At 59.8% G+C, this 57,671-nt stretch carries 46 protein-coding genes, 1 pseudogene and 1 riboswitch; of the genes and pseudogenes, 17 read left to right on the top strand and 30 right to left on the bottom strand.

Translation table 11 applies throughout. The annotated features are described in order from the left end of the window. Window positions 1–554 precede the first annotated feature (554 nt). Window positions 555–4,937, bottom strand: a complete 4,383-nt coding sequence (locus IE127_RS06475) for a DUF4214 domain-containing protein (protein ID WP_189424421.1) — start codon at window positions 4,935–4,937, stop codon at window positions 555–557. A gap of 402 nt (window positions 4,938–5,339) precedes the next feature. On the opposite strand from IE127_RS06475, the gene IE127_RS06470 reads away from it, so the two are divergent. The 9 genes from IE127_RS06470 (at window position 5,340) to IE127_RS06430 (ending at window position 16,132) form a co-directional block, all read left to right on the top strand. After that, window positions 5,340–6,764, top strand: a complete 1,425-nt coding sequence (locus IE127_RS06470; RefSeq protein ID WP_189424419.1) for a tetratricopeptide repeat protein — start codon at window positions 5,340–5,342, stop codon at window positions 6,762–6,764. A gap of 1,023 nt (window positions 6,765–7,787) precedes the next feature. Then, the gene (locus IE127_RS06465; protein WP_189424418.1) at window positions 7,788–8,795 is read left to right on the top strand and encodes a Bug family tripartite tricarboxylate transporter substrate binding protein; all 1,008 of its coding nucleotides are present in this window, start codon (window positions 7,788–7,790) and stop codon (window positions 8,793–8,795) included. Window positions 8,796–8,880: 85 nt separating this feature from the next. After that, a complete protein-coding gene (locus IE127_RS06460; RefSeq protein WP_210310427.1) occupies window positions 8,881–10,407 on the top strand; it encodes a tripartite tricarboxylate transporter permease in 1,527 nt (508 codons plus the stop codon). Window positions 10,408–10,491: 84 nt separating this feature from the next. Beyond that, window positions 10,492–11,022, top strand: a complete 531-nt coding sequence (locus IE127_RS06455; protein ID WP_189424416.1) for a tripartite tricarboxylate transporter TctB family protein — start codon at window positions 10,492–10,494, stop codon at window positions 11,020–11,022. Beyond that, entirely contained in the window at window positions 11,016–11,858 is an 843-nt protein-coding gene (locus IE127_RS06450) for a sugar phosphate isomerase/epimerase family protein (protein ID WP_189424414.1), read from the top strand. Before IE127_RS06455 ends, IE127_RS06450 begins: the two co-directional genes overlap by 7 nt. Then, window positions 11,855–13,306: a mandelate racemase gene (locus IE127_RS06445; protein WP_189424412.1), complete on the top strand. Its 1,452-nt coding sequence runs from the start codon at window positions 11,855–11,857 to the stop codon at window positions 13,304–13,306. The genes IE127_RS06450 and IE127_RS06445 overlap by 4 nt, the downstream gene beginning before the upstream one ends. 27 nt (window positions 13,307–13,333) lie before the next feature. Further along, on the top strand, window positions 13,334–14,362 hold the full coding sequence (locus tag IE127_RS06440; protein ID WP_189424411.1) for an NAD-dependent epimerase/dehydratase family protein: 1,029 nt from the start codon (window positions 13,334–13,336) through the stop codon (window positions 14,360–14,362). Further along, window positions 14,349–15,068 carry a TetR/AcrR family transcriptional regulator gene (locus IE127_RS06435; RefSeq protein ID WP_189424409.1) on the top strand — a complete coding sequence of 240 codons (720 nt, stop codon included), beginning with the start codon at window positions 14,349–14,351 and terminating at the stop codon, window positions 15,066–15,068. The genes IE127_RS06440 and IE127_RS06435 overlap by 14 nt, the downstream gene beginning before the upstream one ends. A 14-nt stretch (window positions 15,069–15,082) precedes the next feature. Then, window positions 15,083–16,132 (top strand): dihydrodipicolinate synthase family protein, encoded by a 1,050-nt coding sequence (locus IE127_RS06430; protein ID WP_189424407.1) that lies wholly within the window; start codon window positions 15,083–15,085, stop codon window positions 16,130–16,132. Between the two features lie 353 nt (window positions 16,133–16,485). On the opposite strand, the gene IE127_RS06425 is transcribed toward IE127_RS06430, so the two are convergent. The 7 genes and pseudogenes from IE127_RS06425 to IE127_RS06395 form a co-directional block, all read right to left on the bottom strand. Beyond that, window positions 16,486–17,151 carry a ferritin-like domain-containing protein gene (locus IE127_RS06425; protein ID WP_189424405.1) on the bottom strand — a complete coding sequence of 222 codons (666 nt, stop codon included), beginning with the start codon at window positions 17,149–17,151 and terminating at the stop codon, window positions 16,486–16,488. Between the two features lie 11 nt (window positions 17,152–17,162). Further along, a complete protein-coding gene (locus IE127_RS06420; protein ID WP_189424403.1) occupies window positions 17,163–17,813 on the bottom strand; it encodes a ferritin-like domain-containing protein in 651 nt (216 codons plus the stop codon). Between the two features lie 702 nt (window positions 17,814–18,515). Further along, window positions 18,516–18,881: pseudogene (locus IE127_RS06415) on the bottom strand (transposase); the annotation flags it as partial. 30 nt (window positions 18,882–18,911) lie between these two features. Further along, the gene (locus IE127_RS06410; RefSeq protein ID WP_189424401.1) at window positions 18,912–20,933 is read right to left on the bottom strand and encodes a CocE/NonD family hydrolase; all 2,022 of its coding nucleotides are present in this window, start codon (window positions 20,931–20,933) and stop codon (window positions 18,912–18,914) included. A gap of 81 nt (window positions 20,934–21,014) precedes the next feature. Continuing rightward, window positions 21,015–22,313, bottom strand: coding sequence for an ATP-grasp domain-containing protein (locus IE127_RS06405; RefSeq protein ID WP_189424399.1), 1,299 nt, complete (start codon window positions 22,311–22,313; stop codon window positions 21,015–21,017). A 76-nt stretch (window positions 22,314–22,389) separates the two neighbouring features. Continuing rightward, the gene (cphA, locus tag IE127_RS06400) at window positions 22,390–25,032 is read right to left on the bottom strand and encodes a cyanophycin synthetase (protein ID WP_189424397.1); all 2,643 of its coding nucleotides are present in this window, start codon (window positions 25,030–25,032) and stop codon (window positions 22,390–22,392) included. Beyond that, window positions 25,019–25,843, bottom strand: coding sequence for a cyanophycinase (locus IE127_RS06395; RefSeq protein WP_210310426.1), 825 nt, complete (start codon window positions 25,841–25,843; stop codon window positions 25,019–25,021). The genes cphA and IE127_RS06395 overlap by 14 nt, the downstream gene beginning before the upstream one ends. A gap of 213 nt (window positions 25,844–26,056) precedes the next feature. Between IE127_RS06395 and IE127_RS06390 the strand changes: the two genes are divergently transcribed. Next, complete coding sequence (locus tag IE127_RS06390) at window positions 26,057–26,983, top strand: isoaspartyl peptidase/L-asparaginase family protein (RefSeq protein WP_189424393.1); 927 nt, start codon at window positions 26,057–26,059, stop codon at window positions 26,981–26,983. A 389-nt stretch (window positions 26,984–27,372) separates the two neighbouring features. Here the strand turns inward: IE127_RS06390 and IE127_RS06385 are convergent, their stop codons facing one another. Then, entirely contained in the window at window positions 27,373–28,449 is a 1,077-nt protein-coding gene (locus tag IE127_RS06385) for an aldo/keto reductase (protein ID WP_189424391.1), read from the bottom strand. A 160-nt stretch (window positions 28,450–28,609) separates the two neighbouring features. On the opposite strand from IE127_RS06385, the gene IE127_RS06380 reads away from it, so the two are divergent. Beyond that, window positions 28,610–29,140: a TetR/AcrR family transcriptional regulator gene (locus tag IE127_RS06380; protein ID WP_210310424.1), complete on the top strand. Its 531-nt coding sequence runs from the start codon at window positions 28,610–28,612 to the stop codon at window positions 29,138–29,140. Window positions 29,141–29,432: 292 nt separating this feature from the next. Here IE127_RS06380 and IE127_RS06375 read toward each other — a convergent pair whose 3' ends face one another. Genes IE127_RS06375 through IE127_RS06365 form a run of 3 tightly spaced genes read right to left on the bottom strand, consistent with a single transcriptional unit; the run spans window position 29,433 to window position 32,047 of the window. Further along, on the bottom strand, window positions 29,433–31,019 hold the full coding sequence (locus IE127_RS06375) for a copper resistance CopC/CopD family protein (protein ID WP_189424386.1): 1,587 nt from the start codon (window positions 31,017–31,019) through the stop codon (window positions 29,433–29,435). 60 nt (window positions 31,020–31,079) lie between these two features. After that, window positions 31,080–31,607, bottom strand: a complete 528-nt coding sequence (locus tag IE127_RS06370) for a YcnI family copper-binding membrane protein (RefSeq protein ID WP_189424384.1) — start codon at window positions 31,605–31,607, stop codon at window positions 31,080–31,082. 56 nt (window positions 31,608–31,663) lie between these two features. Next, complete coding sequence (locus IE127_RS06365; RefSeq protein ID WP_189424382.1) at window positions 31,664–32,047, bottom strand: hypothetical protein; 384 nt, start codon at window positions 32,045–32,047, stop codon at window positions 31,664–31,666. A gap of 163 nt (window positions 32,048–32,210) precedes the next feature. Here IE127_RS06365 and IE127_RS06360 point away from each other — a divergent pair, with 163 nt between their 5' ends. From IE127_RS06360 to IE127_RS06340, 5 genes are all read left to right on the top strand, one after another. After that, on the top strand, window positions 32,211–32,663 hold the full coding sequence (locus IE127_RS06360; protein ID WP_189424380.1) for a DUF6789 family protein: 453 nt from the start codon (window positions 32,211–32,213) through the stop codon (window positions 32,661–32,663). Window positions 32,664–32,741: 78 nt separating this feature from the next. Next, a riboswitch (cobalamin riboswitch) is annotated at window positions 32,742–32,950 on the top strand. 99 nt (window positions 32,951–33,049) lie between these two features. Continuing rightward, complete coding sequence (locus tag IE127_RS06355; RefSeq protein WP_189424378.1) at window positions 33,050–33,802, top strand: (2Fe-2S) ferredoxin domain-containing protein; 753 nt, start codon at window positions 33,050–33,052, stop codon at window positions 33,800–33,802. Next, window positions 33,802–34,743, top strand: a complete 942-nt coding sequence (locus tag IE127_RS06350; RefSeq protein WP_189424376.1) for an ABC transporter substrate-binding protein — start codon at window positions 33,802–33,804, stop codon at window positions 34,741–34,743. The genes IE127_RS06355 and IE127_RS06350 overlap by 1 nt, the downstream gene beginning before the upstream one ends. Further along, window positions 34,740–35,819: a FecCD family ABC transporter permease gene (locus tag IE127_RS06345; RefSeq protein ID WP_210310423.1), complete on the top strand. Its 1,080-nt coding sequence runs from the start codon at window positions 34,740–34,742 to the stop codon at window positions 35,817–35,819. Before IE127_RS06350 ends, IE127_RS06345 begins: the two co-directional genes overlap by 4 nt. Next, a complete protein-coding gene (locus IE127_RS06340) occupies window positions 35,819–36,586 on the top strand; it encodes an ABC transporter ATP-binding protein (protein ID WP_189424374.1) in 768 nt (255 codons plus the stop codon). The genes IE127_RS06345 and IE127_RS06340 overlap by 1 nt, the downstream gene beginning before the upstream one ends. Window positions 36,587–36,729: 143 nt before the next feature. Here IE127_RS06340 and IE127_RS06335 read toward each other — a convergent pair whose 3' ends face one another. Further along, window positions 36,730–37,455 carry an AprI/Inh family metalloprotease inhibitor gene (locus tag IE127_RS06335; RefSeq protein WP_189424373.1) on the bottom strand — a complete coding sequence of 242 codons (726 nt, stop codon included), beginning with the start codon at window positions 37,453–37,455 and terminating at the stop codon, window positions 36,730–36,732. A 178-nt stretch (window positions 37,456–37,633) separates the two neighbouring features. Here IE127_RS06335 and IE127_RS06330 point away from each other — a divergent pair, with 178 nt between their 5' ends. Then, window positions 37,634–38,179 carry a hypothetical protein gene (locus tag IE127_RS06330; RefSeq protein ID WP_189424372.1) on the top strand — a complete coding sequence of 182 codons (546 nt, stop codon included), beginning with the start codon at window positions 37,634–37,636 and terminating at the stop codon, window positions 38,177–38,179. Window positions 38,180–38,185: 6 nt separating this feature from the next. On the opposite strand, the gene IE127_RS06325 is transcribed toward IE127_RS06330, so the two are convergent. The 17 genes from IE127_RS06325 to IE127_RS06245 form a co-directional block, all read right to left on the bottom strand. Beyond that, on the bottom strand, window positions 38,186–39,334 hold the full coding sequence (locus IE127_RS06325) for a CsgG/HfaB family protein (RefSeq protein WP_189424371.1): 1,149 nt from the start codon (window positions 39,332–39,334) through the stop codon (window positions 38,186–38,188). A gap of 35 nt (window positions 39,335–39,369) precedes the next feature. Beyond that, on the bottom strand, window positions 39,370–39,822 hold the full coding sequence (locus IE127_RS06320; RefSeq protein ID WP_189424370.1) for a curli assembly protein CsgF: 453 nt from the start codon (window positions 39,820–39,822) through the stop codon (window positions 39,370–39,372). 396 nt (window positions 39,823–40,218) lie between these two features. Beyond that, window positions 40,219–40,935 carry a hypothetical protein gene (locus tag IE127_RS06315; RefSeq protein WP_189424369.1) on the bottom strand — a complete coding sequence of 239 codons (717 nt, stop codon included), beginning with the start codon at window positions 40,933–40,935 and terminating at the stop codon, window positions 40,219–40,221. A gap of 80 nt (window positions 40,936–41,015) precedes the next feature. Then, on the bottom strand, window positions 41,016–42,041 hold the full coding sequence (locus IE127_RS06310; RefSeq protein ID WP_189424368.1) for a hypothetical protein: 1,026 nt from the start codon (window positions 42,039–42,041) through the stop codon (window positions 41,016–41,018). A 912-nt stretch (window positions 42,042–42,953) separates the two neighbouring features. Beyond that, a complete protein-coding gene (locus IE127_RS06305) occupies window positions 42,954–44,915 on the bottom strand; it encodes a putative bifunctional diguanylate cyclase/phosphodiesterase (RefSeq protein ID WP_189424367.1) in 1,962 nt (653 codons plus the stop codon). A gap of 165 nt (window positions 44,916–45,080) precedes the next feature. Continuing rightward, the gene (locus tag IE127_RS06300; protein ID WP_189424365.1) at window positions 45,081–46,418 is read right to left on the bottom strand and encodes a mechanosensitive ion channel family protein; all 1,338 of its coding nucleotides are present in this window, start codon (window positions 46,416–46,418) and stop codon (window positions 45,081–45,083) included. Window positions 46,419–46,564: 146 nt separating this feature from the next. Beyond that, window positions 46,565–46,759, bottom strand: a complete 195-nt coding sequence (locus IE127_RS06295; RefSeq protein ID WP_189424364.1) for a hypothetical protein — start codon at window positions 46,757–46,759, stop codon at window positions 46,565–46,567. Window positions 46,760–46,847: 88 nt separating this feature from the next. Further along, a complete protein-coding gene (locus tag IE127_RS06290) occupies window positions 46,848–47,453 on the bottom strand; it encodes a TetR/AcrR family transcriptional regulator (RefSeq protein ID WP_189424363.1) in 606 nt (201 codons plus the stop codon). Between the two features lie 57 nt (window positions 47,454–47,510). Beyond that, window positions 47,511–48,284, bottom strand: coding sequence for a metallophosphoesterase family protein (locus IE127_RS06285; RefSeq protein ID WP_189424362.1), 774 nt, complete (start codon window positions 48,282–48,284; stop codon window positions 47,511–47,513). A gap of 163 nt (window positions 48,285–48,447) precedes the next feature. After that, on the bottom strand, window positions 48,448–50,361 hold the full coding sequence (locus IE127_RS06280) for a glycoside hydrolase family 127 protein (protein WP_189424361.1): 1,914 nt from the start codon (window positions 50,359–50,361) through the stop codon (window positions 48,448–48,450). A 32-nt stretch (window positions 50,362–50,393) separates the two neighbouring features. Continuing rightward, window positions 50,394–51,473, bottom strand: a complete 1,080-nt coding sequence (locus tag IE127_RS06275; RefSeq protein ID WP_189424360.1) for an ABC transporter ATP-binding protein — start codon at window positions 51,471–51,473, stop codon at window positions 50,394–50,396. Further along, a complete protein-coding gene (locus IE127_RS06270; protein ID WP_189424359.1) occupies window positions 51,470–52,297 on the bottom strand; it encodes a carbohydrate ABC transporter permease in 828 nt (275 codons plus the stop codon). The genes IE127_RS06275 and IE127_RS06270 overlap by 4 nt, the downstream gene beginning before the upstream one ends. Next, window positions 52,294–53,196 carry a carbohydrate ABC transporter permease gene (locus tag IE127_RS06265; protein WP_189424358.1) on the bottom strand — a complete coding sequence of 301 codons (903 nt, stop codon included), beginning with the start codon at window positions 53,194–53,196 and terminating at the stop codon, window positions 52,294–52,296. The genes IE127_RS06270 and IE127_RS06265 overlap by 4 nt, the downstream gene beginning before the upstream one ends. An 87-nt stretch (window positions 53,197–53,283) precedes the next feature. Next, entirely contained in the window at window positions 53,284–54,516 is a 1,233-nt protein-coding gene (locus tag IE127_RS06260; protein WP_189424357.1) for an ABC transporter substrate-binding protein, read from the bottom strand. 75 nt (window positions 54,517–54,591) lie between these two features. Continuing rightward, on the bottom strand, window positions 54,592–55,602 hold the full coding sequence (locus IE127_RS06255) for a LacI family DNA-binding transcriptional regulator (protein WP_244639956.1): 1,011 nt from the start codon (window positions 55,600–55,602) through the stop codon (window positions 54,592–54,594). Window positions 55,603–55,718: 116 nt separating this feature from the next. Beyond that, window positions 55,719–56,612 carry a sugar phosphate isomerase/epimerase family protein gene (locus IE127_RS06250; protein ID WP_189424354.1) on the bottom strand — a complete coding sequence of 298 codons (894 nt, stop codon included), beginning with the start codon at window positions 56,610–56,612 and terminating at the stop codon, window positions 55,719–55,721. A 14-nt stretch (window positions 56,613–56,626) separates the two neighbouring features. After that, window positions 56,627–57,664 (bottom strand): Gfo/Idh/MocA family protein, encoded by a 1,038-nt coding sequence (locus IE127_RS06245; RefSeq protein WP_189424351.1) that lies wholly within the window; start codon window positions 57,662–57,664, stop codon window positions 56,627–56,629. Between the last annotated feature and the right edge of the window lie 7 nt (window positions 57,665–57,671).

Here is a 57,671-nt window from a genome sequence, read left to right as displayed (position 1 = left end):
GCCGCGTATCGCTTGTCCCAAAATTCGGTCAGATGCTGACGGGCGGAATAAGTCGGTCCATCTCCGGTGGCGTTAAATGAGCCCACGCTAAGAGCTTAGAGCTCCGGCGACCTGAAGTTGCCTCATTCAGGGGGACACAGAGCCTTGGGTACTCTTGATCCCTTCGTGTTAGGCTTGGCGCGAATTTTACCGTGGACTGAACACGAGATGCCATCCATCTTCTCGCTGAAGATCCAAAAGGAGCCATTCGCCGCTGTCCCGGCGTCCGGATAGAGTCGGCGCCGCTAATGGTGTCACCTCTAGCACGACCCGAATGAGATCGCGGACTGGACGCCGCAGTGCACGAGCGTGGAAATCAGCGTTCTTCTTCAACGATATAAGAGTTCGCAGCCTTGTTCTGGCCGGACGCCGATACATCAGAGTTAGCGGTAACGTCAGTTTGGTCCGCACAGTTTCCGCACACATTTGGGTGGTGAGATGGCCCTAATTCACGAAGTGCCGTCTCGGGGCGCGGGGCCCCCAGATCAACACTTTTTGGATTTGGCGCCGTTCGCTCAGGCCACCATCAGCCAGTCATTGCGGTCGAAAAGCTCATCGATCCGTATGCCGACCTCTTCCGCGAACACGAAACTGCCGGCGACGTCTGCGTAGCTCTGACCGTTCTCGATCGCGTCTACCCAATAGGCAAAGCCGTCCGGATCCGGCTCGCGTTCGAGAAAGCCGTGATACAGCCAGTCCACGAACTCCGTTGAGGTGAGGGTTTCGGTTCGTTCTCCGAACTCGGGTGGGGCGATGAAGTGCTGCACCATCGCGTAGGGGTCGAGCCCGCCAGCGCTTTGGCCCATCCAGTAGGCAAAGCCCTCTGGGTCGAACTCGCGACCAAGAAACGCTTCGTAAAAGCCTGCCAAGACGCTCTGACCGGTAGCGAAGAGCGGCACCTGGACATCATTAAATTGCAAGCTTGCAACGTTCGCGACGGTACTGACATCGCCGGTGAGAAGGTTGGTCACCTCCGCGACGCCATTGATGATGCCGACTACATAATCCGAACTCGCACCCGTAAAAACCACGGTGTTGTGGCCAAATCCGCCGTCAATATAGTCACGACCGGCACTCGCGAAAATGAGCGTGTCGCCAACATTGCCATAAACGATATTATCGAGATCGTTGGTCTGGACCAAATAGTCGCCGGTGCCAAACAGCACCACGTTCTCCAGCCCTTCACCAAGGATTACGCTGACGCTGACATGCACCTCGTCCACCGTTCCGGGATTGCCGGAAATCGTCTGGACGTCGGCGTGCTCTCCAGGAATGACGATCGTGACGGCGTTCGGCGTAATAGTGTGCGCTGGCGGGGTGCCACTGCCACCGCCGCCACCGCCGCCACCGCCGCCACCGCCGCCGCCGCCGCCGCCGCCGGAAGACGGTGTAAGGACATCGACAGATTGCGTTGCCGTGGCCGTCCCATCGTCGTCGGTAACGGCGACCATCAACGTGAAATTCGACGCGCTGGCCGGCACCGTCATTGTCAGGTCTGCCGGCGGCGCGTCGTTGAAGGCAAAGGCGGTGCTGTCGGCATTGGGAACCCCGGCTGACAGTGCGGTTCCAGAAGGGAATCCGGATATGACAACCGACTGGATGGACGTGCTCAAGCCCGAAGGCGTGACACCAACTGGCAGCGACGACGCGGTTCCCCGGGTTACCCGAAAACTCTCATCGCTCGCGACGGCGAACAGGTCGTAGACCAGCGTACCACCTGAAAGGCCGCTACCATTGGCAGTGATCTCAATCGGGGCACCGCCCGCGTTGTAGGTCGGTGCATCGCCACCTGGATTGGTCGTAGTGCTATCGGCGCCCACAACCACCCTGTTGCCGCCTTCAGCCTGGCTGCCGGCGGCAGAAGCATTGATCGCGCCGGCGATCGCCTGGGCGGCGTCTGCTGCCGCGTTCGCTTGAGAACTATCCATTGCCGCAGCGAATGCTGCGCTGCTGCCATCCGGCATTGTGCTCGCAGTAGAAATGTCGGCATCGGCGGTTACTGCTGTTGCAATCGACGATGCAAAGCCGGGCATGGTAGCGCCGTCGTCCGCGATTGCATTCGCCGCGTAGTCGGCCGCCTGCGCCTTGGCGATAGTTACCTTTATGGTGACGACATCCGTCAGCGTGCCCGAATAGTCTGCTGCTGTCCCTGGATTTAGGGCGCTTGCCGACGCGATCGACGCGTTTGCAGCACCCGCGTAGCCAGCCGCTTGCATGTCACCAGTGGCGTTGGCGGTGGAGTCCGAGACTGATTGCGCCATGACCACCGAATTGTTCGAAGCGTTGGCATAGGCGTCCGAGATAGCATCGCTCGGGTCGGTTTCACCCGACGCGCGCGACACTGCGACCGAGTTGACGTCAGCATAGGCGGAGGCTTCAGCTCCAAGTTCCGCGAGAGCGGAGGCCGAGCCGTTGTCTCTTGCATCTGCATTTGCCGAACCATCTGCCTTTCCTGCAGCAACGGCATCGGATGCATTCGTGGCCGAGGAAATCGCGTTAAAATCGTGGACCGCTACCGAGACAGCTGCACTTGATTGCACTGCCTCGGCTCTGGCCAACGACCCGTCCACGGACAACGCGGTCGCGTTGGAAGACTGGTCTGCCGACGCCACCGAGGTTGACGACGCATCGAAGGCCATCGCCCGCGAAACCGACTGGTTTTGTGCGGTTGCCATGGCACTCGCATTATTTGAGGCAATGGCAACCGCCACATTGTCAAGGTTGCTCGAAGCACCGATTCCGTCATACAGCAGATCATCGATTTCGCTCACGGTTCCGGCAAGCTCGAGCTCGCCAAAAAGCGCCTCAAGCGACAGCGGGCCGGTGACTGCGACACCGGCCTTGCTCTCGTTGCCGGCGGCATTCGCTTCTGCCACAACCTCCTGGTCAACAACGCTTGGTCCGAGAAGGTCAATCGCTGCGTCATATGTATTGACGCCGCCCACCACTTGATAAGTCAGCACTCCGGTATCGGTGGTGGTTCCATCGCTGACCTCGAACGAAATTGAGACATTTGCAGTTTGACCGCTGGTGAGTGATGCGAAGGCAGCGACCGTCTCATTGTTGATGGTGAAGCTGCCGGCATCACCGGCACCCATTGTGTATGAAAAGCCGATGTCTGCGAGGCTGTAGCTCACGCCATCGACGCTGGCAGTGAGAAAAGTCAGGGATGCGGCTGAGAGGTCGGTGTCCGCGTCGGTCGCAAAGTCGGAAACCACATCCGCGGCATTGGCGGTGACGTCGACACCTTTGCCGATTTGACCAAAATCGACATCAAGCGCCACAGGGCTCGCCGTCGCGTTGCCCGGATCATCATTGGCGATAGTGCCGCTAGCACTTGCTGTGGTGATTGCCGCATTTTGAGGATCCGATAGGGTGACAGTGAAGGTCTCATCCGGCTCGATATCGACGTCGCCGGCGATCTGGATCGTCAGCGTTGCCTCCGTTTGACCATAGGCGAATTCGACGGTTCCTGACGGAAGCGTGCCTTCGGTAAAATCTGAGGCCTCAGCGGCGTTTGTTCCCGAGCCGGTGACTGCGTAGTCGACGGAGGACTGGCCGATAAGCTCGCCACCCCGCGATACAGTGAACGTATAGTTGGTTGTGCCGCTGCCGCCTTCATTGACACTGGTGGCATCGGCTCCAATTGAAATCCGGGCATCGAGCACGCCATCGTGCCCAAGCTGGAAGATATCTTCAGAGGCGTTTGTGTCGTCCGGCACCAGGTTGGACGCAGAGCTGAAATAGGTGAAAAAGGAGCCGTCTTGTGACACAGCCCCGCCCCCTGCGGCCTCACCTTGGGAGATGTTGATCAGTTCACCAGTGCGAAGATTCTTCACGTAGACCTGATTGACGGGGGCCGACTGTGTACTCGGGGAGTCGGGGTAGTTGGATGCTGTCGATCGCAGGACGACGAAGCGATCACCGTTCGCGGTCTCGTTGGATACCGTACCGCTGATTACACCACTGTCAGCTTGATCGCCCCCCTGCGTGTCGGACACACTTTCGATCGTGTCGGTGTCAAAGAAATAGGCGAACGCATCTGTGGTAGAGCCGTTGGTGTCAGCGTCGGCAACGAGATTGGTTGCGGCGCTATAGAATGTGATGACCTTTCCGTCGTCGGAGAGTATCGGGGAATAGCTGCTAGCACTCTGATGGGCGCCGCCGGTGGAGATCAGCGTCAGTCCGGGGTTGTCCCGATCCCATAGGAAGACATCATTATAGATGTCATTGTCGCTCGATAGGTTGGATGCCTGACTGTCGAAAACCACATAGCGCCCATCCCCGGAAATGTGAGGCGATCGGCTCAGACCATTGCCCAATCCCCCATCAGGCGCTTCGCTTATCCGGGTAAATGCCCCTGTATCCTTGTCCCAAAACAGGATCTGATCCTGCCCGTTACTGGTTTCACCTGTCAGATTGCCAGCAAGGCTGAAGAACGTGACATACTGGCCATCGGCAGAGATCGATGCCTGGCCGCTGTCACCGTTGCCGCTCGTCCCATCGTTGAGTTCAGAAACGCGGGTAATTGCGCCGGTCTGGAGGTCCTTGAGAAAGACGTCCCTGGCGCCGCCCGTATCGCCCGCCACCAAATTGGCCGCGGTACTTTCAAAGACCACGTAGCGTCCATCAGCGCTGATCTCGGGGTTGTCGCTGGTTCCCAAACCGTATGCGCCGGTGTCGTCTGAAGAGACCAAATCCACCTCACCAGTCAGCATGTCCTTGCGAAAGATTTGGCTACCGCTGGTTGCGGTGCCGGTCAGGTTGCTTGCCTGGCTCGCGAAAACTACGTATCGGCCATCTGCTGACATCGAGGTTAGGCTGGCGCTATAGCTATTCCCCTCGACGCCGTCTCCGCTGACGGAAACGCGTTCAATTTCATCCGGTGAAATTGGCATGACTTGTCTTCCCTGCTGATGCATTCGCGGCCGCGAGACCTCCTCCAGCTATGCCCAACGAAATTGCCGTATCTGGCTATTCAGCTGAGACTGTCTAAGGAGGGACGCTCGACAGTCGGATTGCCAACAATTTAGGGAAATCAGGAGCTTACGAAAACTTTGCATGTGCGCGCATGTGCGTTCATCTACGCTCATATTTGGCTGATTTACGGCAATAGGTTCCCAAGTCAGTTTTTTCTCAGTCGCTCGACTTCAAATACTGAGGGCTTTGAGCCAAGGAACAAACATCTCCCAACACAACGCCAGCGTCCGCATATACGCCAACGGGGTTATTGCTTACATTTTGAAAAAATGCAGGAGTGAGCGCATGATACTGGCGATTTTGCTCGAGGGATCAGGCGCATGGATGGCAACAAGACTGTGGGCCTCAGCGAGGACCTGCTTTCGGGATGGCAGGCAATCGCCGATCATTTCAAACGCAACCAGAGCACGGTACGACGTTGGGCCGAAACCCGTGCGTTACCGGTGCATCGCGCGGCCGGCAAAAAGGGCGTGTCTGTATACGCTTACGCGCATGAACTCGACGCATGGCTGACGCACGGGCACGGCGCTCAATCCCAACCACTTGAACCAGGTGATGCTCTGAACGCTATCGCGGCAAGCGCTGGCTCGATGGAACGCGATGAGAGCACCGACGCGCAAACACTATCGGGGTTCCCCGGCCGGGTGACCTCTGCACTGTCGCGGGCCGTAGTGGCCCTCATGGCATTGGGCTTGCTGTTCGTAACTACTGTTTATTTTTGGACCGCCTACAGTGACCAAGCCCCAGCGACCGCCCGCACTGCCGAAACGCTGCCTGATGCCGTTTATACTCTTTACAGCGAAGCCGGTTATCTGTGGCCGAAGAGGACCCGCGACAGTTTGCTGGAGGCAGAGAGGCTTTTGCACCAGGTCACTCAGCTCGCCCCACGATTTGCGGATGCCGAAGCAGATCTCGCAACGATCTACAATCTCATGGTCGAGTATCACGTGAAGCCGGCAGAAGAAGGCTATGGCCTGTCGATGGAGGCGGCCAAGCGTGCCATTGAGATCGATCCCCGCCAGGCTTCGGCGCTGACCGTCCTCGGTGACCTGTCCTACTTTTGGCGCAAGAACTATGACGAGGCATTTGAGTACTTCGAAAGGGCTATCGCAGCCGATCCCGACAATGCGCAAGCCAGGCAATGGTATGCCTCAGCCTTGATGACGAGTGGCCGGCTCAACGAAGCGGAAACGCAGATACGCAAGGCTCGTGAGATCTTGCCAGAGTCGCGGTCAATCCTGGTTTCCCAGGCGATGATACAGCTGGGACAGGGAGACGCGCATGGCGCCCGGAACGTTCTTCTTCAGCTGCTGCAGAACGAGACCAACTACCGCAACCCCTACCGGTTCCTATTGTTCTCCGAGCTCGCAGCCCACGATCTGCCAGCTTATCTTGCGACCCTACATGACTGGTTCGACTTGATCGATAGTCGATCCGGCGAGATCCTGGCTGAAGCGGCCGAGGCGGGATGGCGCAGAGGTGGCGAAGCCGCAATGATTGACGCCATGGCCAGCGCCGCCAGACGCCCCGATCTCCGCGACAGTCTCGAACAGTACTTTCGCGCCCATGTGCTTGCCTTGGCCGGCGACTGGCAGGGCGCCGTCGATCAGCTCGAAAACACGCCCACGCGACAAGCCTTCTACTACAGCATTGATCCCGCCTTCGATGTAGCCCGGCGGGATGAGAGTTTCCTCCGTCAAATCGCGGGACTTGGTTTCCCGGTCATCCCGTCGAAGGAACAGTAAGCTTTAATGTTGCCCATGACCTTGGGGACGCAAACGAATGTCCACTTTTCCGGCGTTCTTGAGAGTGGCATGTCCACCACGGGGCGTTTGACGAATCCCTTCTCTGCCCCCCGCAGCAATGTCGAACCGGATGGGCGGGAATTCATAAAGTTCAACCTTCTCGACATTCCGAGGCTCGAGATCGAACTCGGCATGGCGCCGCCCGTCACCGCAATCGTGTCGTCGGAAACTTACGCACCCGCCGCTAACCTGTCGTCACCTGGTTCAACGCCATATCGAAGGGTCCAGCTTTGGTGGATCAGCACTCCATGTATGGCTGCTGAAAGCTGCTCGCGTTTCAACTGGTAAATTGAGGGCTCCCAGTCGGCGGCCCGCTTTGGTGGCTATCGGCTCACAAAGCGGACTGTCCGTTCTAGGCGTTGTGACGGCCAAAGGGGAACGGCAGGTTTCGGAAATCGAAATCCGGTCTCAACGTCGGAAAGGGGGCGCATAGCTGTCGTCCGGGCCTAGGCAGATCAGCGTGTCCCATTCCGCTAGTCAGAAGGGGTTAATCGCCTCTTATGAAGCAGACATCGCCGTAACCTCCGAGATCGACCGCAGCGCGACGTCAGGCGACGCCCTTAGAGAAGCGACGGCGCTCAGACTGTTTCGGTTCCAGAGTGAAGCCCTCTCGCTTGTAAACCGGTCAGCTGGGTTGGATGTCTTGACGCTAAAGCTTCGTCCGCAGACCTCTTTCGGCAGCAAGGCTCGTCTTTGCTCTCAGCACAATTGCGCCAATACCGCGCCCCCTGATGTTCCGGGCCAATGTATAATTTCTCGATGAACAGGTGATCTTGATGCCACGACGCTGCGATGCAGCCGCATGGGTGACAATGATTCTTAGTCGCTCTGAAGCGACGCATTTCGCCTGATGCTAGCACCGGAACTGGGTCGCCCGAGGGCACAAGGATGCCGATACACCTTGACAGTCCGACCGTAACCTTGACTAACTATCCAACTGGTTAGTTAAGGAGGGAATTGTTGATGAAATCCGTATTGGTTCTCGCGCTCTGCGCCACTGCGCTGGCGCCTGCGATGGCACAGGATGCTACTGCTCAGGAGTGGGCGCCGAGCGAACCCGTGACCATTGTCGTTCCGTGGGCCGCCGGCGGCTCCACAGACACCGTCACACGCGTCGTCGCCGAAGAGCTTTCAGAAGCACTGGGCCAGACATTTGTCGTGCTCAACCAGCCCGGAGCTTCAGGGTCCGTCGGCACGCGCTCGGTCTGGGAGGCGCCGCATGATGGGATGATGATTGCCGCCGGCGCTGCGATCGACCTTGGAACGTATCCGGTTCTCGGCACGCTCGATGTGCCGCTGGAAGACTGGCGCCTCTATCTGCATGTCGCGCAGCCGTCACTGATATCGGTCTCGGCTGACAGCGACTGGGAAGACTTCAACGACCTGCTGGAAGACCTTCAGGACGGCGGCGACGCGATCACGGTCGGCTCGGCCGGCCTGACTTCCGCGACGGCGGTCAGCATGCAGGCGATCGAGAGCGCCGCCGACATCGATTACAAGCAAGTGGTCTATGATGGCGGCAATCCTGCAGTCACTTCGACCGTTGCTGGCGAAACCCAGATGACGGCTCAGACCGCCGTCGAACAAGTCGACATGATCCGCGCCGGGCGCCTGCGTCCGCTGGCCGTCATGGCGCAACAGCCGCTCGAACTGGAAGGATATGGCACGATCCCCGCGATCACCGACTTCCTGCCGGACGCTGCTGTCGCCCCGAACTATTTCGGCCTTTTCGTTCCTGCAGATGCGCCGGAGGAAGTGCTGTCGAGCCTCGATCAGATCTGGGAAGAGCAGATCTCGAACTCCGAAGCTTTGAAGACATTTGCCTCAGAGCGCGGCTCGCTGTTCAGCCCGAGCTATGGCGAAGAAGCCGTAGAGGCTGCGATGCCGTATCTCAGCATTAACGCCTGGCAGCAATATGAGGGCGGTGCGGCTCCGAACGATCCGTCCGAATTCGGCATTCCGCGCCCCTAAACCGCCTCCCAAACTTCAGCACGGCGCCATCGGGCGTCGCGCTGAAGCCCGCATCCAGGCGCTTCTTTCCTGATTTCGAGACTTCATGATGGATAGCCTCACACGGCTGCTTGCCTCCATTGCCGAAATTGGCTTTTCCGCGCAGATCTTCAGTGTTCTGTGGGCCACGCTGCTCGGCATTATTGTCGGCATGATCCCGGGCCTCACGGCAACTCTGGGCGTGGCCTTGCTGACCACGCTGACATTCTCGATGAATCCGAACGAGGCTATTCTCGTTCTCGTTTGCATGTATATCGGCGCCATCTACGGCGGCAGCCGATCGGCGATCCTTCTCAATATTCCAGGCACGCCAGCCAATGCGGCGACCGCGATCGAAGGCTTTCCGCTGGCGCGAAGCGGACGCGCCGGCGAGGCCATGGCGATTGCGACCACCGGCTCGTTTCTCGGCACGATGGTGGGCATGGTGGCTTTGGCAGTCATTTCGCCCTGGCTCGCGGAATTCGCCCTCAAGTTTACCTCCTTCGAGTTCTTCTGGCTCGCGGTGTTCGGTGTCGCCCTTTGTGGGCAACTCACCTCGATGGACGATGTGCTCAAAGGCTGGATCGCCGGCTTTTTTGGTCTGCTGATCTCAATGGTCGGGCAGGAGAGCATGCACGCCTATGCACGCTTTTCCTATGGAGACCCAAATCTCGCGGGCGGACTGAGCCTTCTGCCGGTGCTGGTCGGCGCTTTCGGTTGCGCCGAGGTTTTCTCGGTGATGCGCCAAGAGGCGACCGCACCGATCAAGGCCAAGGTCAGCGGCGTCATCGCCGCCGCATTCTCCTCGCTGCGTTATGCTGTCACCTGGCTTCGCTCAGGCCTCATCGGCACCTTCATGGGCGTTGTTCCTGGCGTTGGCGAAGATATGGGAGCATGGGTGTCCTACGCCGCTGCTCGCCGCGCCAGCAAGAAGCCCGAAGAGTTCGGCAAAGGCTCGGTCGAGGGCCTTCTCGCCGCTGAAACCGGCAACAGTTCAGCCGTGCCGGGTGCCCTCATCCCGGTTCTGACGTTGGCCATTCCCGGCTCTGCACCGGCAGCCGTGTTGCTTGCCGCCATGGTGATCCACGGCCTCCGCCCCGGCCCGCTGATCATGATCCAGCAGCCTGACTTCTTCTACAGCATTGTCGCAATGGTGTTCTGGGGCAGCGTGGGCATTCTTGTCCTAGGCCTGACCCTGACGCGTCCCCTGCTATACGTCCTGCGCGTTCGCCGCGAATGGCTGATGGCGATGATTTTCACGCTCTGCGTCGTCGGCTCTTTTGCCATCGCCGGGCGGCTGTTCGATGTGCAGGTGATGATCGCATTCGGATTGATCGGCTTTCTCATGCGTGAAACTGGCTTCCCGGTCGCACCGATGATCCTCGGCGTGGTCCTTGGGCCAATCCTCGACGCCAATTTGCGCAGAAGCCTCTCGCTGACAGAAGGGAACCTGTTGGGGTTCGTCTCCCGCCCAATTAGCGCAGTCCTTGCCTGCATTGTCCTCGTAATGCTGATCTCCGGCCTGCCGCCGGTGCGGCGCTGGTTCGCGAACCGGACGAAGGCCATGTTGTCTCGAAGAGGGTCTGATGGCTGAGCAGTTATCTTTCCAAATGCCCTTCCTTACCGGGCTGACGCCTCTGGCGTCTGGACGTCCTGCAATCCATGCCGGAGGTGCAGCATGAGCCGTCTTCCTGTCGCCCGGACTGACTTGGCATGCGGGCTTTTCATCACCATCCTCGGTGCCGGCGCCCTGGTGGAATCGCTTCGGATGCCGCGCTTCGAGGAGCGTAATGCCGACCCATTCACCGTGCCGGGATTGACTCCCGGTTTCGTCAGCGTCGTCCTGCTGATCCTCGGCGCCGCCCTGTTGCTGCGCGCTCTTTCCGGGCGCACCGCAACCTCGCAGATTGGTACCGGCGTCACGATCACGCAGTGGAATCGCGGCAGCGTCGTGCGCACTGTTTTGACCTTGGCAGCAGTCCTGACATACGGCCTGCTGCTGTTCGGGCACTTCCCCTTCGTGCCGGTCACAGCTGCATTCATCTTTGCGTTCACGGTCGGCGCCGAATTGATCGCCCCAGAACGGCAACTGTCGCTCTTACAAGTGCTTCTCGGCGCAGCCGTTCTTGCGATTGCCGGGGCCTTCACCTTGCACTTCGTGTTCACCGACATCTTCCTCGTTCGGCTTCCGGGAGGACGCTGGTGGTGAAACTGACCCTGTGCAACGAGGTCCTTCGTGACCATGATTTTCGAGAGCAATGCCGGCTCGCCGCTGCGCTCGGCTATGATGGCCTTGAGGTTGCACCCTTCACCCTTTCGGAAGACCCAGCGACGATTTCGTCGTCCGACCGCCAGACGCTGAGGCAAACCGCCGAGGATCATGGGCTCTCGATTACCGGACTACACTGGTTGTTCCTGACCCCTTCGGGCCTCTCCTTGACGTCCGACGATCCAGAGACCGTTCGCCGGACGCGCAGCCACATCGAAGCGCTCATCGACCTTTGCGCGGATTTGGGCGGCAAGGTTCTGATCCACGGCTCGCCCCAGCAACGCATGCTCTCGGATGCCAGCTCGCCCGAACATGCGAGAGACACGGCCCTCGAACATCTTCATACTGCCGGCGAACTCTGCGTCGAGGCCGACGCTACATATTGCATCGAGCCGCTTGCCCCGCACCTGACCGATTTCGTGAATACGGTGGCAGAAGCGGTAAAGCTCATCGAAGAGGCAGGATCAGCCGGGCTCGCTACGATGCTGGATACCCTGGCTGCGTGGAACGGCGAGGCGCAGGCGCCCGAGACGGTGCTCGACCAGTGGCTTGGCACAGGACGAATTGCGCACATCCACTTCAACGACACCAATTCCCAAGCGCCGGGTCAGGGCGACAGGAACTTCGCCGACATCCTGGCAACGCTCCAGGAGCATCGCTATTCGGGCTATGTCGGCATCGAACCGTTCAAGTATGAGCCGTCTGGCGTTGCGGCAGCCGCATGCGCAGCTGGCTATTTGCGGGGGTTAGAAGACGCCGGGAGGGCAGCGCCATGAGCACTATGATCAAGATTGCCTCGGGCAGTCTCGGAATCTCGACAGTGCGGACCCGGCTGCCTTTCCGCTTTGGCGTCGTCACCATGACTTCAGCGGCGAGCGCAACGCTCGAACTCGAGGTCAGCGTCGATGGCAAGATGTCGCGCGGCTGGTCATCAGATCTTTTGGCCTACAAATGGTTCGACAAGCGGCCCGAGAAAAGCGCTGCCGACAACGTCACGGATCTCATCTGGGTGATCGAGCAGGCTCTGGCAGTCGCCCTCGACCAACCGCAGTGCAGCTTTTTCGACATGTGGCAGGTGCTCGATGCGGAAGTGCATCGGCGGGCCATCGCTGCTGGCTTCAACTACCTGGGCGCCTCGTTTGGCGTGTCGATGATCGAAAGAGCCATGCTTGATGCAATTGGACGAGGCACTGGGCAGCCGTTTCACGCGCTGGCCACAGGTGATGTCCTGGGCCTTGACCCGGCCTCGATCTTTCCAGAATTGAAAGGCGCCAGCCTTCGCGAGACCTTGCCGTCCCAACCGCTGTCTTCGCTGGCACTTCGCCACACGGTGGGGCTGGTCGATCCCATTGACGAGGAGGATCTGCCAGAGGGCATAGGGCCCAACGATGGCCTGCCGATCACTCTGTCTGACTATTTGCAGGTTGATGAACTCGCGTACCTCAAGGTCAAGGTCGGCGGAGACACGAACAATGATCTCGAGCGGCTGCGCCGTATCGCCGGCTGCCTGCGCAAGCTGGACCGGCCCGTTCGAATAACCCTCGATGGCAATGAGCAGTACAAGGCCTTGGGTGAATTGGCGGACCTTGTAGAGGCTATTCGCAGCGACAGTCAGCTGTCCGACTTCTACGACAACACGCTTTTTATCGAGCAACCGCTCGAGCGGTCTGTTGCACTGAGCGCCCCTCTCGACCAAACCGACGCTGCCACAATCGGCAAGCCGCTTCTGATCGACGAGGCTGACGGATGGACATCAGCGTATCGCGAGGCCATCGATCTGGGGTATCGCGGGGTTAGCCACAAGAACTGCAAGGGCGTCGTGCGCTCGCTTCTCAACGCCATGCTGGTTGACCTGCATAACCGCCGGGCAGGCATCGAGGGACACTTCTTTCAATCGGCAGAAGATCTCACCTGCCTGCCTGTCGTGTCGCTGCAATCCGACCTGGCCGTTGTCGCAGCGCTTGGCATCGCCCATGTCGAGCGGAACGGCCACCACTATTTTCATGGGCTTGACCATTTGACGCCGGAGCAGTCAGAGGCGGCAGTGCAGCGGCACCCGGACCTTTACCGGCGCCACCAGAGCGCCACGCATCTGCATATCGCTTCGGGCCGGATTGCGATCGAGTCCACCCACATTCCGGGCCTTGGATTTGCGGTAACGCCCGACATGTCCGCTCTAACGCCAGCGGACCAGTGGTCAGCCGCCGACCTTCAGGCCGACTGAGCCCGAAACTATCTAGGAGACTTTGCCATGAACACGGCCCTTTCTGCCAGCATTGCCACCGAAGAAGACCTCGAGGAGCTGCTGTCCCGCCCGAGCGATGCTCTGATCGCTGAACTCGGTGAGCTTGAGGGCGACATCTCCTTCCTCGGCGTCGGCGGCAAGATGGGGCCAACCATGGCGCGCATGGCCAAACGGGCCGCGCCGAACAAGCGCATCATCGGCATCGCACGCTTCTCGGAGCCAGGCCTTCGCGAAAAGCTTGAGAGCTGGGGCATTGAGACGGTGCAGTGCGATCTGCTTGATGCAGAAAGCGTCGACACGCTGGAAAAGACCGCCAACGCCGTCTTTATGGCGGGCCGCAAGTTCGGCTCGAGCGGCAACGAAGCCCTCACCTGGGCGATGAACGTCCACTGTCCCGCACTCGTGGCGCAAGCATTCCGCAACTCGCGCATCGCGGTTTTCTCCACCGCTTGCGTGTATCCGTTCGTTAACGTCCTTCACGGCGGTGCAACGGAGCAGACGCCGCTTGATCCACCAGGCGAATACGCGAATTCCTGCGTCGGGCGCGAAAGGATGTTCGAGCACTTTGCCAAGGTGCACGGCACCAAGACCTCGATCATCAGGCTCTCCTATGCAATCGATATGCGTTACGGCGTGCTGCACGATATCGGTTCGGCGGTGCAAGCTGGCCGGCCTGTTCCGCTCGGCAACGGACATTGCAACGTCATCTGGCAAGGCGATGCCAATGAGGTGGCCCTGCGCTCGCTGCTGCATGCCGATAATCCGCCGTTCGTCCTGAACCTGTCAGGCCCGGAACTCGCCAGCGTCCGCTCAATGGCCAAGCAGTTCGGAGAGTTCTTTGGCAAAGACCCTGAATTTGAAGGCACCGAGCAAGACAGGGCATGGATCGTCAACACCAGCCTGCAGCAGCAGCTGTTCGGCTACCCGCGGACCCCGTTGCCGCAACTGGTTAATTGGACTGCCGACTGGATAAACCGGGGGGGCCGTTCGCTCGAAAAGCCGACGCATTTCGAGGTACGCGATGGTGCCTACTAGACGTAGTGCCGCAAGAAGGTCCGCCGGGCCTGCCGCCTCTGCGCAGGCCAAGGCGACGCGCGACGCGGAAGCGACACGCGCCAACATTCTCGCTGCGGGATTGGCCGAATTCGCCGAAAAAGGACTGCAAGGCGCGCGCATGGACGCGGTAGCCAAGCGGGCCGGCTGCAACAAGGCCATGATCTACCACTATTTCTCCAGCAAGGATGGCCTCTTCAGCGCTGCCTTAGAGAAGAACTACGCGAATATCCGCGAAGCAGAACGCCAGCTTGATCTCAGCCATCAGGACCCGGTCGACGCGATGCGCGCGCTGATTGGCTTTTCATTCGACTATGTCAGCGCCCATCCCGAGTTCATCTCGTTGATCAACGACGAGAACCTGCATGGCGGCGTCCATGTGGAGCATTCGGCAGCGGCGCGAGATCTCAACAGTCCCCTGGTGGGGACCATCAGGGAAATCCTCGACAAAGGCTGCCGCGATGGGCGCTTCCGCCCCGATGTGGACGCAGTGCAACTTTACATTTCGATCGCCAGCATCTGCTACTTCTTCATCGCCAACCGCCCGACCCTTTCGGCGATCTTCGACCTCCCCCGCACACCTGAAATCCTCGCCCAACGGCGGCAGCACGTCATCGATGTCGTGCTCGGCTATCTGCGCCCCGATGCGCCGGACGCCCCTCCCGGCACGAAAGCTCTCACCCCCTGACGGACACGGTATCCATGCTCATCAAAGACCTTCCCGAAAAGCCTCTCGCTGCGCTCCGACAGGGCGGCGTCATCCCCGCGCATCCCTTGGCTCTTGATGCAGACCGGAAGCTGGATGAGCGTCGACAGCGGGCTCTATCGCGGTACTACCTCGATGCCGGCTCCATCGGCATTGCCGTCGGCGTCCACACCACCCAGTTCGAGATCAGGGACCACGGCCTGTTCGAGCCGGTCCTCCGACTGGCGGCGGAAGAAGCCAGCCGGCATGAGAGCGAGCCATTCATGGTGGCCGGGGCGGTGGGCCCGACGGACCAGGCTGTCGAGGAAGCCCGTCTTGCCAAAAGCCTTGGGTATCACGCAGTGCTCCTCAGCCTCGCCGGGCGAAGCGATTTGAATGAAGACGCGTTGATCGCGCACTGCCGGGCCGTCGCCGAAGTCATGCCGGTCATCGGTTTTTACCTTCAGGTCTCGGTTGGCGGCCAGGTGCTGCCATTCTCGTTCTGGCGCCGCTTTGCAGAGATCGAAAACGTCATTGCCATCAAGATGGCGCCATTCCATCGCTATCGAACGCTAGACGTCATTCGCGCCGTCATAGAGGCCGAAGCGGACAACCGCATTACCCTTTACACGGGCAATGACGACCATATCGTCGCCGATCTGCTGACACCGTTTACCTTCAAGCGCAACGGCACACCAGTCACCGTGCGCATCCGTGGCGGGCTTCTCGGCCACTGGGCGGTGTGGACCAGCAAGGCAGTGGAACTGCTCGACGATGTCCATAATCGCACACAAGAGCGTACGGTTGGCCAGTGGCTCGAGCTTGATGCCCGTACGACGGATGCAAATGGTGTGCTGTTCGATGTCGCCAACGACTTTCGCGGCTGCATCGCCGCCATCCACGAAGTCCTCCGCCGCCAAGGCCTCCTCGAAGGCACCTGGTGCCTCAATCCCGATGAGACAATGGGGCCGGGTCAGATGGAGGAACTGGATCGAATCTACCGCGACTACCCAGAACTCAACGATGATGCCTTCGTGCGTTCCAATCTCGAGCGATGGCTGGCTTGAAAAAGGTAGCGTCGATTCCTCCATCCGATAGGGAAGTGGTCGCGGCGCGACCACTAGTGCCCATTAGCCGCATCCAAAGCACATGCCAGCTATTCCGATATCTGCTCCAAAAGCCGACCGTCAGCTAAGCACCCCAAAACCGTCGGTCCGCATTCGACCCCATTGCCGCCGTTCAACCTCAAGCTGAGCTTTTCCTCAAAGCAGCCGCGAGCCCCCCAGGACGCTTAGCAGTGCTTGGCTGATTGCCTTCCGGACCGGGATCTCGGGGCGACGCACCATTATTGGACAACCGCTTGACGGCTCTTATGCGAACGAGTCGACGCTCAGTGTGAGCCCAGCGCCGACAAGTGTGTTTAGGCCAAGAAGGGCTGCGCTGCCTGCAGCACTTCCTCTCGGGTCATCGGCTCGTCAAAGGCGTCGTCCCACGGCTTCTGGCCGCCGATCCGGCGCACCATTGCTGCGTGGCGCGCCTCCACCGAGTGGATTTGCAGCGCAGTCTGTAGAATATCGTCATTCTCGATGAGATTGGCTGCCTGTCCCTTGTACGCGGCGACGCCGAGGTCTTCGAAGGTCTGGCTAAGGGTCAAGTAGGTTTCGAAGTTCTCAAGCACGTCAGCATATTGTCCGCCGGCAGTCGCATCGATCTCAGGACGAGCGACAGCATCGGCGCCCAGGACGCTTTCAAGAAGGGCAACGTGCTGCGCCTCATGCAAACCGATGTGGCGGAAAACATCCAGGTATTGCGGTGGAATGAGGCCGTCCTGGCCAAGCCCGGAGCGGTAGAAGTAATCTTCGATGTGCTCCAGCGTCAGAGCGAAGTTGAGGACGTCCCGAATATCTTGCGGCAGGGTTTGGCCGAATGCCTGCTGCGCCGTTACTGCAAGGACCATGGGAGCGCTGGCAAGGGCACCCAGGCCTGCTACCGAACGCTTGAAGAAAGCGCGACGGTCAACGGTGAGACGCTCGGTTATCTCCGGGTCAATGTCGGAGAGAAGAGTATTCTTTGTTTCGATGTTCATGGCATCTCTCCTTAGCTCAGCGAGTTGGCGGTAACTTCGGTTGTAACGAACGGATCAATGAGCGGCAGCACGTCGGCAGGCTCCCGAGCCACATCAAGACCGTTTTCGTCGACGACGTCCGGACCGGCAAACGCGACGCTGTTCGGATTGACCAGGTCGCGAATGGCGGCGGCATGGCGGCCCTCCACCGAGACAATGCGTCCGGCCTCAAGCAGGAAGTCGGGGTTTTCGAGAAGCTTGCCGGCGCCGTTGTAGGCAGACACGCCAATATCCTCAAAGGTCATCGCAGTCTCGAGTACGGAGTGGCGGTCGGAGAAATCCACCGCCGAGAAATCGACCTCGAGTGCGGGAATAGCGCCATCGCCTAGCGCTTCGGCCAGAAAGTCACGATGCGCGACCTCATGATCGCGGATGTCGGTAAGGAGTTCGGTTTCCTCGTTGGTCATCCCTTCGTAAGGGTTCTCCAGGACCATCGTGTAGTAGGCGGCTTCGAGCTGCTCGAGCGCATAGGCGTAATTCAATACACCCACATCGCCCTCGCCCAGATCGGCGGCCAAGGCAGCCGAGATGCCGAAATTGGGCAGAAGTGTACCGGCTACCGCGATACCCGCAGTTGCCCCTGACCACTTCAAGACGCGGCGGCGGCTAGGATCAAATGTCATTGGTTCCTCCAGTGGATCAACTAGACATGCAAGTCAAACGCCAGTGGCGCCACGCCGACAATTGTTCAATACGTTGATTTCTGGTTGAATTGCGCGGAACCATTTAGCCGTTTTAAAGTTCACGCGACCCGGCATGAAATGAAAAACAATTCCTGCAACGCATGTTGGAATTGCTCGTTCACGAAGCCGCTTGCTGGCCCCCAGATTCTGAATCACCTGAAACTCAACAACTCGCGCACCCGTACCGAAGGGTAAATCCCCTCTTACGGAGTTGGCATGTGGAAGAAGTCTTTCGCGGCTACCGAATATCTGTGCGACCTTTGGAGAATGGGTGGCAGGCGAAAATTTGGACGGTGCAGGGTCGCCTCATGACACTGAGTGCGCAGGCGACCGCTGAAGAAGGAAGGGAAATATGCCTTGTTCGAGCGCGCCGAGTTGTGGACGAGTTTGTGCGATTTATGGAGGAAGACTGACCATGCCGGCGCAGCTCACAGTGCGGACGATGCCAGGTCGGCAGAAGGCGCAGGAACAGTTCGGCTGCTGAGCGACAGCTGTTCGCATTATCGCAAACCAATCCGGACTGTCGGCAAACCACCCCTTTTCTGCCGTTCACGAAAGACGAATTTAAGGGCCGCCTCGGGGCCGATTGCGGACACCCTACCTTTCAGCAGAAACAGGCGCTTGCTGCCGTTTTTGGCGGTTCCCCACGAGATAGCGTTCATACCAGCGATAAAAGGTCCGGCTCAGAATACGGGTCCAGTATGCGTCTTGCCGGTTGAGGCGATGCTCGACGAGATTGATGATCTCGAGCTCTTCGAATGCGGCAGCGCGCCCCCGTATCACGGGCCAGGCGGCATTTGCCGGCCACCAACTCCTTGGACCAATTGTAATACAGGCTCCGTGCAATGCCTTCCTTGCGATACAGTTCGGCAATGCTGCCTTGGCCAGGCAGACCATCGAGAACGATCCGGATCTAGGCTTCAGTTGAAAAGTACCGGCGAGTCGCCCTTCGAGTCTCTTTCTCACCTGCTCGGCGGGTCTCTTGGTATCCGGCGATGTGACAGACATCTTGGTTCCTTCGTCAGACTGCGCTGGTGATCACACCAGGGACCTCGGCACGGAGATGGTCCAGGCCTTTTCCTTAATAAGCGCGTCGCCCTCCCAGGCGCGCAGATGGGCAGTCACGTGGAAGGCCTCGACATCTGATGTGAGAAGCGTTTCGGTCACGGTTCGTATGCTCCAGCCCTCGCGGCGCATTTGGTGTTCCCAGGATACTTCACCGGATGCGGAGCCCGGATCGTCCGGCAACACGGAATAGCTTTCGCGGCCTTCTGCGGAATGAAAAAACCCGTGCTCGTCGATGACAGCTGCGCCTTCGTGATCGCGCACTTCGACGGTCACGCGGCCTGTGCCGCGGTCCTCCAGCACATGCCACTCGCTTTCCGGCGGCTGATGGAATGTCACGCTGAGCGGTTCGCCGGCTCTTGGCTGTGCGAACTCGGCGGCGGGCTCAGGCACACCATCACGAAGCGGCAGGTTGAGTGCGGAGCGTCCCGGACGAACCGAAAGTGTGACAGGCTCTGGTGTTGGCCAGGCGATGGGGAAATAACTCGAGGATATCGACAGACGAATACGATGGCCGGCGCTGAAGATCTGCGCCACGTGTTTGAACGGGATTTTGACGGTGTAGTCCTGTCCCGGCTCCAAGGGTTGCGGATGCTCGTGGCTGTCTCGATGGGTCAGGTTCAACAGGCCGTAGCTGACGCGTGTGGCCGCCCCATCCGGCGCGATGTCGGAAAGCCGCACCGCCACCTGAGCCACAGGCTTGTCTGCGCTGACGCTCAATTCCAGCTCGGCATCGCCCACCATCGCGAGGTCCGACTTCAAAGGTGTGGTTTCAAAAACCAGGCTGCCGGCATCGTCGCGGCGCTGGTCTCCGGGCTGATCGCCGGGATGCGCATACGAGCACCACTTACCACCGTTCACACCCACCCAAAGCGGTGAGCGGATATCGAGAGCAGGGCCATCATGCGCGGCATTCTCCGCTTGCGCCAAAGAACCATCCGCGCCGAGCGCGAAGCGCGTGCGGGTGACGTCGGGCGAAGGCCATGCCGGCTCGGTGATCCAGTGACCATCGCGATGCTCATAATGGCTCTTTGGCTCTGCATGGTCCTGAAGGAACAGCCTCAGAGGCGGTTCGTCCATGATGCCCGTATCCGTGCCCTTGAGCCACTGGTCCCACCAACGCGTCTCTTCGGTCAGCCAGTCGATCGCCGGACCGGGCTCTCCGAGGTGCGGATATTTGTGAGCCCACGGACCCACAATCCCTTTCACCGGGCCTTTGAGATTCTCGACCAGCCGGAACACCGAACGGCAATAGCCGTCGGCCCAGCCGCTTACTGCATAGACCGGCACTTGGATGTCCGAGAAGTCTTCGCAGACCGATCCGTGCTTCCAGAACTCGTCGCGTGTCTGGTGCTCCAGCCAGGTCTTGAGCCAAAGGCCAGAACCGTCGAGGCGTTGTTTCCACATGTCGCGCCAGCGCTCGCCGACATGAACCGGATCGGGCGGTAGCGTGTTGATGCCGAACATGATTGATGCCCATGAGAGCTGATCGCTCAACATCGTGCCGCCCATATAGTGAATGTCGTCGGCGTAGCGGTCATCTGTCGAGCAGATGGTCACCACAGCCTTGAGGGCCCGGGGACGCAAGGCTGCGAGCTGCAGGCCGTTGAAGCCGCCCCAGGAAATGCCGACAATGCCCACGCCACCATCGCACCAGTCTTGCTCGGCCAGCCACGCGATGGCTTCGCACCCGTCCTGCAACTCAAGCGGGGTGTACTCGTCCTTCATGACACCTTCGGATTCGCCGGTGCCGCGCAGATCGAGGCGCACATAGGCGTAGCCTTGCGCTGCCATCCAGGGCGCTCGCGCCTTGTCGCGTTCGAGCGTCTTGTCGTTCTTGCGGTAGGGAATGTACTCGAGGATCGCGGGGACGGGGTCATCCTCGGCATTCTCGGGCATCCAAATGCGCGCGGCGAGGCGGGTGCCGTCGCTCATTGGGATCTCGATGTGTTCAATCTCGAGAACCTGGCGCGGTAGCGAGTAGTCGATTTTCATATGGCCCCGTGCGAGCAAACCTCGCGTTGGTAAGGTTATGCTGGCGACATACTTAGCCTATCCAGCGCGTGCAGCGCGACGCTACTCGAGGATATCGGCAAACTCGTAATTGAGCCGCTTCATGACCTGTTCGTAGTTCCACAGCAGCTTGGATTGCTTGTTTGCACCCATCCAAACCGAGGCGACGGCATAGCTGTAGGCGTCCTGCTCCGGCAGTTCGGACAGGCTCATACCGCGCTTCACATATGAAACGATCCGCGCGCCTTCGATCTGCTCGGCGGCGACCTCGATCTCGGCACGGCTAGGCGCTCGGGCCACTGCCGCATCACGGAAGAACACGCGATAAAAGAACTCTGCGGCTACGCGCTCCGGGCCTTCGCCCGACGGCATGTCCGGTCTGCGACCGAGGCCAAGATCGATCGTCACCTGCTGGTGACTGACCCCGTCGACCATCTCGAACAGGTCGCAATGCGACTGCGCGATGCGTGTGTTGATCTCGAGGATCCAGACCTTGTTCTGCACCTCATCCCAGTAATACTCGATGTTGAAGCCGGAATTGTCGTAGCCGATATGCCCCATCACCTTGCGGGTGATCTCCCACATCGTCTCCTGAATCCGCGGCGGCAGGGTGGAGGGGTAGAGATAATAGAAAAAGCTCAGCACCTGCGGGTAGCGGATGGAATCAATCGTGCCGTATGGGACGACCTCGCCATCATGGACATACCCCTCAACGGTGCACTGGCGGCCGCCAATCACCTGCTCGGCCATGCAGAAATGGCCTTCGATGGCGCGGATCTCGTCGGGCAAATCGGCCTGTGACAGCACGTGATCGAACGGTTCCCCGATCAGCCTGATCTCGGCGCGCAGTTTTTCGGTCGCGTACTCGAAATCTTCGGGACTATCGATACGAAAGCCTAGGCGTGAGCCGGACGATTTGATGGGCTTGACGAAGAACGGAAAGCGCAGGTCCGCCTCACCGATCTTGGACAGCGCATCATCATCGAACGGATCGAAGGCGGTGAACTTGGGAGTATGCTCCGGAACCACCTCGCGCATCATCGAGCGAGACCAGTATTTGTGCTCGCATTTCAACAAGCTTTCGAGCGAGGTGTTGCGTGTGCCGTACTTCTTGCACAGCAGCGGCAGCATGGTGGACACCGGAAAGTCGATATAGCCGACGATCGCGTCGATCGAGCCATCGAAAGCGTCGAGGGTCTGCTCTGCCTCTGCGAGCAGTGCCGGCATGTCGAATTCCTGCGTGTCAGAGACCTGCGCGGGCGTCAGCAGGGGATGAAACACCACATCCTCGACACCGCGCAGGCGCCTGAGCCGCTCAGCATTCATTGCATTCAGTCCGATAACGAAGACGTTCTTGGCCATTGGCTTGCTCCCTAAGGCACATGCGCCGGGACGAGACTGATGGTCTCGCCGGCGTTTGGTATGAGACGAAGATCGCTCAGGCTCGGGCGATCTCGGCCTTGGTGGGAAAGCTGCGCCCCTTGAGCCGCTCCGTTGTTCCCTCGATATCGTCGACGAGCAGCAGCAGGAAGTCGCCTGTCTCTGCTTCATCTATGGAGCGCGCCACCGCTTGCTGCTCGCTTATGATTGTCTCGACCTGACAATCATGGCCGGCGCTTTCGGCACCGGTATGGATCAATCGCGATGTGTCGCCCGGGGGGCGCCCGCGCGCATCGGTTTCATAAACGAACAGGATGTCGCACATGCTGGCGAGTTGGGCGCCGAGGGCCTGAAGATCTTCGTCACGGCGATTGCCAGGCGCAGTAGCGACGCCAATCTTGCGCTTCATTGCCAGCCCGCGAACCAAGGGCTCCAGGGCCTCGAGCGCTGGCACATTATGACCATAGTCGATCAGGCATCTGACCCCATCCGCCTCGAAATAGTTGGTGCGGCCCGGCATTTGCGCGGGGGTCGGGTGGAACGTTAGCAATCCCGCCCTGATGTCATCGATCTCGAGCCCGTGGGCTATGGCGACGGCGGCTGCTGCCATGGCGTTCTGAACGTTGAATGGCGCATGGCCTTCGAACGCGATCGGCACGTCGTTGACCTCGACGATTTCAACGGTAACCTTGCCACGCAACAACACTATGCGTCCGTTCTTGACGGTGACCACCATCCCGAGATTGCCCAGATGCTCGGACAATGCCGGGTTTTCCGGATCCATCGTGAAATAGATGATCTCACCGCGCGACCAGTAGGTGCCGTGCTCCATCACCAGCGGATCATCGGCATTCAGAACGCAAAAGCCGCCTTCTTTCTTGACCGCATCGACGACAACCGTCTTGCACCGCGCGAGGTCTTCGAGCGTGTGGACATCGCGCTCGCCCAAATGGTCTGACGCGATATTGAGCAACACGCCGACATCGCATTCGTCAAAGCCGAGGCCACGGCGCATGATCCCGCCACGCGCCACTTCGAGTACGGCATGTTCCACGGTGGGTTCGCGCAGAACGGCCTGTGCGGCTGCAGGGCCGGAATAATCGCCGCGCAGGATGACGTGATTGTCGATTTCGACCGTCCCTGTGCACCCCATGCCGACCGAGCGACCGGCCTGACGCAGAATATGCGTTGTGAGGCGCGTGGTCGTGGTCTTGCCGTTGGTGCCGGTTATCGCGGTGATCGGGATCCGGCCATTGTCGGCCTGATCGGGGAAAAGCATGTCGACGACATATTCGCCAACCGGACGCGGGGTGCCGTGCGTTGGCGACATGTGCATGCGAAAGCCGGGGCCTGCATTGACTTCAACGACGCCAGCGGATTGCTGCTCAAGCGGGACCGACAAGGTCTCGGCCAGAAGGTCGATGCCGATAATGTCGAGGCCGACGAGGCGTCCGATCCGCTCCATGGCGAAGCGCACTTCCGGATGGACCTCGTCCGTAAGGTCTGTCGCAGTGCCGCCGGTTGAGATGTTGGCGGTCGATTTCAGCAGCGCCACTTCGCCCTTTGGCAAAACCGTTTCGAGCGAGTATCCGGCCTGTTCGAGCATGCGCTCGGTCTGCACATCGACATCAATCTGGGTCAGCAGGTTCTCGTGACCGACGCCGCGCCGTGGGTCGGCGTTCTCCTGATCGATGAGCTGCTGAATGGTGCTGGTGCCATCGCCTTCCACATGGGCTGGACGACGCCGGGCCGCGGCGACGAGCTTGCCGCCGATGACCAGGATGCGGTGGTCCTCACCCTTGATGTAGCTTTCAACGATCACGGCCTGAGAGTCGTCGCGAACACGCGCCAAGGCTGCGTCATAGCCGGATCTGAGATCCTCTACGGAGCCGATATCGGTGGTAACGCCACGCCCGTGATTGCCTGAAAGTGGCTTGGTAACGACCGGCCAGCCAATCCATTCCGCGGCGGCCTCGGCCTCTTCATACGAATAACACACCTGGCCGCGTGGCACCGGGATGCCAGCGTCCGCCAAGACCTGTTTTGTCCATTCCTTATCGTCGGCAATCGAGTGACCGATGATGCCAGACGCGTCGGTGACGGTCGCCTGGAAGCGGCGCTGTTTCACACCGTGGCCGAGCTGGGTGTAGCTGGTGCCTTCGGTGAGGTTGGAATAGGGGATCCGGCGCGCCTTGGCAGCGTTGACGATCGAACCCGTCGACGGCCCAAGCGCGTGTGCATCGCGCACCTGCTTGAGGTGGGTGATGATCGGCTGCAAATCGATGCTCTGGCCATGATAGAGCTTTTTGACGATCTCAACGGCAGCTTCGCCGGCAGCAATGCCGGTCGCTTCATCGCGATAGCGGTAGACAACGTTGTAGATGCCGCGATCATAACTATCGACGGTTTTTCCGTATCCTACTGAAAAGCCGACGAGATTTTGGAGTTCAATGGCGAGATGCTCGACCATGTGGCCGGCATAGGTGCCATTGCGTACCCGTTGCAGGAACCCGCCCGGTTCGCCGACGGAGCAGCGGTGGTCGTATATTGAGGGAATAAGCGTCTCGAGCTGTTCGGCAATTTCGGGGACCTTGTCGCTTGGCCGCTCTTCGAGTTCCTCGATATCCAGACGCATATAAATTGCCTGGTAGCGGCTATAGAAATTCGGTCCGCGCAATGCGCGATGCTCAAGTATATTCAATCCGCTTCTCCAGTAGTTCGCCGCCCAGATCCTCGGGGCCGAGAACCTTGCGATCGCTTAATCTATAGCCGTAGCCTTTCACGAGCGCATGCATCTTAACGTTGTGGACCGATACAGGTTCACCATCTGACAGATTAAAAACATTTGAGCCGGTCGTTTCAGAACTGTCGACGATGATGACATGCCCGCGTCCGAACGCGATAATATGGTCATCTTCAAACAATACGCCGGCGTCTTCGCCCAACCCGACACCGAGATATTCAGGATTTGTCGCGCCGACTTCCATCAGCCGCGAAAACCTGCCTCTTTCGAGGAAGTGGGTATCGATGATAATCCCTTCGACCAGGCCGAACCCGGCGCTCATCTTCACAGCACCCTTGCGCAGGGAGTCGTCGGCGGAGCCGCCATAGACCATGGTGCTGGATTGGCATGCTGCGCCCGCGCTGGTTCCCGCAATCACCTTGCCTTCAGCATGCAGGCGCCGTATGGCAGCGAGCGCATTCGATCCGCCGAAGATGTAGGTCAGCCGCATCTGGTCGCCGCCGGACAGGAAGATCACGTCCGAGCGTTCGATCATGTCAACAAAGTGCGGGTCGTTGGCGTCGGCGCGATTGTGGATCCGCACGTGAAGGACTTCTGATGCGCCGAGACTTCCAAACGCGCTTTCATAGCCCTCAAAAACCTCGTCCGGGATACTGCTCGCGGTAGTGATGACAGCGACGACCGGTGCGCTCTTTTTTGACAACGCGAGGACATTGCGCAGGATCTCGGATTCGGACGTCCTGTCTTCAGCGCCACCGATCGCGATCAATGGGCCTCGGGGGGTGACTTTGATTGGCATATACATCTGGCCTTGGTTTCCATACTCCTCCACTCTAGGGGAGTGTTTCGCTCATGGTAACCGCTGCGCTATTTTCCAGAGCGCTTTCGCAGTGAGTCGCGAAGATGATGCGCCCATATTTCTTAAGGGAGCAAGTGGGCGGTGGCAGGTGCCTTCGCATGGCTGCTGTCCGAAAGGGTTACAATGACCACCCCATATGCAATCGCCATCCATGGCGGCGCTGGCGTTCTCCCCCGCAATGCGATGAGTGCCGAGCGCGAAGCGCAAACCCATGAGGCTCTAGAGAGGGTATTGAACGCTGGTGAAAGGGTGCTTGCCGACAACGGCAGCGCACTTGATGCGGTCACCGCAGCTGTCTGTGCGCTGGAGGACGAACCGTTGTTCAATGCCGGGCGCGGTGCTGTCTTTACCCGCGAGGGTCGTCACGAAATGGACGCGGCGGTGATGGAGGGCCTCGAGCGGCAGGCGGGTGCGATCGCGGGAATCTGTGGGCCTAAGAATCCGGTTTTGCTGGCACGTGCCGTACTCGAACAATCCCCGCATGTGCTGCTCACCGGCGACGGTGCGCTGGCACTGGCGCGCGAGGTCGGGTTGGCCTTTGAGCCGAAGAGCTATTTCTATACCGAGGAACGCTGGCAAAGCCTCCAGCAAACGCTAGCGCTCGAGGCCAGCGGAGCGCTCGACAATGATCCTTCGCGTCGGCATGGCACGGTGGGTGCGGTAGCGCGCGACCGCTCCGGCACGCTTGCTGCCGCAACTTCAACCGGCGGCATGACAGCAAAGAACAAGGGGCGGGTAGGCGACAGCCCCGTCATCGGTGCCGGCACCTATGCCGAGAACGCCAGCTGCGCAATTTCCGCCACCGGCGATGGTGAGGTGTTCTTGCGGCTTTGCGTTGCGCACGAGATCGCGGCGCGGGTGCGGCTTGCCGGAGTGAGCCTCGAAGACGCCGCCAAAGATGTCGTCTTGTCAGACCTAAAGGCGCTCGGCGGGTCAGGCGGCTTGATCGCGGTTGGCGCCAATGGCGAGATCACCATGCCGTTCAACTGCGAAGGCATGTATCGCAGTAGCGCTACTGAAAGTGGTTCTCGCCAGACGCTCATCTATTAGTCCTGCGGCGGCATTTGCCCGACGAACCCGGTGCGGATGTCGGCAGCTTAGGGCTTCGTCCCTAACGGCTGAGCGGTTTCTCTGAATGGGGTTGGCGGATAACGCTGCTTTTTTATGCCAGCCTGATGCTGCTTGTTGCGCGCCACTTCACTGGGCCTTCTTAGCAGGCAAACCTCTTCAAGAGCGCACGGCCGAGGGCGGCGCCACGCCAGCCAAGCTTGATCGAAAGCGTTTTGCGCACTTGACCCTAAGCTTCGCTGCCAACGGCTTCTTCACTTGGGGCTTCGCCCTCATCATTATCGTACTGTTAAAGCTCGCGGACTTGATATTGCAAGTGCTCTGACCGCTGGTTAGGTGGATGCCGTGCCTGCAGTCGGCATCCGCTAGCCTCATACTTGCCAGCCGGTCACGGTGTGGCCGCCGAACAGCATGGAGCGTATACCTGTTGCCGTGAGTGACGACGAAATGCCGGCCGGTGGGGCGCTGGCGGCGTTGAGCTTTTCGAACTGTGCCGCGCTTAGGGTGATCTCGGTGGCGGCAATATTGCTTTCGATCTGTGAAACCTTGGTGGCGCCGATCAAGGTGGACGCTACGCTCGGCTGGGCCATCACCCAAGCCAGAGCGACCTCGGCCATGGGGCGGTCGAGCTCGGTTGCTATGCCGCGCAACACCTCCAGGACCGCCCAGTTCTGCTTGGTGAATTTGGAGTTGCCGAAGGGATTGGGACCGCTCAGGCGGCCCGAGCCGCTGGTGTCTTCGGGGCGGTATTTGCCGCTGAGGAACCCGCCGGCCAAAGGGCTCCAGGGCATGACACCCATGCCGGCCTCGCGAGCGACGGGCACGTGTTCCTCTTCGACAAGACGAGCGACCAGGGAATATTCCAGCTGCATGGCGATCGGGCCGGGCACGCGGCGTTCGCTCGCCATGGTCGCGGCCTTCATAGCAACCCAGGCTGGCATGTCGGAGAAGCCGAAATAGCGGATCTTGCCGGCCCGGACGAGGTCCCCAAGCGTCTGCATGATCTCCTCCACAGGGGTGACACCATCCCAGAGATGCATCCAGTAAAGATCGATGTAATCGGTGCCGAGGCGCTTCAGCGACTGCTCGAGCGCGCGATGGATATTCTTGGCACCGGCGCCGCCGGCGTGCGGATTTCCACCTTTACCGGGCGTCGCCGTCAGTGGACTGGCGGAAGCATTGAAGCCGAACTTGGTAGCAAGCACAATCTCGTCGCGGGACCCGCTCTGGCTGATGAACTTTCCCAGCATTTCCTCGCTCGCGCCGTCCGAATAGACATCGGCTGTATCGACGAAGTTGCCTCCGGCGCCACGATACGCATCGTAGATCGATCGCGACGTGGCTTCGTCGGTGCCGAAAGGTCCGGGCCCGAAGGTCATTGTGCCGAGGCACAATGGGCTGACGACAAGGCCCGAACGGCCCAGGGTACGATAATCCGTTAGTGACATATCAAATATTCCATAGTGATCGATATGAAAGGCAGGCTACGGGTCTTGTCCACTTTGGTCAATGGATTTACTAGTGTTCACTATGAAACAGGCGCAGATCACTGCTCGCAAAACCGGCAGACCCTTGTCATTTAATCGAGACGAGGCGCTCAGGCAGGCCATGCTTACGTTTTGGCGCCATGGCTATGAGACAAGCTCAATCAGCGCGCTGACCGCAGCGATGGGGATTACCGCGCCAAGCCTTTACGCCGCCTTTGGCGACAAGAAGCAGCTTTTTCTCGAAGCCATGCGACTTTATGCAGGCTCACCCTATGATCTTGACGCGGCTTTAGCTGAAGCTCCAACCTCACGCGAGGCGGCACACCGCATGCTGGTCGCAGCCGCAAATGCCTTCACGGGAGAACTTACGCCCCGCGGCTGCCTGCTGGCCAGCGCAACGGCCAGTGGCTCATGCGCGTCGCAGGATGTGCAGGCCGAGGTGGCCGAGGTGCGGCGGCAGATCAGCATGCGCCTGCAAAGGCGGATTGATCTGGATAAAGACCGTGGCATGATCCCTGCCGATAGTGACAGCCAGGCCCTCGCAGCAATGGTCATTGCCTTGATTCAGGGCCTTTCTACTCTAGCCCGCGACGGGGCCAGCCGAGCAGAGATCCTGGCGGTCGCCACGGTTGCGATCAGCGCCTGGCCCTAGCTCTTGACGCTCACGGTTCTGCAAGGCGCGTCAGCTTTCGAAAAGACACTCACGGCTTTTCGAGATCCAAAGAGGTGAGGCTGACCCTGTGCCATCCTGCAGAATATTACGAGTGGGCGGAGAGCTTCGCGGCGCCACAGGTGGACCTTCGTCGATGACAACGGCAAGCTGGTTGCCGCCTTTAAGGTTAAAGACATTGGTGCCGATGGCCCAACCGCAGAGCTGGGAATCCTGCGCGGCGACCTCGCCGCCATCCTTTACGAAAAAGTCCGCCCCATATCGATTATCGCTTTCACCGCACATCCAAACGGTCGGAGAGCGTGACGAGTTCGAAACGCGTCAACCGCACCGCGACGTCGATGTCCCACTTGCCGGCAAGCGGCATCACCAATCCGGTCGCGTGCCAGTAGCCGTCGTCGCCTAGCTCCGCCATGACGCGGTTGCTTTCGATCCCGAGTGTCGGCGCAGAGACCGCCACCTCGACTTCGAGAGGGTTCACCGGCCCGAACTCGGCATCCATCAGATAAATAGAAAGGTCATTTGTACCGACTGTTCCGGGCGTGATGGTGAGATCCGCCATTATCCGATCAGTGTGAATATGCAGAGCGATCTCGCGAGCAGGCTGCAATGCAAGCGCGCGAGGCGGCGGGGTGAAGCGCCAAAGGGCGACAAGCCCGAAGATGATCGCAACAAGGACGATCTCGGTGACGATGATGGCGCGAAGTCTGGTCTGCGCGGTCGCGTTGCCGCTGAGAGCAGGATTTGTCAGCGCAAACCGATTGATGACGGCGAGGACGAACAGGACCGCAAGCAGACCGAGTTTGAGAGCGAGAACCTCTCCGTAAGGTGTCCACCATCGGGTAGGATCAGATCCCAACTGGATCGCTGCGAGCGTTGCGCCTGACACCAGGATAGCGGCAACGGCGAAAGGTATGCGCTTAGAAAACGTCGCCAGCACATTATTGGTCATGACGTCTTTTCGGCGCAACATCAGCGCCAGCGGGAATAACGCACCTGCCCAATACAAGACGCCCGCGGCATGAAGGAACACTGCCGGGCGGGTCAGCCATTGCGGGCTTGCGGCGCTGGCATGTCCACTCAGAGCAAGGGCCAGGGGCGCCAGAATCATGGCGCCAAGAGCAAACCAGCTGCGCACCCGGCCAATACGTTCATGCGCACAGGCACCGGCAAACACAAGAGCGGTAAACAGCAGCACGGCCGATGGGCCATAGCTTGTGCCAGCGCCCACGACCCATGGAGCGAGCGTAAGAAGGCTCCCGAGGGACACTGCGAGAGCATCAGCGCCATGCAGGCCCAAAGACAGCGGTGCTGCGATCAGGCCGACGGCAATGATGGCTTTCAAGTAGCGTGGAGACTGATACGAATCCGACGCGTGTGTAACCCAGAATGCCGCGCCACCAGCACCGAAAAATACGGCCCCGTAGAGGATGGCTTTCGCGAGCCAGAGCAGCAGCGTGACCCACGGATCGCCGGCCGTGCGAACATCTGCTGCGCCAGTGACTTCGCCTACGGAAAAGATGCTCGTCCCGCCAACCGGATGGCCGTCGAGAGACACCACGCGCCAACTGAGCACGCGGGTGCCGGGATCATCGCTTGAAGGCAGTGCGATCTGCAGCACCTGGCCATTCGCGTCAGTACTCAGCTCGATGCGTTCGCCATCGGGCGTAATCAGTGCTGCAGAAAGTATACTGACCGGCTCATTGAATGTGAGCGACATGACATCGGGTTGCGAAGCGATCACCGCATTCTGGGCCGGATAGGTCTCCAGCAAAACGGCGTGGGCCAGCGCTTGCGGCGCCACAAATAGCGGCAAGAGCACCAGCAGCCATCGCAGCGCTAGGCGAAGTCTTTTTATCATCTGTGTGTTCCCACGACAGGCGAGCGCCAAACATGGCGCTCGCCCACCTCTCATCGAACGCTAGTGGCCGGTGCCGTGTTCGGCGGGAACGAGAGTGAGGGACGGAGCCGGCTTGTCGACACCTTCCTCACCGCTGGTATCGATCCAGGCTTCCTCGCCATTGGCGCATTCCTGGATTGCCGGGAAGTAGAATTTGCCTTCCTCGAGGGAGTCGGCAAACGTGCCGCGGAAGACGAATTCGTCATACCATTCGTTGGGCAGATTGCCGTTTGACCAGACGATTTCCTTGACGCCCTCGGTCACCTCTGTGCCGTGGTTGTTATAGGTGTTCTCGTATGGGCCCGTGACGGTATCGAGCGTCCAGCCAGCTTTGGGCATTGGCTTGACCGCGAAGAAACCCTCCGGAATCTGAATGCGAACTACATTGGTAGCCTCGCTACCGCAGCCGTGCGGAACGCGCAGAACGGCTTTATAGGATGCACCCAGCGCAGCTTCCTGCGTTTCGAGCGTCGCATGTGCAAATGACGGCAGGACAAGGGTCGTTAGGGTGGCAACAGAAAGAGCTGCGCGCGACAGAGAGCGGATCATGATTGATCTCCAGTGCTTGAATGAATCTGATTTCGCGGCCTTGGGCCGCGACGACGTCAGATCAGCACTGGAGGAGCTCTTGGGTGTGGACGCGTTCGGGCAGGCAGCGGTGGCTCGTGTCGATCGCTGTCAGCCGGGACAAGTATGCCCGCAACGGCAATCGGCGCGAGTAATGCGCTCCCGCCGACGTCAGCGAACACCTGGGCCTTGCCGATTGCAGCAACGGGACAATGGACCGCGTCAGGGGTTTCCTGATTGGCGTCGGCATCATTGATTGCCGTGCAGACCGACCAGGCCGAACTGGCCTCGTAACCGAGCTTGGCGAAATCTTTTTGCAGCCAGGCAGCATGATGGAGGGGCGTCAGCAGCGTGAGCAGATAGATCGCGAGAACCGCAAGCGGTGCTCCAAGATCCTTCAGCACTGTGTGTCTGCCGTTCATCACACGTACGTGTCCCCCTACGCGGACTGTCTATGGACATTTTGCGACCTTACAGAGGTGTCATGGTGCCGCACCGCTTCGCAGTGCGCGATCTTGCTGGTGATGCGGCGCCGTTGGAACTCCCGTCGTACTGCCTTGTTTCATTCAGATCGGAAGGGGCTGGATGCTGAACCGTAGTCTTGCTGGCGCATTATCGGGCGTTGTCGCTGCTTTTCTCATGCTGCCGATATCGCATGTGGTGGCCCTTCTCGATCCCTCGGGGTTCGATCTCATATCGATGCTGTCGCTGACGCTCGGCGTCTCCATGCCAGCTGCGGTGCTGGCGCATATTCTTGTCGGCGCCACATGGGGCGTTGCGTTTGCGTGTCTCGTGCCGAGGTTTCCCCTGCCGGTTCCATGGGTCAACGGTGCGGGCGCGATGCTGGTGCCCTGGATCGCATTGATGATCATGCCGATGCCGGCGCAAGCCGCTACAATTTGCGGAGGCGCGAGCCCGTTGGCGTTTGTTCAGTCACTGATGCTGCACCTGGCGTTCGGTTTCGTTATGGCAGAAGTGTTTTCTCTACTTTTCAGAGACCAGGCAAAGCGCCAGCGCATTGATCCAACCCACCCTTGAAGGTGATGCGGCAGGCGCGGTGACGCCATAGGGTCGTTCGTTTCAGAGCGCAGCGCTTGCACACGTCACACGAATCGGCGCCAATGCGCGCGCTTCGGTTCCGCCAGATGCGCGGATTAAAAGGGAACACGGTGCGGCGTACCCATCAGGGACCAAAACCGTGGCTGCCCTCGCAACTGTAAGCGGCGAGCGTTCATCCAAGTGCCACTGACCCTTATCGGTTGGGAAGGCGGTGAATGCGTTACTCAGCCGCGAGCCAGGAGACCTGCCAGAGCCAGATACCATGAAGCCGGGCGAGGTGTCCCGGCAGGGGGTGCGAATGAAACCTGGCACGGCTTACGTAGCATCGGGCGAATTTAAACCTTCTCCAGTTGGGAGAAGGGTGGATGTCTGCGCCTGACGCCGCAATCTTTTGTATATCGCAGCAGCACCTGAGCGCCTCGCGTGAAGCGTCGATTTCGGCGTCTGTTCGCCAGGCGTGTACGTTGCCATGCTTTGTTGTCCGCCTCGAAGGCACCGGACAAACGCTTCAGAATGCGCTCGATGCCTGTCTTGTTGCAGGCCATGCGCGTGTGCTTGTGCAGCCGATCGGGCTGCCGTTTTCCCAAAGTCTTGCCGCGTGGCTGCCGGGCGTTCTTGCACACTGGAAGCAGAGCTCTGGCGCACGTATGGACTTGCTGCTGGGTTCTGAGACGATCGCAGAGGGCCTTGTGGGCGCCCTCGCAACGCAAGCCGTTGCCAATGTCAGCGACGCAACGCCGATTGATGCGCAAAAGCCCAGTCTGGGCAAGCGTGGCTGGGATGCACCGCCACCGTTCCGTCATCACCTACTCGTTTGTACTGGTCCCCGTTGCCATTACCGCGGTGCGCCAGACCTGAAGCTGGCGCTCAACGAGGCGCTTGTTGCCGAAGGCGTCAAAGATGCCTGCCTCATGGCAACGACCGGGTGTCTTTACCCCTGCAACAAAGGCCCGATGGTGGCGCTCTATCCGCGCGGCGAGTGGTACCGCCTCGAAGATGACGTCGCGGTCAAACGCTTTGTCAGGACTGTCATTCGCGACGGCAAACAAGCCCCCGATCTGCTGATTCATCGCCTCGAAACATTCAATGAAGACCACCATACGGGAGAGAACAATTAATGAAGGCCTTCCTGCTTACGCTTGGACTCAGCCTGGCTCCTGTTGCCGCATTTGCGCAGCAAACCGCGTACCCGCTCACAATTGAGAATGGTGGGAACACACTGGTGTTTGAGGCGGCACCCGAGCGCGCCGTGAGCCTTAATGGGCACACCACGGAAGTGATGCTCTCCCTGGGGCTGGCCGACCACATGGTGGGGACCTCCTACATGAACCATCCGGTAATTGAGCCCCTTGCCGCAGACTATGACACGATCCCCCAGCTGGCTGATGGAACCAGCTATCCATCGCTGGAAGTGTTGCTCGGGGCCGATCCAGATTTCACCTATGGGCGTCTCAGCGCCTACCGCGACACATCGGTCGCGCCTATCGAAACGCTCGCGGGGTTCGGCATCAATGCCTACGCCGTGAAGGGGACGCTGATTGATGGCGCAACCATTGAGGACGTCTACGAAGACATTGATAATCTTGGGCAGATCTTCGATATTCAGGATCGTGCGAATGCTCTGATCGCAGAGATGCAAGCGGACATCGAAGCAGTTTCATCGACCATCGACAACGCTGCAGTCGAGCCGGTATCGGTGCTGGTCTACGATAGCGGAACGGATGGAATCTACACCGCAGGCACAGCGCTGCAGACGAACCTCATCGAGCTCGCAGGCGGCCGCAATGTGTTCGATGATCTCGACAGCACCTGGGAAACGGTGAGCTGGGAAGAGGCGGTAGCACGCGAACCGGAGGTCATCGTGATCAATGACTATGGCCAAACCAGTGCTGACGAAAAAATTGCCCTGCTGACTGAGAACCCGGCTCTTTCAAGCGTGCCGGCGATCCAGAACAAGAGGTTCGTTGTCTTGCCTTTGCCTTCAATGTTTGAAGGTGTGCGCATCCCTGATGGGGTCAAGACACTCGCACAAGGCTTTCACCCGGAGCTGTTCGAGTGACGGTGTCTGCCCGCAGCGCCTCTGCTAGACTAGCACTGCAGCTTCAGCGCATACCGCTGACCATGGGCCTGCCGCTTCTTGCGGCAGTGCTGCTGCTCTCAGTAACGCTCGCAGTCACCATAGGCCCTGTTGATCTTTCGATGATGACCGCGTGGCGGATCGTGCTCGCCAAGATTACCGGAACCACCGGTGACTGGAGTATGGCTGCGGAAAACATCGTTTGGATGCTGCGTCTGCCACGTGTCCTGCTGGCCGCAGCCGTCGGTGGCGGACTGGCCATTGTAGGCGTCGCCATGCAGGCAGTCGTTCGCAATCCATTGGCAGATCCTTATGTCCTTGGAATTTCGTCAGGCGCTTCGGTGGGAGCGGTCCTGGTGCTGGGTTTGGGATGGTTCGGTGTTTTCGGCATTTACGCAATTTCGGCAGGGGCGTTTCTGGGAGCAGTGGGCGCGTTCGCCCTGGTGTTTCTGATCGCTATCGCCGGCGGTCAGCTTTCACCCTTGCGCCTGGTGCTTGCCGGTGTCGCTTGCGGCTATTCGTTGTCGGGCGTCACCAGCCTTATCGTGTTGACCTCAGATGATAGAGAACTCGCGCGCTCGGCAATGGAATGGCTGCTTGGCAGCTTCGGCAATACCGCCTGGGCTGACCTTGGCCTGCCGCTTCTGGTCTTACTTGGCGGCGGCATGTTTCTGCTCTCGCAGTCGAGGGCGCTCAATGCCTTGCTGATTGGCGACGATTCCGCCCGAACCCTCGGGGTCGATGTGGGCAGGCTCAGGATAATGCTGTTTATCGTCCTCTCGCTGTTGACGGGGGTGATGGTGGCCGTCTCGGGCGCAATCGGTTTTGTCGGACTTGTTGTGCCACACATTGTCCGCATGATCGTCGGGACAGATCATCGGCGCGTTCTGCCGGTCTCAATGCTCCTGGGCGCCACGTTCCTCGTCTGGGTCGACGTGGGCGCGAGAATGCTGTTCGCCCCAGCGGAACTGCCGGTCGGCGTCATTACCTCAATTCTTGGTGGTCCGTTCTTCGTATGGATGCTGGCGACCAATCGCTGGAAACCAAGGGAGACATGATGGCGCATCTCAACGTGGATCGGGTCAGCGTCGACATCGAAGGCCGCCGGATCGTCAATGAGGTCGTCTTCAGCCTTGAACGCGGTCAATTCCTCGGGCTGGTCGGCCCGAATGGAAGCGGAAAGACCAGCCTTTTGCGCGCAATCTACCGGGTGCTTGCACCGCGCAGTGGTCGCGTCGAAGTCGCAGGCGATAGCGTTTGGGCACTCTCCCCGAGGGATGTGGCGAAACGCTTGGCGGTCGTCGCACAGGAGCGCATGGGCGAATTCGACTTCACCGTATCAGAACTCGTCGGCATGGGGCGCACGCCGCACAAGCGGCTGATGGAGCGCGATACTGCGAGCGATTTCGCTATTGTCGAAGAGAGCTTGAGGCAGGTCGGAATGCTGGAGCTTCGTGATCGACAGTTCATGAATTTGTCAGGCGGAGAAAAGCAACGGGCCCTTGTCGCCCGCGCCCTCGCACAGCAAGCGGAGTTTCTGGTTCTCGACGAACCGACCAATCATCTGGACATCCGCCATCAGCTCGAGTTGCTGGAACTGGTGCGCAGTCTCGGCGTCACGACAATCGCGGCGCTACACGACCTTAGCCTTGCGGCGCGCTATTGCGATGCTCTGGTGATGATGAAGGACGGATGCGTCATAGAAAGCGGCTCACCGCAGCAGGTGCTGACGGCCGAGCGCATTGAGGCGGTCTATGGAGTTCGAGCACGCCTCTCAAGCAGCGAAAACGGACTGGCCATCGAATATAACCTGCCAGGCAAGTGACGGCACTTGTCTTACATCCCCCCAAAGCTCCGAGAACTGCCGGAGTCTCGGGCCTTGAGGCAGATTGGCAGCGCGCCCCTCGACTACCACCATACTTGCGATGCTGCTGGTTAGGCTTTTCGTGGCGCGGGGATAGTGTGGGCTCAGCACTCGTTGAGAAAAGTGACGACTGGCCATTGGCCCTGGCGGATGGCGCGCTGGCGAAGCCAGCCGCTGAGTTCTCCCAATTGTATCTCGCACCAGGCACCGTCGGAGGCCAGTGCGCATTGGGAGACGGGCAGGCAGGTGTTGGCTTCGGCAACGCCGATTACGCCCGCATCCGCTCGCGCTTCGGCGCGAATGTTGACGTTGGCGAGGGACCGTATCTGTGGACCTTGACCCGCCGCCTCGGGCGGCGCCAGCTGTTCCGGCGCAGCACAGACGCTGGATGTTCCGAGATAATAGCAACCGCTGGCCCGCGTTGCCGCGGCGAGTGCTTGCGCGCTGCCATCGCCGCCATCGGCCCGCTCGATGATGAAGTAATCACCGTCGGCTGACGTACCGCTCATGCGGCGTTGAGTGCCCCCGAGCGCAGCCAACGCCTTGCCGTCTTCAGCGGAGAGCACCAATTGCCCCTCGGCGATCTTCCAACTCGCGAAGCGAGCCGGCAGGCCGGTACAGTCCTGAGTCATGATCGGGTAGGTGCCGTTCTGGGCTTCGCCGCCGAGCGCGACGCTGCAAACTTCGCCATTTTGCGAAAACGCAGGATCGAAGATCTTCCAGTCTCCGGCAAAGACTGTGACGAATTGCGCTTCGCTCTGCGCGTGGGCAGGAAATGCCATGGAGGCACCAAGTAGTATCGCCATGGAAATGTGTTTGGAAAGCATCATCGCCGGTCTCCATAAGTGCGACGCTTCACAGCAAAGCTTACGTCGGCTCTAATCAAATCAAGCCGCAAAACAAGTCAATCCCGCTGCAACTGTCACGTCAACGCTCATCTGAGATTAACCTTGCCAGCGTAACGATGGTCACGAAGGCGGGGAGCCGCCCTGAGCCTGGGGTTCATTCATGTCCTACGCCACGCATCTCTTCGTAACCGGACTGTGCGTTTTGACGCTGGGCTGCACCGCTGCAGCCGGCTCTGGACAAGAGCAGCGGCCGGCACATTTCGGTATGGCGGGCAATGTCATCATCATCTCAGGTGATGGCGCTGATGCAGGCGAACCTTATGCAGAGACCGGAACCGGCAACCGACTGCAACTGGTTCAGGATGCGCCCGCTATCGCATGGTCTCTGCCGGTGAATGCGGCTGGCAACGGATCGCTGAGTTCACGTATCGAGACAACGGCGGCGCTGGATTCTGGCCCTGTTGCGGATCAACAGACTGGCAACAGCGCCAAGGCTATCCAGACCGGGTGGGGCAATGTGTTCCGGCTGGAACAGCAGGGCACCGGCAACAGCTCAATGCTCGTGCAAATCGGTACGGACAACAAGGCATCGCTATTTCAAGCCGGCAGCGGTAATCAGGCCGTGCAAGTGCAGCGCGGGCCTGGGATGATTTCCGTGGTGGAGCAGAGGGGCTCCAACAACACAGCATCTGTCTTCCAGCAATAGCGCCGGCTACCCCGAGGTCAATCCAACCGCCACCGGAGGAATGCTGCCGATCACCTCACCCTCTGATGCGGGAGGCGGCGTGGCAGGGCGCGGGGGTGCCTCGGGCGCAGATTGCGTGTTGGCGGGCGATGGCTGCGTGGGTTGAGCGGGAGCCGCCGCTGGCGGTGCAGGCCGCCGCGCCATGGCGACTGGCAACGGTCTCGTTTCAACCACGTCGGTTGCGTTACGTGTCACAGGCGGCACTGGAGCATAGGCTTGCGCCGTGATGTTTACCCCGTATTTTTCCTGCCGATAGGCTTCAACCAGACGCTCGCCAGCCTCTCGGTCGCCGAATTGCCAAATGTCCAGTTCCGCGCCTTCGACGATAAGCGCCAGAACTGCCTTTTCGATCGCCTGCTGCACGGCGATCTGCTTCGGCTCGTTCTGGGTGACCCCGGCCTCGGCTTCTATGATGCTATCGAGAGATGCATACTGGAAGATGCCGCCCTGCAGCGACTGCGATGCGAGCATCTTGTGAACGGTGACGCTGGCAAGCACCTCGCTGGTTGCCGTCGAAACGGCGCGCAAGGTGACGGTCACGACATCCTGTGTCCATTTCGTATCGCCACCAATGCCGAGATAACGCGCGCCAGCGCCGCCGGTCATGGCGTTGGTATCGTAGCCGATGATCCCGCCTTCGAGAATTATGCCCGCATGGGCAAGTGGGGGCAGGGCGCTGGCATTGATAACCTCTTCGCCGCGGTAGATCCGGCGCATTTCGGTGACGATCTGGCGCTCCTTGAGGAGATTGTCCAGCGCGGCACGATCTAGAACCGTAAACCAGCGCCGCTCGGATGCGTCTTGCAGGGCCTTGATCAGGATGGTCGACCCGCCCTGGGTAACCGCTCTCGAGGATGTCTGAAAATTGGCCGCTTCGCGGAACTGGCCGGTCAGATCAGGGAAATCATAGACCGCGACCGTTACGCGCTCTTTTGGCGGCGGCACCGTGCGCAACTCGTAGTTCTGCTTGCTGACCGGCGATATGACTGGCGCCTCGAGCCCGCCCATCAAGGGATCGCGCCCCAGCGTGTGGGAGCTGCATCCGGCGAGAGCCGCCGCGGCGCCGAGAAGCACCGCCGCTTTCAACACCTGACCAAGAAAGAGCGTTTTCGACATAACCAAGCCTGCTTAGAGCGCGGGTGAAGACGTGCTCATCGCACGACCAGTTGCGGAACAACGATTTCGGTGACGGTGCCGTCGGTGGCGTTACTGATGACCAAGCGTATGTCGCTAAGGGTCCGATCGAACTCTACGCTCGTATCGCCGAACTGTACGATACCGGAGTCTTCGCCGTTCTCGCCGAAGATCGCCTCGGTGACCTGGTTTGCGAGTTGAGACAGCAACCTGGCCTGTAGCTGGCGAACAAACAGATCAGCGTCTGAACTGCCAGGGGTGGGTGTCGGGATCAGCTCTTCATCGTCCAACCCTGCATCCCAGGCCGTCGCTTCGCGCTGGGCGCTCGCCATACCCAGCAGGTGCGAAGAATTCAGCGGGCTGCCCCCGAACGAAGGATTGATCGGCGTGTAGACCAAATCTCCGGCAAGAGAGGCGTTCGTTGTTGCTGCAACAATGAAGGCCGCCATCACAAGCGTTCCCGTTCTCATGCCTCGAATCACCCCAGTCTTGTATTTGATTCTGCACGCAATAAACAGTGGTCTTGGTTAATGCCCAGTAAAGGCAAAGCAGATACGGGTATTTGCGAGCGTTCTCTTCTGACTGAGTCTTGGTCTCGGCGCTTAGCGGCGACAATCGGAGATTTAATTTTAGGCCTGCTTTGCAAAGGCCTTAGTTGCACGAGCATGCTGCCGGATTGGCTCTGCCCGCCAATTGGCCTGGCACTTTACTAAACAGGTGTGCTGTGCCGATTTGCGCAGACAACACGCGACTCCGGGTATGTATTTACCCGGAGTGAGCGGCTGCCTTGGGAGGGAGGGCAAGCAAGGCTGTCGCCCCGCGATCGAACCGGGATGACGCACGGCGTTGCAGGTGCTTCGTGGCGGCTAGAAGCGCGTTTGGGTGATGTGCACCGTGGCGCCGTTTGAGACAACCGATACGCCGCCATTACCCACGTGTATTCCAGGGCCCAGGTCCATGGCTGTTGCGGGCGCCAGATTGTTGCCGTTCTGAACATACTTGGCCACGGTCCCGTCTCCCTGGACACTCAGGGCCATGTCGTTGCCATCGCCATTCTGGATCACCGTACCTGAGGAGAGCCAGCCATCGACGGTCACCGAAGTCCTGTTGCCGTCGCCATTTTGCAGGGCGGAGCCGACGCTTGATGTGCCGGAAACCGCGACATCTGCAATATTTCCCGATCCATACTGCCCAACGATACCCGCGGCATGCAGCGCATCGAGACTGATGGTGGCTGTGTTTCCAAGGCTTGTGCCAGGGTTGTTCTGGTAGAGAACGACATTGCCGCCGGTACCGCTCACCTGAATGTCGGCGTTGTTATTAGACCCCAGCTGTAGTGCGGCTTCCGTATATGGAGCAATCGCCAGCCAGTTGTCTCTCCAGGCACCAGGGACGAGGATGGAGAGGCCGCCGACCTCGCTATGCGCAGCGCTGGATTGATCGACAAAGATACTGTTGCCGGTTCCCGGAGATCCGGGCTCTCCCTGAACGATCGACAATGTGTTGGATTCACTGACTGCGGATGTCGTCCCGGCGGCCATGAGCGCTGTCGTGATTGCCGCGGCAATAGCAGGTTTTTGCATGTCCACACCCATGGCTGCGCAAGACGAATGATCGAGTTGTGGCGATCGGCCGAGAAGCCGATCGCCTTGGATATTGCCAATTAGTCTTGAGTTACATTGGCGATGTTGCCGTAGCCATCCTGGGTAACGTTGGCAGTGTTGGAGTTACCAGTCTGTGAGACGTAGGCTTCGTTCCAATGTCCCGTCTGAGAGACCATAGCGTCGTTCAGATCACCAATCTGCGAGATATCAGCTAGATTGTACGAGCCATCTTGGAACAACGAGGCATAGTTACCGAGACCATTCTGGTAGATGATCGCGTCGTTCTGCTGCCCATCGATATTCGCAACGATTGAGTTCCCGTCATCCACCTGATCAAAGTCGAACTCATTATACGAGCTGACAGAGGCGGCTCCGATTTCTAGCTTCACAGAGTTGAGTTCACCGACCTGGTTGATGGTCCCCTCGTTATGGTTGCCTACGATGTATGCTAGCGCTCTGTTATCACCCGTGTTACTGCCATTTTGTCCATCTTGCCTTATTGCCACGTCGTTGTTCGAACCGTCGATCTCAAGCCTAACAGTGTTGTCGTCCGATTCCTGCGCAACGTTCGCAACGTTATGCGCCCCGTCGACCGTGACTTTCGAGTCATTACGTCGTTCGTTCTGAACGATATCGACGTCGTTGTAATCGCTCTCGGCTGACGATGTACCGATGGTGACTGAAAGCTCATGCCGTCCGAACTTCTGATTCGTGTCGACTTCATTCCAATCACCGACAATGCTTAGAACGGCCTTGGAGTTTTCGACACCGCTCACGTCCTGAAGAATTGTGATTGTGTTGTGGTCGCTCGATGCACCGCCTAGACTGTCGATCTGCAGCTTGGCGAAATTATTAGTACCAGCTTGAGCGCTTGTGCGTCCCTGCCTTATCTCAACGGTATTATGGTCACCTTCGACGTTGGACCGGGCAGTCTGTCCCTCGCTGCCAAATCCTCTTTGCGTAATTGTAATGTTGTTTCTATCGCCGGTCTGAGTGGTGTTGGCGACATTGCCCTGAGCAAAAACTGCACCAGTCATCAGCGTGAATGCGGTGGCGGCCAAGAGGCTTTTCTTGAAGGTCGTCATGGTTTCAATCCCTGTCGTTTTCTGTTCCGAGGCTCAACAGCCTGGGGTTGAAGGTCGAAGCTCCCATGCGGCCTTGGGCCGGACGGAAGGCGGAGTGGGTCGGCAACCTGCCTCTTGATTGGCTGCCTGAAGACCTTAAGTGCCGCTCGCTAGCCGCCGCTCCAGCGATTGGACAAAGCTCTCCCGTTCCTGCGCCAGCAGTGCTGAGCGCAGGCAGGGGCTGAACTAGAATGTTTCGTTGCCCTCGTTCTTCCCTGAGGCGCGCGGGTTTCCACTCCAAGCCTGCCCGTCGCCTTAACTATTTGTTTACGGTTTTACGGGGCTTGGAGTCAACTCGGATTCAGAACAACGCCAGAAGTGTTCCGAGTAACCTTAATTTCGCGGGCCGGTTATACTGTGCGCCGAAGGTTTATTACAGGCGCGGAACACAGCTGGCCTTACTTGTAAGATGCATTAGTGCAAGTACTTATCGGGCTCTGCTAGAGAGGCTGCGAAACCCGCCGTGGCACGATCCACGCTATGAAGGGCTGTCTAGTTTCCTGAGCAAAACAGTTGAAGCGCCGTCTCTCTGCCGCAGGTCGCAAGCAAGGGGAGCGCTTCGTGGGTCAAGACGCGCGGTGTTGCCCGCGTAGCGGCAACCAGCATTTGCCGACCAACCACGCTATGGCAGCCGCGGTGCGCGCTATGTCTGTCTTGAAGCCGGCGCGGCTGCACAGATCCTGCATCTTCTGGCGGTTGCAGACGGCTAAAAATGTGGATGGGTTAGTGGTTTCGACGATCAGGCCGTGGCTGAAATCCTCGATCTGCGCGCCGTTCGCGCTGCTTCTACTGCTCTGTGTCGGCGACCCGGAATATGGGCCGAACTAAGAAAAGCCGATCGGTTGCCGATGGTCACCTAGTTTTGGCCGGAGCTCAGCCATTACCCGCCACACGGGGCGCACCGGTAGCAGATGCGAGACTATGTGCATGCGCCGCCGCTACGGGGCGGGAGAACCAGTAGCCTTGCAGCGCGTCGCAGCCGAGGGCCATCAGAGCGCGGCACTGCGCTTCGTCTTCAATGCCTTCAGCGAGCGCGCTGGCGCCGAGATTGTGCGACATTTCGATGATGGTCCTGATCATTGCGCGGCCCTCATCGGTACTGCCGAGGCGGGCGACGAAGCTTCGATCGATCTTGATCATGTCCGGTCGGAACAGATGCAGCGCATTCAAGCTCGAGTAGCCGGTGCCGAAATCATCGATGGCAATGCTGCAGCCAAGGGCGCGCAGCGTTTCGAGCGAGTCGCGAACGGCATCGAGCTGGTTGCTGAATGCGGTCTCCGTCACTTCAAACGTCAGGCGTGCCCCGCAGATGCCGGAGTCCTCGATGATGGCGAGCAGGCGATGCATCTGCTCGCGTGAGGACAGGTCATAGATCGACAGGTTCACCTTGAGCCCGACCTCTTCAGGCCAGGATCCGGCTTCGCGCAAACACTTGTGCAACACCGCGCAGGTGATCCGGTGAACCGCCCCGCATCGCTCGGCGAGCGGTATGAATTCATCCGGTGCTACCTGCCCGAGAGAGGGGTTGTGCCAACGGGCCAGAGCCTCGAATGCCTGCAGATTGAGGGTCTTGGCACTGTATACCGGCTGGAAGGCAATGGAAATTTCCTGATCGAGATCAGCGTTCTTGAGCGCCTGCTCGACAATCGCCGTGCGCCGGATCTTGCTCTCGTGCTCGGGGGTATAGAACTCGACGCGGCCGCGACCCGACTGCTTGGCATAAAAAAGAGCGAAATCGGCACGCTCGATGTGGCTGCTGGGGCTCTCCGCGAAATCCGAACTGCGGATTTCACTCACGCCGACAGAAACGCCGACGCTGACCGTCAATCCCGCATCCTTCATCGGGAGCTTGCATTGCCGGATGATCCGCTCGGCATAGTTATAAAGTTCGAGGGCATCCGGTGGACGCGAACGAAGGATCGCGAATTCATCACCCCCCATGCGTGCGATGGAGAGCGCGTCCTCGCCCTGGCTGACCTCGACAAGCCGTTCAGCAATCACCCGAAGAACACGATCGCCGACGGCATGGCCGTGGGCATCGTTGAGCATCTTGAAGCCATCGAGGTCGAGAAGCAGCACCGCGCAAGGCTGGCCGGTTTTCAAGGCTTCGTTCAATTGGTCGTTGAAGCGGCGTCGGTTGTCCAACTGGGTCAGTGGATCGGTCGAGGCCAGGTGCTTCTGGCGCGAGTACATCTCGTCCATTGCGGCGCGCGATTCAACGAGATGTGCAAAATCCCGCGAAAATACCACGGTGACATAAGTCAGTGCCGCAGCAACGAGAACCAGATTCATGGAAACGGCCAATTCCACCTGCGAGCCGTGGGCGGCCAGCACCAGGCAGAAAGGTGGTATGACGATCAGGGTGGTCAGTAGCGCCGTTACGCGCACATGCATCAGCAAGACGATGCATGAGACGACAGTTATCCCGACAAACAGAACCGTATGGCCGTTTCGATCGATACCGATGCCGCTTGCACCCGCTGCACCAGGGTGCAGATACATCACACTGGACCAGGCCATAAGAGCGACCGATAACAACGCCGTCAGCAGCGTTGTCTGCGTAATCCGCCGCCGCGCCTCGTGCGGGGGCGGCGCCGCATCTTTCAGACGGAACCACTGTATGGACCGAAGCGACATCAGCAGGATCGCCACCGCCGGGGGATACACGCTGATGAGATGGGGCACATCGCGAAAATGCGTGATGGCCAAGGCAAAGGTATTTACGCCGAGCACGGCGTAAAGGATCGGCACGCGGTGCTTGAGGGCCTCGACCTGAGAGACAACCAGAGTGTCTGATGACTTGGCCGTAAGGAAGCGGGCCAACCAATCGAGCATGTGCGTCGCCTACAGTTATGCGCTGACGAATTCGTCGGGAGCGCGGTACTTTCGCTAACTCTTATTGCCTTGAGTTCTGGCCAAGTGTCGCATTTCGGGATGGACGATCGATTAATTCAGAGCTCAAACACCGAGACGCGCAGCGTCTTCGGCTTTTCCAGACCATTATTTTTTCAGCAGGTTTTCGGATGCTTCGATCACCTCGCCGCGGGACTGGTCGCGCACTTCGGTGGTCTCATTGGTGAGGTTGCCCTCACCCGCGGTCGCATCATCGGTTTCGCTGGCATCGTCGGGAACGAGGCGAGCGGTTTGAGCAGGCGTCGTGGATGGTGGAGGAGCGTCGTTATCCATCGATACGATCGGCACGCCTTTGGGAAAGACGACTTCGCGCGCGGGGTCCGGCAGTTCGATGCCAGCCTTCAGCAAGGCGTTCTTGGAGAGGCGCAGCAGGGCCGAATTGGTCTTGGCGGGGGAATAGGTGCGGCTGTCAAACCAGTAGCTGACCCGGATGTTGACGGTCGCGTCGCCAAGCTGGTCGACCAGAACAAGCGGCTCCGGGGTGTCGAGAACCGCCGGGTGCTGGTTCAGGATTTCGGTGATCAGAAGCTGCGCTTGGGCGACGGATGAATCATAGCCGATGCCGAGTAAGAATTCAGCGCGCCGCGTCGGTGTGCTGGAGTAGTTCTTGATGGTGCTCTTGAACACTGCGGCGTTGGGGATTTGCACGTGATTGCCGTCAAGCGTCAGCAGCACCGTGCTTCTGGTGTTGAGGTTTGCGACAATCCCGGTTTCCCCGGCAACCTCGATGAGATCTCCGGTGCTGAAGGGGTTGCGCACGCTAAGCAACAGACTGGCGAGGAAGTTTTCGGCAATATCGCGAAAAGCGAAGCCGACGATGATGCCTACGAGGCCGGTGCCGCCGAGAAGCGTAACCGCAAGGCGCGTCAACCCGGCAATCTGAAGGACGAAGTACAGCCCCAGCAAGAATACGGGAATTGAGATGACGCGCACCACTACACCGCGCAGGAGGGGCGAGGGTATCCGCTGCTCCAGCAACCGGCGCGATATCCGCGCAATCAACGCCGCGAGCAGCCATGCGCCGGCAATGATCGCGATACCGAGGACGATGATGGGAAGGGTCTGCAGTGCGCTGCGGGCAAGGCGGGTGAATTCTGTCTGGGCCCGGTCGATGGTTGATGCGAAGTCGGCGGCGAGTTCCAGGCGATTGACGACCGCGATGCTGCCTTCCATGTTTTCGGCAAGCGACGTGGCCCAGGCTCGGTGCGCTGCGGTTTCGCTCACCCCATCGATGATGACAACGCCTTGTTGAACATCGATCACGACCGACCGGTACCAGCCTGTCGATTGCATTATATCGGTTATACGTTGGGCGATGGCGGCATCGGAGACATCGGCATCGACGGGGACGGGGCCAGCGACGGTAACGGCTTCATTCACCGGCTCTGCGGGCAATTCCTGCGCCGAGGCTTGATATATGCTCATAAGCGCGGCGAACACCGCGAATAAAAAAGCCCTGCAGAGCAAACTGGTGCAGGACTTTGAGAGGATTACGAGCATTTGGGCAGAACGCGATATTCTACCCTCTGTTCCCTTTGAGGCTGAACAAGCTGCCGGTCCGGGGATCTTGCTCAATCCGCGAGTGTCGTCGGGATGATGGCGCGACCGAGCGGACTGATGGTGACAGCAGGGCCGGCGCTTTCTGCCAAGCCGAGATTTCGAAGCTGTTCGCCGAGTTCCCGCTCGAGTGTGGAGGCCGTATCCGTTTCAAGGACACGCAGTGCCATGCGTTGTTGCTGTGTGAGGACCGTCCAGGTGACGTTCATGTGTTGCCTCCAGTCTATTGGCGAGACAACTTCCCAATTCTCATTGTGGTTTCAGTCCTTTATCATTTGTACGAAATAGGACGAACCTTCAGTATGAAGCGAAGGCTTTTGGCTTTAGCAGTGCGTTGCGCGCCAAAGCGGTGATCCCGCTAATATAATCCTTCTGGCTCCAGCCGCACTGGTGCCGGAGATGCTCCCAGTTGCGGACGCTGAGAAGCATCCAAAGCAGATCGGTGCCGTTGTCAGAGGTCAACCCGTCGGCCAGATCGCCATCCGCTTTGATAGCGCTGACGGCTGCCGCGCAGCCGTCACGTACGGCGCGCATGCGGTCATCCCAGGCTCGCCTGGCCTCATCGTCCGAATCCTGCATCGCCATGAGGGCTTTGCCAACACCGTAGATTTCGGGAATGTAGTTGCCCCACGCTTCGATAAACGCATCGAGCCGTTCCCGTCCGCTGGTGGCGGCGCGGCTTGCGGCGAGACGCATGTCGACATTTTTGACCTCATCCAGATAGCGTGTGGTGGCCATCAGCAGATCGGCGCGATTGGGATAGTGCAGATAGACAGCCTGCCGGCTGATCCCGGCGGCCTTTGCAATATCCGACATGCGCACGCCGGCACCGCCACCGGCCTCGAGCAGCTGCCATGCTGCTTCCAGAATCTTCTTCTTGGTATCGATTGTATGACTTGACATCGTGACAAGATATCACGCGATTTGTACCGTTCAAGCGCCAGGGAGCAAGATTTGCGGCTAGACGGCTGGGGCTGCTCCGGCACGCCTGCGATACTCTGCCGTGCGGAGCTCGTGCGCGTATTGCTCCTGATGCGGCATGCCGCTCGATTGCGCGAGGCCGATTTCCGCCTCGATGTCGTAGGGGAGGTGTACGAGGTTGACCGAGAATAGCGCGGGCGCAGGATCACCAAGCCGGCCCTCAAGAACAGCATAGCAGGCGAGCGGCATGTCTAGCGGATTACCAACGCTTCCGACATTGAACAGCGTGTGCCCGCCAAAGTTGACAACATACGGGGTATGGATATCGCCATAGCCGACGATCACCGGCTCCGGGCCTGGCCCGGTAAAGGGAGTGTTGCGGAACATGTCCCGCAACTGCTCACGTGGCGCCGTGGCATGAACCCTTTCGAAGATGCCTCTTTCGCTGGCATGGAACAGGCGAGCCTGCCTGCCGCTGACCATGAAATCGAACGTGCCGGGAAGGTTCGCGAGGTATTCGAGGCGTTCGTCGCCCAACTGCTTGCGGTGCCAGTTGCCAGAGGCCCAGCCGGTCCTGGCAGGGTTTGCCATGTCTGCGTCCCAATTGCCCTGAACTGTCATTTCGCACACCTCACGGCAGCGATCGACCACTGCAGCAGAGTTCGGTCCCTTGCCTACAAGATCGCCGAGGTTGAAGATTCTGGAAATGCCGGACGCACGGATATGCGCAAGGACCGCTTCAAGCGCCGTGAGGTTTCCATGAATATCGGACATAATGGCAACGCGCTCGCCATCTGCGAGTGGGGCAGGCATTCATCCTCCGAAGGCTGCAGTCGGGAGGCGCCAGCACTATCACAGCACCTTCGCAAAGTCCCGCCCAAGGAGACGCGGCGACAGGGTTGATGAAAAGAGGGGGCCGAAGGCGCATCACGCACCTTCGGCCCCGGCTTCAAGAAGTGCTAAGCCCGCCTCGGCGTCAGGCTTCGGGGACCCAGACCAGCATCGTGCCCTTGCCGCGGTTCGCCCAGAGATAATAGGGGATCGCCGTCACCTCGCTCTCGGATTCCTGCGGCGGGCGTGTGCGGTAGAGAGTGCGCCAGTCGCCTTCGTTGATTTCGAGTGCTTTCGATTTCAGCGTGACGATGCCATCGAACAGATCGGCGCGCGTCGCCGCCTCGAGATCGGCGTCGCGTGGCAGCTTGAAGCGCTGCACCCAGCCGCCGGCGTTGTCGGCCTCCTCAATGCAGTAGACAAGCGGTCCGCGTTTGAGGGCGACGCGCCCCGCGTCCATGATGACATGCGGGTGCGCGTAGAGTTTAACCGGCGGCATCGGCAGCGACAGCGTGATCTGGTCTCCTGCCTGCCAGGTGCGGCGGATAGCGAGGTAGCCTTTGGATGCGGCTTTTGCGTCGACGGTTTCGCCATTCACGGTGACGCTGGCATCGTGGCACCATCCCGGGATGCGCAGGTTGACGGTGAATTCCGCCTGCTCGGCAGGGTCGACAGCAATCTCGATATCGCCGGACCACGGGTAGTTCGAGTTCTCGGAAAGCTCTACCTGTGTGCCGGCCAGGTCGAGCGTTGTTTCCGACCCGCCATAGAGGTGGAAGGCGACGCCATCATCGGCCCGTGAGATGAAATATCCGCCGACAGAGGCCACGAGGCGAGACACGTTCATGGTGCAGCACGGGCACATGTGCCAATCCCAGCGCTCCGGCGTGCCGTCACTCTCGAGCGGGTTGGCGTAAAAGTAGCTTGTCCCGTCGCGGCTCAGGCCACTCAGGGCACCGTTGAACAGGGCCAGTTCGAGAATGTCCGCATATTGCCCGTCGAGGTCGAGGTGCAGCATCTTCTGCGCCCAGAAAATGAGGGCGACTGAAGCGCAGGTTTCGGCGTAGGCCGTCTGGTTGGGCAGGTCGAAATCATGGGTGAAGCCCTCGTTATGTGCCGAGGGGCCAAGGCCCGCCGTCACATACATCTTGGTTTCCATCACGTCCTTCCACAGCGTCTCGCACGCGCGCTTAAGCGCTTCGTCTTCGATCTCGGCCGCGAGGTCTGCCATTGCCGTATAAAGGTACATAGCGCGCACGGCGTGGCCGACGACCTTGTCCTGCTCGCGCACCGGCTTGTGGCTTTGTGAATACTCATAGTCCTTGAACGAGTAGCGCTGCGTGTCGACACCGCCATTGCGCGCTTCGCGCCGCTCCCGTTCAATGTCGTAATAGTGCGGCTGACGACCACGCTCATCGATCAGGTAGATGCAGAAATCGAGGTGCTTCTTCTCGCCGGTCAGATGATAGAGCTTCATCAGGGCGATCTCGATTTCCTCGTGCCCGCCATAGCCACGTTCCTGGCCGGGGCCGGTGCCGAAGCGTGCATAGATATGGTCGAGATAGCGCTCCATGATGTCGAGGAAGCGCCGGCGCCCAGTCACGAGAAAATAGGCGATGGCACCCTCGAGGAGATGGCCTGCGTTGTACATCTCGTGATTGTCGCGCAGGTTCGTCCAGCGGTTGTCCGGCTCGCGGCCGAGGTACCAGCAATTGAGATAGCCATCGTCGGCCTGGGCATTGGCGAGGTCATCGACGATCTTGTCGATCTTGGCTTCGATATCCTCATCGCGCCGATGGGCGAGGGCGTAGCTCGCGGCCTCGACCCATTTGCCGACATCGCTGTCCCAGAACACCTGCACGGTGAAGCCGTTGGCGTGGCGTGGCAACCGCAGCGGTGGCGGTGGATCGGGCAGGGTGAGGGACTCAAGAATGCCGGTTTCGCCGAGCTTTACGTGCTGGCTCGGGATGGTGCGAGTGAGAACGGTTTCCAGCCGTTCGGTCCAGAATTTGCCGTTGAGCGTGATGTCAGAAAAATTGACCGGTGCGTAGCGCGCCACGGTTTCCTCCCAATGGGTTATTGTGACGCGGCCTAGCCTGCGTCAGTGACGATGCGGGCCTCTGTCTTGGCGTCGAACAGATGAATGCGTGCGCTGTCGACCTTGAGGCCGACGCGGTCATTCGGCTTGAGTTCCGTCCGCTCGGATTGCACGACGGTGACCATCTGATCTTGTGAAGAAATGTATGTGGCGGAGCCAGTCGACTCGACCGTGCCGACCTCGATGTGAAAGTTGGCTTCGGCCTCCGAAGCCACGCGGAGAAATTCCGGCCTGATACCGGCAATGACTTTGCGATTGGGCTCAAGACGCTGTTCGAGCGCAATGCTCTCGCCGCTATACTCATCAAAGATCAAACGCGTGCCGGAGGCGTCGATGCTCGAAGCGATGAAGTTCATGGCTGGGGAGCCGATGAAGCCGGCAACGAACTTGTTGGCGGGAAAATCGTAGAGCTCCAGCGGGCGGCCGCGTTGCTCGATCACGCCATTGCGCATTACCACCACGTAATCCGCCATGGTCATCGCTTCGATCTGATCGTGCGTGACGTAGACGGATGTGGCGCCAAGCCGATCGTGCAGCGAGCGGATCTCCTTACGCATCTGGACGCGCAGCGAGGCATCGAGGTTCGACAGCGGCTCGTCGAAGAGGAATGCCTTGGGGTTGCGAATGATGGCGCGACCCATGGCGACGCGCTGACGCTGCCCGCCCGATAACTGCCGCGGGAAGCGGTGCAACAGCTCAGACAGGCCAGTGGTCTTTGCCACTTCCTCGGCCTTCTTTTTCGCATCGGCGCGCGACATACCCTTGAGGCGGAGTGAATAGGACAGGTTCCTTTCAACCGTCATGTGCGGGTAGAGCGCATAGCTCTGGAACACCATCGCAACGTCCCGCTTGCGTGGTGGGACGCCGTTCATGGTCTCGCCGGCAATCTTGAGCGTACCGGACGAGATGGATTCCAGCCCCGCGATGGAGCGCAGCAGTGTGGACTTGCCGCAGCCCGAAGGGCCGACAAGCGCGACGAAGCTGCCCTTGTCGATTGCAAGGTCGATGTTCTTGAGTGCGTGGAACGTGCCGTAGTGCTTGTCGACGTTCTGGAGCTCGATCTGTGCGGTCATTTGAGCGCTCCCGAAGTAAGCCCCGCGACGATGCGGCGCTGAAGGATGACGAATACAAGAACGATTGGGGTCACGTAGATCGCGGCATAGGCCATGATCCCGTTCCAATCGGTTGAGTTGGGGCCGAGGAAGCCGGAGAGCCCGACGCTGGCCGGCTGCAGCGACTGGGTCGTGATGATCGACTTGGAATAGATGTATTCGCCAAAGGCCTGCATGAAGGTAAGGATGGCGAGAACGAGTATGCCATTGCGCGCAAGCGGCAAGACGATGAAGAAGAAGGCGCCCCAGCGCGAATTGCCATCGACGAGCGCCGCCTCCTCAAGTTCGCGCGGAACGCTCATGAAGGTGGCGCGCACCAGAACGATATAGAACGGGATGGCCTTGCCGGCTGCGGCGAGGATCACTGCCGTGCGCGGGTAATCGAGAAGCCCGAGCTGGTTGAACCCGACATAGAGCGGGGTGATCATTACCGAGGCCGGGAGCACCTGCAGCATCAGGATGGCGAACAGGCCGATATCGATCCAGACGCTGCGGTAGCGGGCAAGCACATAGGCGCAGCCGGTTCCAAGCAGCACCGTGAGCGAGGTCACGCCCGTGGCGATGACTAGGCTGTTCCACAAAAAAGTCGCCATGGTCCGCCGCGCCCAGGTTTCCGGGTAGATCGACGGGTCCGGATCGTTCGGCCAAAAGGTCGGCGGATTGGCGAAAATCTCCGACGAGCCCTTCAGGCTGGTGACATACATCCAGTAGAGCGGGAACAGATAAAGCGCGGCGAGGCCAAGCGCCAGGACCAGGAAGAGCTTGGGGGCAGGGAGCCGGTTCATCCGCGCACCTCATGCCTTGTCGACCAGACATAGACGAGCGATGCGAACAGCACAAAGACGAGCATCATCACGGAGACAGTCGCGCCCTTGGCGAAGTCGAACAGCTGGAACGACCACTGCCATGCCCAGTACTGGGCGACGTTGGAGCTGTTAGCCGGACCGCCTTCGGTAATCGCCGGGAACAGGTCGAACTGCTGAAGGGTGTAGATCAGGCCGAGCGCGAGGACTGCACCGATCGTCGAGCGCATCATCGGCAGGGTGATCGTGGAGAAGCGCTGAAAACCATTGGCGCCATCGAGTTCGGCCGCTTCGTAAAGGTCTTGAGAAATGCCGGCGAGGCCGACCGAAAGCAGCATCATGTTGAAGGCGAGGCCGAGCCAGATGTTGGCGATGGTGACGGCCCAGATTGCAAGGCTCGGATCGGACTTCCAGAACATCGTGTTGTCGATCAGGCCGATGCCCTTGAGGATGGCGTTGAGGACGCCGAAATCGCCCGCGAGGATCCAGCCCCACAAGGCGCCGACCACAAGGCCCGGCATCACCCATGAGACCAGGAACAAGCCGCGGATCGTCGAGGCAAAGGGGAATTTGAGCATGAAGAACAGCGCGAGCGCGAAGCCGAATACAAACTGGCCGCCGATGGAGCCGAAGACGAAGATCGCGGTGTTGCGGATGATCAACCAGAACTCTGGCTGGCTGACGACTTCAACATAGTTGGAGAAGCCGGCAAACGGGCGGGAGAACGTGCTGAGATTGAACATGTCCACTTGCTGGAAGCTCATCACCACGTTGTAGACGAGCGGCACGCCGGCAAGCGCGAGCAGAAAAACCATTGTCAGACCGACGAGGAGTAGGTCGAACCCCTTCCCATCGGTAATGCTGGACACAATTCGGCCCATGGCCCGTCCCCCCCTGATCCGTCTGGATGTATCGAAGCGCGAAGCCTTCCCGGCAGCGCACTGCCGCCGAGAAGGCAATCTCGTGCGCTAGTTGATGATCGTGTCGATCGTGGCCTGAGCCTGGCTCAAGGCTTCTTCCGGCGTCATCTGGCCGGTAAGAGCAGCCTGCTCGGCGTCATAGATGGCCTTGGAAATCTTCTGCCATTCCGGATGCGGACCGCGCGGCTGAGCGTATTGCAGCTGCTCCTGGAAGACTTCCAGAGCGGCATCCTTTTCCGCGATACCGGAGGGCGGCAGTTCGACGTCGCCACGGGTGGGCAGATAACCGAACTCGGGGAACAGGCGATCATCCTGGCTGACGAAGTACTCAAGAACCTCGAAGGCTTCTTCCGGGTGCTCGGTCGTGGACAGGATGCCGAGATTGAAGCCGCCGAGCGCCGAGGAGCGCTCATCGCCTTCTCCGAAGACCGGCAGCAGGGTCACGCCCCAATCGAATTCTGCATCCTCGACCATGCGGTCGATTTCCCAGGGCCCCGAGATCGCCATTGCGGCGTTGCCGGAGTTGAACGTGCCGGTGGAATCCCACTGGCCGAGAGAGAGGACGTCCTGGCTCATGACGCCGTCATCGATCATGCCCTTGACCATCGACAGCCATTCACGGGCGCCTTCGGTATTGACGTTCTCGTAGCCGCCGCCGGACATCTGGATGACAGGCAGGAACTGGAACGTGCCTTCCTCGTTGCCGCGTGCCGAAATTGTCGCGCCGTACATGCCCTCATTGGCTTCGGCGAGCATGCGGGCATATTCCTCGAACTCCGCCCAGGTCTGCGGCGGATTTTCGATGCCGGCTTCGGCGAAAGCGTCCTTGTTGTAGAAAACGCCGATCGTGTCGGTATATTTCGGCACGCCATAGAGCTTGCCGTCCCACATCACCGAGTTCAGCGGGCCATCGAAATAGGCCTCGGTGTTGATGACGTCGCTGTTCTCGGCCATCTCGGTGATGTCGAGGAATGCGCCGCGCGAGGAAAAGAGGGCGAAATCCGGGTTGTCGAGGCTGACGATATCGGGCGCGTTGCCGGTGGCGTAGGCGCGCAGCGTCTCGTTGACGATCTCGTCGAACTGCAGGATCCGGTATTCGACGTTGATGCCGTTGTCCATCTCGTTGAATTCGGCCGAGAAGGTGTCGGACGGGCCGACCTGGTTCGCACCGTCGATCGACCACACAGTGATCGTCACGTCTTCCTGAGCAAAGGCTGCGCCGGCCATTGCCACGGTGGCAAGGGCGACGCCGGTCATCAGACCAAGTCTAGAAGCTTTCATTGTATCCTCCCAAAGATGCGGCAGGGCCGCGGTTTATGCCGAACAGCTCCTCGGGCTGCGCGACATGTTAAGTCGTCAGGCGGGCGCGGCACCTCCACAGGATTCGCGCACGACAAGTTTGCAAGGCAGCTTGCGAATGCCCGGCTCGACGTGTCGTCCTCCCGACAATTCCAGAATGAGACGCCCCGCTTCACGGCCGAGCGCCTTGAGGTTCATGTCAACGCTGGTCAGCGGTGGCCGCGTGGCGGCCGAGACAATCTCCCAGTTATCGAAGCCGACGACGGAAACATCGCGTGGCACGGCAATGTGACGTTCACGCAGGGCATCGACCACTCCCCGCGCGATCTGATCGTTGCCGCAAAAGATGCCGTCAGGAAGATCGGTTTCGGCGGAGCAGAGCTGATCGACAGCCGAATGCCCCCAGGCCTCACTCCAAGACCCATAGAGGATCTCGGCTGACTCTCCGGCAACCTGTGTGAAGGCGCCGGCGCGTTCCCTGACCGATGCGAAACTCTTCGGGCCCGTCACGTGGACCAGCCGGCGGCGGCCGATACTGACCAGCCACTCCACGGCCTCATGCGCACCCTGCGCATCATCCGAAACAAGCGAGACGGCGTCGTCCGGGGCTTCGGTAAAGACGTAAACGATCGGGACGGAAATCTCCGAAAGATCGACGGGCAGGCGTTTATCTATGCGCTTGCCCGAAAGGATGATGCCGTCGACCTGCTTGTCGAGCATCGCATCGACATGCACGCGCCCAAGTGCGGGGTCATCCTCGATGCCGCAAAGGAAAACGGAGACTCCTTCGTCGACAAGGGCCTCGGAGACGCCGGCCATGACAGGCAGGGTGAAGCGGCCATAGGTGTCGTTGGTCAGCAGGCCGACGGTGAAGCTGCGCTGGCTGATCAGGGCCCGCGCCATGGCGTTCGGCCGAAAGCCCAGATCGGCAGCAATCTGCTTGATACGCTCGCGCGTTTCGAGCGTCATCCGGCCGGTGCCGTTCAGTGCCTTCGAAGCGGTAGCAACGCTTACTCCGGCGACTTGCGCGACATCCGAGAGCCTGATGCGGTCGGTGGCGATAGCCAAGCTGCATATCCTTGGAAAAAGGTTTTCCCAAGCAAGAGAAATCGTTTTCTCAATTCTGTCAATGCGCAATGTTTCCATCGTGCTGGCGCTTTCCTGCTTGACGCCGATATCCCGCCCTAAGCGGGCACGTATGTGCCTCCCCTGGCAGCCTTGAGGTGGTTGAGGCCGTGGATCTGACCGGTCATCTCGAGTTCATCGCGATAGACCGGATCATGCCATCCCTCGATGTCTATCGAGCCGGACCAGCCGGCGAGCCGCAGCTCGGAAATGATATCTGTCCAGTTGCTGTCACCGAAGCCGGGGGTGCGCATGAACACGAACGGCTCCTTGCCGAAAATGCCGTGCTCACGGATGACCTCCCAGCGGATGGTCGCGTCCTTGCCGTGGATATGGAAGAATTTGTGCGCCCATTTGCGGATCTGCGGCAGGGGATCGATGAGGTAGACCATCTGGTGACATGGCTCCCATTCGAGCCCGATATTGTCGTCCGGGGTCTCGTTGAAGATAAGCTCCCACGCGTCCGGGTTGTGCGCGATGTTCCAGTCGCCGGTCTGCCAGTTGCCGTCCATGGCGCAATTCTCGAAAGCGATACGGACGCCCTTGTCTGCGGCGCGCTTGGCCAGCTCCGAGAACACCTTCTTATATTGCGGCAGGCTCTCCGGCAGGGGCTTGTTGCGGATGCGGCCGGTAAATCCGGCGACGCAATCGGCGCCGAAATGGTGGGCGTTGTCGATGCAATCCTTCCAGCCCTGCAGGGTCTGGCGATCCATCTCCTGATCCTCCAGCGGATTGCCGAACATGCCGATTGTGGAGATGGTTATGTCGCGCTCGCCGATGGCCTCGCGGCAGCGCTTACCGAGCTCGGCCAGGTCCTGTCCGTTCGTCGTTTGCCAGAAAAACGGCTCGAAACTCTCAAAGCCAAGATCGGCAATGGCAGCGATATTCTCTGCGGCCTTGCCTGCCGTTGACTGGATCATGGTGCCGATGCGGATGCCGGTATGCACGTTCATGGAGGCTGCGGTCCTTATACGGAGATGGCGATGCGTTGCTGCTGGCTGGCGCTCTCGATGGCGGCGAAAACCATGGCAAGGCTTTTGATGTTGTCCGAGCCGACGGTCTCGGGTGCGTGGCCCGAGCCGATCGCGCTGACGAAGTCGAGAATGACGCTGGCATGGCCGTGTGTTTTTTCCGGCTCCGGCACCTCGGGAACCTCAACCGGACGCAGGGGACGAAAGAAACCCTCTTCGCCGTCAACGACATGAGCGGCAAATTCGTCCTCGCCATCCCACAGCAGCGTGCCCTTAGTCCCCACCAGCCGCCAGGCGGCGTCCCAACTGGTGTTGGCGCCTTCAGCCGACCATGAACCGCGATACGAAAACACAAGGCCGTTTTCGAATTCGAACAGGGCGTTGGCGGCGGCGCCATGCGCATACCACGAGCCGGCAGGGTTCGATTCATGGCAGTAGGCGGCCTGTGGCGCGCTGCCCGCCAGAAAGCGGGCGGCGTCGAAGGTGTGAATGGCCATGTCCAGCAGCAAGACGTTGCGCATCTCTTCGCGAAAGCCGCCGAAATGCGCGCCAACGAAGAAATCGGCGTTGATGCTGGTCAAGGTGCCGAGGGCGCCGCTGTCGAGCAGCGCCTTGATGCGACGTATTCCGGCATTGTAGCGACGGTTCTGGATGACGGCGTGCACCCGGCCGGCGGATTGCGCATCCTCGATCAATGCTCTGGCATCAGCCAGGCTGGTGGCCATGGGCTTTTCGGAAAGCACGTTGCAGCCATGCCGGAGGCCGAGTGCGACGACATTCTGGCGCGCGCCGGGAATGACGACGTCGAACAGCAGTTCGGGCTTTGTGCGCTCGAGCAGCGCATCGAGATCGGTGTCGATATCCGCACCGCTTAAGTGGAAATCGGAAGCAATCGCTTCAGCGGCGGGGCGCCGCAGATCGTTCAGGCCGACAATTTCAATCTGATCACGCAATTGCGGCGTGTCGAAAATGGCCTTCAGCCAGCCTCTCGACATAGCTCCGCAGCCGGCCAGTACAGCTCGGTAGCGCACCATGCTCCTC

The sequence above is a fragment of the Devosia pacifica genome, assembly GCF_014652635.1.
GTDB lineage: Bacteria > Pseudomonadota > Alphaproteobacteria > Rhizobiales > Devosiaceae > Devosia > Devosia pacifica.
This window is presented reverse-complemented; position numbering and strand designations above follow the sequence as displayed.

Coding starts and splice junctions, on each gene's coding strand:
- IE127_RS06405 (WP_189424399.1), bottom strand. CDS start 22,313: ATGGCCAAGAACGTCTTCGTTATCGGACTGAATGCAATGAATGCTGAG.
- IE127_RS06465 (WP_189424418.1), top strand. CDS start 7,788: ATGAAATCCGTATTGGTTCTCGCGCTCTGCGCCACTGCGCTGGCGCCT.
- IE127_RS06455 (WP_189424416.1), top strand. CDS start 10,492: ATGAGCCGTCTTCCTGTCGCCCGGACTGACTTGGCATGCGGGCTTTTC.
- IE127_RS06375 (WP_189424386.1), bottom strand. CDS start 31,019: ATGATAAAAAGACTTCGCCTAGCGCTGCGATGGCTGCTGGTGCTCTTG.
- IE127_RS06470 (WP_189424419.1), top strand. CDS start 5,340: ATGGATGGCAACAAGACTGTGGGCCTCAGCGAGGACCTGCTTTCGGGA.
- IE127_RS06260 (WP_189424357.1), bottom strand. CDS start 54,516: ATGAAAGCTTCTAGACTTGGTCTGATGACCGGCGTCGCCCTTGCCACC.
- IE127_RS06445 (WP_189424412.1), top strand. CDS start 11,855: ATGAGCACTATGATCAAGATTGCCTCGGGCAGTCTCGGAATCTCGACA.
- IE127_RS06390 (WP_189424393.1), top strand. CDS start 26,057: ATGACCACCCCATATGCAATCGCCATCCATGGCGGCGCTGGCGTTCTC.
- IE127_RS06475 (WP_189424421.1), bottom strand. CDS start 4,937: ATGCCAATTTCACCGGATGAAATTGAACGCGTTTCCGTCAGCGGAGAC.
- IE127_RS06420 (WP_189424403.1), bottom strand. CDS start 17,813: ATGACATTTGATCCTAGCCGCCGCCGCGTCTTGAAGTGGTCAGGGGCA.
- IE127_RS06425 (WP_189424405.1), bottom strand. CDS start 17,151: ATGAACATCGAAACAAAGAATACTCTTCTCTCCGACATTGACCCGGAG.
- IE127_RS06325 (WP_189424371.1), bottom strand. CDS start 39,334: ATGTCGAAAACGCTCTTTCTTGGTCAGGTGTTGAAAGCGGCGGTGCTT.
- IE127_RS06410 (WP_189424401.1), bottom strand. CDS start 20,933: ATGAAAATCGACTACTCGCTACCGCGCCAGGTTCTCGAGATTGAACAC.
- IE127_RS06290 (WP_189424363.1), bottom strand. CDS start 47,453: ATGTCAAGTCATACAATCGATACCAAGAAGAAGATTCTGGAAGCAGCA.
- IE127_RS06340 (WP_189424374.1), top strand. CDS start 35,819: ATGGCGCATCTCAACGTGGATCGGGTCAGCGTCGACATCGAAGGCCGC.
- IE127_RS06385 (WP_189424391.1), bottom strand. CDS start 28,449: ATGTCACTAACGGATTATCGTACCCTGGGCCGTTCGGGCCTTGTCGTC.
- IE127_RS06245 (WP_189424351.1), bottom strand. CDS start 57,664: ATGGTGCGCTACCGAGCTGTACTGGCCGGCTGCGGAGCTATGTCGAGA.
- IE127_RS06285 (WP_189424362.1), bottom strand. CDS start 48,284: ATGCCTGCCCCACTCGCAGATGGCGAGCGCGTTGCCATTATGTCCGAT.
- IE127_RS06460 (WP_210310427.1), top strand. CDS start 8,881: ATGATGGATAGCCTCACACGGCTGCTTGCCTCCATTGCCGAAATTGGC.
- IE127_RS06430 (WP_189424407.1), top strand. CDS start 15,083: ATGCTCATCAAAGACCTTCCCGAAAAGCCTCTCGCTGCGCTCCGACAG.
- IE127_RS06265 (WP_189424358.1), bottom strand. CDS start 53,196: ATGGGCCGAATTGTGTCCAGCATTACCGATGGGAAGGGGTTCGACCTA.
- IE127_RS06355 (WP_189424378.1), top strand. CDS start 33,050: ATGTCTGCGCCTGACGCCGCAATCTTTTGTATATCGCAGCAGCACCTG.
- IE127_RS06270 (WP_189424359.1), bottom strand. CDS start 52,297: ATGAACCGGCTCCCTGCCCCCAAGCTCTTCCTGGTCCTGGCGCTTGGC.
- IE127_RS06305 (WP_189424367.1), bottom strand. CDS start 44,915: ATGCTCGATTGGTTGGCCCGCTTCCTTACGGCCAAGTCATCAGACACT.
- IE127_RS06330 (WP_189424372.1), top strand. CDS start 37,634: ATGTCCTACGCCACGCATCTCTTCGTAACCGGACTGTGCGTTTTGACG.
- IE127_RS06360 (WP_189424380.1), top strand. CDS start 32,211: ATGCTGAACCGTAGTCTTGCTGGCGCATTATCGGGCGTTGTCGCTGCT.
- IE127_RS06440 (WP_189424411.1), top strand. CDS start 13,334: ATGAACACGGCCCTTTCTGCCAGCATTGCCACCGAAGAAGACCTCGAG.
- IE127_RS06300 (WP_189424365.1), bottom strand. CDS start 46,418: ATGAGCATATATCAAGCCTCGGCGCAGGAATTGCCCGCAGAGCCGGTG.
- IE127_RS06310 (WP_189424368.1), bottom strand. CDS start 42,041: ATGACGACCTTCAAGAAAAGCCTCTTGGCCGCCACCGCATTCACGCTG.
- IE127_RS06365 (WP_189424382.1), bottom strand. CDS start 32,047: ATGAACGGCAGACACACAGTGCTGAAGGATCTTGGAGCACCGCTTGCG.
- IE127_RS06435 (WP_189424409.1), top strand. CDS start 14,349: ATGGTGCCTACTAGACGTAGTGCCGCAAGAAGGTCCGCCGGGCCTGCC.
- IE127_RS06250 (WP_189424354.1), bottom strand. CDS start 56,612: ATGAACGTGCATACCGGCATCCGCATCGGCACCATGATCCAGTCAACG.
- IE127_RS06320 (WP_189424370.1), bottom strand. CDS start 39,822: ATGAGAACGGGAACGCTTGTGATGGCGGCCTTCATTGTTGCAGCAACA.
- IE127_RS06295 (WP_189424364.1), bottom strand. CDS start 46,759: ATGAACGTCACCTGGACGGTCCTCACACAGCAACAACGCATGGCACTG.
- IE127_RS06380 (WP_210310424.1), top strand. CDS start 28,610: ATGCTTACGTTTTGGCGCCATGGCTATGAGACAAGCTCAATCAGCGCG.
- IE127_RS06315 (WP_189424369.1), bottom strand. CDS start 40,935: ATGCAAAAACCTGCTATTGCCGCGGCAATCACGACAGCGCTCATGGCC.
- IE127_RS06350 (WP_189424376.1), top strand. CDS start 33,802: ATGAAGGCCTTCCTGCTTACGCTTGGACTCAGCCTGGCTCCTGTTGCC.
- IE127_RS06275 (WP_189424360.1), bottom strand. CDS start 51,473: ATGACCGCACAGATCGAGCTCCAGAACGTCGACAAGCACTACGGCACG.
- IE127_RS06370 (WP_189424384.1), bottom strand. CDS start 31,607: ATGATCCGCTCTCTGTCGCGCGCAGCTCTTTCTGTTGCCACCCTAACG.
- IE127_RS06335 (WP_189424373.1), bottom strand. CDS start 37,455: ATGATGCTTTCCAAACACATTTCCATGGCGATACTACTTGGTGCCTCC.